This window comes from Candidatus Zixiibacteriota bacterium, from assembly GCA_035574315.1.
Classification (GTDB): Bacteria; Desulfobacterota; Binatia; order UBA9968; family UBA9968; genus DATLYW01.
Map to the genome: position 1 here is coordinate 56,837 of DATLYW010000019.1, position 46,102 is coordinate 102,938.

Annotated in this window: 43 protein-coding genes and 3 tRNA genes (1 of these 46 only partly in view); 11 read left to right on the top strand and 35 right to left on the bottom strand. The window is 65.5% G+C overall.

All coding sequences use genetic code 11. The features are described from left to right. The 5 genes from VNN77_05870 to VNN77_05890 all read right to left on the bottom strand — a co-directional run. Positions 1-163, bottom strand: the 5' portion of a protein-coding gene (locus tag VNN77_05870) for a hypothetical protein (protein ID HXG50923.1). The gene continues 107 nt to the left of window position 1, outside the view; only the first 163 of its 270 coding nucleotides appear in the window; it begins with the start codon at positions 161-163; its stop codon lies off the left edge, out of view. A gap of 341 nt (positions 164-504) precedes the next feature. Next, the gene (locus VNN77_05875) at positions 505-897 is read right to left on the bottom strand and encodes an NUDIX domain-containing protein (protein ID HXG50924.1); all 393 of its coding nucleotides are present in this window, start codon (positions 895-897) and stop codon (positions 505-507) included. A gap of 115 nt (positions 898-1,012) precedes the next feature. Continuing rightward, positions 1,013-1,086: transfer RNA gene (locus VNN77_05880), tRNA-Arg, on the bottom strand. A 52-nt stretch (positions 1,087-1,138) separates the two neighbouring features. Next, a complete protein-coding gene (locus VNN77_05885) occupies positions 1,139-1,780 on the bottom strand; it encodes a GNAT family N-acetyltransferase (protein HXG50925.1) in 642 nt (213 codons plus the stop codon). A 126-nt stretch (positions 1,781-1,906) separates the two neighbouring features. Then, positions 1,907-2,632: a hypothetical protein gene (locus VNN77_05890; protein HXG50926.1), complete on the bottom strand. Its 726-nt coding sequence runs from the start codon at positions 2,630-2,632 to the stop codon at positions 1,907-1,909. A 236-nt stretch (positions 2,633-2,868) separates the two neighbouring features. On the opposite strand from VNN77_05890, the gene VNN77_05895 reads away from it, so the two are divergent. Continuing rightward, on the top strand, positions 2,869-3,876 hold the full coding sequence (locus VNN77_05895; GenBank protein ID HXG50927.1) for an ABC transporter substrate-binding protein: 1,008 nt from the start codon (positions 2,869-2,871) through the stop codon (positions 3,874-3,876). A 27-nt stretch (positions 3,877-3,903) separates the two neighbouring features. Here the strand turns inward: VNN77_05895 and VNN77_05900 are convergent, their stop codons facing one another. Together VNN77_05900 and VNN77_05905 are read right to left on the bottom strand one after the other, a co-directional pair. Continuing rightward, positions 3,904-4,368 carry an SgcJ/EcaC family oxidoreductase gene (locus VNN77_05900; protein HXG50928.1) on the bottom strand — a complete coding sequence of 155 codons (465 nt, stop codon included), beginning with the start codon at positions 4,366-4,368 and terminating at the stop codon, positions 3,904-3,906. 300 nt (positions 4,369-4,668) lie between these two features. Continuing rightward, the gene (locus tag VNN77_05905; protein ID HXG50929.1) at positions 4,669-5,004 is read right to left on the bottom strand and encodes a hypothetical protein; all 336 of its coding nucleotides are present in this window, start codon (positions 5,002-5,004) and stop codon (positions 4,669-4,671) included. Between the two features lie 592 nt (positions 5,005-5,596). On the opposite strand from VNN77_05905, the gene VNN77_05910 reads away from it, so the two are divergent. After that, a tRNA-Lys gene (locus VNN77_05910) sits at positions 5,597-5,672 on the top strand. Between the two features lie 3 nt (positions 5,673-5,675). Further along, positions 5,676-5,753 (top strand) — tRNA-Glu (locus VNN77_05915). Between the two features lie 157 nt (positions 5,754-5,910). On the opposite strand, the gene VNN77_05920 is transcribed toward VNN77_05915, so the two are convergent. Together VNN77_05920 and VNN77_05925 are read right to left on the bottom strand one after the other, a co-directional pair. Continuing rightward, positions 5,911-6,789, bottom strand: a complete 879-nt coding sequence (locus tag VNN77_05920; protein HXG50930.1) for an enoyl-CoA hydratase/isomerase family protein — start codon at positions 6,787-6,789, stop codon at positions 5,911-5,913. Positions 6,790-6,858: 69 nt separating this feature from the next. Next, positions 6,859-7,734: an enoyl-CoA hydratase/isomerase family protein gene (locus VNN77_05925; GenBank protein HXG50931.1), complete on the bottom strand. Its 876-nt coding sequence runs from the start codon at positions 7,732-7,734 to the stop codon at positions 6,859-6,861. A gap of 162 nt (positions 7,735-7,896) precedes the next feature. Between VNN77_05925 and VNN77_05930 the strand changes: the two genes are divergently transcribed. Together VNN77_05930 and VNN77_05935 are read left to right on the top strand one after the other, a co-directional pair. Beyond that, positions 7,897-8,901, top strand: coding sequence for an ABC transporter substrate-binding protein (locus VNN77_05930; protein ID HXG50932.1), 1,005 nt, complete (start codon positions 7,897-7,899; stop codon positions 8,899-8,901). 113 nt (positions 8,902-9,014) lie between these two features. Then, positions 9,015-10,256 carry an amidohydrolase family protein gene (locus tag VNN77_05935; GenBank protein ID HXG50933.1) on the top strand — a complete coding sequence of 414 codons (1,242 nt, stop codon included), beginning with the start codon at positions 9,015-9,017 and terminating at the stop codon, positions 10,254-10,256. Positions 10,257-10,303: 47 nt separating this feature from the next. Here VNN77_05935 and VNN77_05940 read toward each other — a convergent pair whose 3' ends face one another. The 7 genes from VNN77_05940 to VNN77_05970 form a co-directional block, all read right to left on the bottom strand. Further along, the gene (locus tag VNN77_05940) at positions 10,304-11,299 is read right to left on the bottom strand and encodes an ABC transporter substrate-binding protein (GenBank protein HXG50934.1); all 996 of its coding nucleotides are present in this window, start codon (positions 11,297-11,299) and stop codon (positions 10,304-10,306) included. 98 nt (positions 11,300-11,397) lie between these two features. After that, entirely contained in the window at positions 11,398-12,069 is a 672-nt protein-coding gene (locus VNN77_05945) for a class I SAM-dependent methyltransferase (protein HXG50935.1), read from the bottom strand. A 113-nt stretch (positions 12,070-12,182) separates the two neighbouring features. After that, the gene (locus VNN77_05950; protein HXG50936.1) at positions 12,183-13,262 is read right to left on the bottom strand and encodes an amidohydrolase family protein; all 1,080 of its coding nucleotides are present in this window, start codon (positions 13,260-13,262) and stop codon (positions 12,183-12,185) included. Between the two features lie 36 nt (positions 13,263-13,298). After that, positions 13,299-14,324: an ABC transporter substrate-binding protein gene (locus VNN77_05955; protein ID HXG50937.1), complete on the bottom strand. Its 1,026-nt coding sequence runs from the start codon at positions 14,322-14,324 to the stop codon at positions 13,299-13,301. Positions 14,325-14,478: 154 nt separating this feature from the next. Beyond that, positions 14,479-15,504 carry a class I SAM-dependent methyltransferase gene (locus VNN77_05960; protein HXG50938.1) on the bottom strand — a complete coding sequence of 342 codons (1,026 nt, stop codon included), beginning with the start codon at positions 15,502-15,504 and terminating at the stop codon, positions 14,479-14,481. Positions 15,505-15,587: 83 nt separating this feature from the next. Beyond that, complete coding sequence (locus VNN77_05965; GenBank protein ID HXG50939.1) at positions 15,588-15,899, bottom strand: DUF411 domain-containing protein; 312 nt, start codon at positions 15,897-15,899, stop codon at positions 15,588-15,590. A gap of 42 nt (positions 15,900-15,941) precedes the next feature. Then, entirely contained in the window at positions 15,942-16,076 is a 135-nt protein-coding gene (locus tag VNN77_05970) for a hypothetical protein (GenBank protein HXG50940.1), read from the bottom strand. A gap of 414 nt (positions 16,077-16,490) precedes the next feature. On the opposite strand from VNN77_05970, the gene VNN77_05975 reads away from it, so the two are divergent. Beyond that, positions 16,491-17,528: a zinc-binding dehydrogenase gene (locus tag VNN77_05975; protein ID HXG50941.1), complete on the top strand. Its 1,038-nt coding sequence runs from the start codon at positions 16,491-16,493 to the stop codon at positions 17,526-17,528. Between the two features lie 4 nt (positions 17,529-17,532). Here the strand turns inward: VNN77_05975 and VNN77_05980 are convergent, their stop codons facing one another. From VNN77_05980 to VNN77_06030, 11 genes are all read right to left on the bottom strand, one after another. Continuing rightward, on the bottom strand, positions 17,533-18,507 hold the full coding sequence (locus VNN77_05980) for an LLM class flavin-dependent oxidoreductase (protein HXG50942.1): 975 nt from the start codon (positions 18,505-18,507) through the stop codon (positions 17,533-17,535). After that, the gene (locus VNN77_05985; protein HXG50943.1) at positions 18,504-18,974 is read right to left on the bottom strand and encodes a MaoC/PaaZ C-terminal domain-containing protein; all 471 of its coding nucleotides are present in this window, start codon (positions 18,972-18,974) and stop codon (positions 18,504-18,506) included. Before VNN77_05985 ends, VNN77_05980 begins: the two co-directional genes overlap by 4 nt. Then, complete coding sequence (locus VNN77_05990; GenBank protein HXG50944.1) at positions 18,971-20,161, bottom strand: CoA transferase; 1,191 nt, start codon at positions 20,159-20,161, stop codon at positions 18,971-18,973. Before VNN77_05990 ends, VNN77_05985 begins: the two co-directional genes overlap by 4 nt. Beyond that, the gene (locus VNN77_05995) at positions 20,158-20,532 is read right to left on the bottom strand and encodes a carboxymuconolactone decarboxylase family protein (GenBank protein HXG50945.1); all 375 of its coding nucleotides are present in this window, start codon (positions 20,530-20,532) and stop codon (positions 20,158-20,160) included. The genes VNN77_05990 and VNN77_05995 overlap by 4 nt, the downstream gene beginning before the upstream one ends. 11 nt (positions 20,533-20,543) lie before the next feature. Beyond that, on the bottom strand, positions 20,544-22,235 hold the full coding sequence (locus tag VNN77_06000) for a thiamine pyrophosphate-binding protein (GenBank protein ID HXG50946.1): 1,692 nt from the start codon (positions 22,233-22,235) through the stop codon (positions 20,544-20,546). Between the two features lie 91 nt (positions 22,236-22,326). Further along, on the bottom strand, positions 22,327-23,340 hold the full coding sequence (locus VNN77_06005; protein HXG50947.1) for an ABC transporter substrate-binding protein: 1,014 nt from the start codon (positions 23,338-23,340) through the stop codon (positions 22,327-22,329). Next, positions 23,337-24,332 carry an ABC transporter substrate-binding protein gene (locus VNN77_06010; protein HXG50948.1) on the bottom strand — a complete coding sequence of 332 codons (996 nt, stop codon included), beginning with the start codon at positions 24,330-24,332 and terminating at the stop codon, positions 23,337-23,339. The genes VNN77_06005 and VNN77_06010 overlap by 4 nt, the downstream gene beginning before the upstream one ends. Before the next feature lie 13 nt (positions 24,333-24,345). After that, positions 24,346-25,341 carry an ABC transporter substrate-binding protein gene (locus tag VNN77_06015; GenBank protein HXG50949.1) on the bottom strand — a complete coding sequence of 332 codons (996 nt, stop codon included), beginning with the start codon at positions 25,339-25,341 and terminating at the stop codon, positions 24,346-24,348. Positions 25,342-25,356: 15 nt separating this feature from the next. Further along, positions 25,357-26,190, bottom strand: coding sequence for an amidohydrolase family protein (locus VNN77_06020; protein ID HXG50950.1), 834 nt, complete (start codon positions 26,188-26,190; stop codon positions 25,357-25,359). A 248-nt stretch (positions 26,191-26,438) separates the two neighbouring features. Continuing rightward, positions 26,439-28,226 (bottom strand): thiamine pyrophosphate-binding protein, encoded by a 1,788-nt coding sequence (locus VNN77_06025; GenBank protein ID HXG50951.1) that lies wholly within the window; start codon positions 28,224-28,226, stop codon positions 26,439-26,441. A gap of 12 nt (positions 28,227-28,238) precedes the next feature. Continuing rightward, positions 28,239-29,270 (bottom strand): extracellular solute-binding protein, encoded by a 1,032-nt coding sequence (locus VNN77_06030; protein ID HXG50952.1) that lies wholly within the window; start codon positions 29,268-29,270, stop codon positions 28,239-28,241. Positions 29,271-29,523: 253 nt separating this feature from the next. On the opposite strand from VNN77_06030, the gene VNN77_06035 reads away from it, so the two are divergent. Beyond that, the gene (locus tag VNN77_06035; protein ID HXG50953.1) at positions 29,524-30,408 is read left to right on the top strand and encodes a LysR substrate-binding domain-containing protein; all 885 of its coding nucleotides are present in this window, start codon (positions 29,524-29,526) and stop codon (positions 30,406-30,408) included. Positions 30,409-30,419: 11 nt separating this feature from the next. Here VNN77_06035 and VNN77_06040 read toward each other — a convergent pair whose 3' ends face one another. The 4 genes from VNN77_06040 to VNN77_06055 all read right to left on the bottom strand — a co-directional run bounded on the left by VNN77_06040 (position 30,420) and on the right by VNN77_06055 (position 36,782). Continuing rightward, on the bottom strand, positions 30,420-32,663 hold the full coding sequence (locus tag VNN77_06040) for a xanthine dehydrogenase family protein molybdopterin-binding subunit (protein HXG50954.1): 2,244 nt from the start codon (positions 32,661-32,663) through the stop codon (positions 30,420-30,422). Between the two features lie 128 nt (positions 32,664-32,791). After that, a complete protein-coding gene (locus tag VNN77_06045) occupies positions 32,792-33,907 on the bottom strand; it encodes an amidohydrolase family protein (protein HXG50955.1) in 1,116 nt (371 codons plus the stop codon). 91 nt (positions 33,908-33,998) lie between these two features. Beyond that, complete coding sequence (locus tag VNN77_06050; protein HXG50956.1) at positions 33,999-34,931, bottom strand: 2-oxoacid:ferredoxin oxidoreductase subunit beta; 933 nt, start codon at positions 34,929-34,931, stop codon at positions 33,999-34,001. A gap of 66 nt (positions 34,932-34,997) precedes the next feature. Continuing rightward, the gene (locus VNN77_06055; protein HXG50957.1) at positions 34,998-36,782 is read right to left on the bottom strand and encodes a 2-oxoacid:acceptor oxidoreductase subunit alpha; all 1,785 of its coding nucleotides are present in this window, start codon (positions 36,780-36,782) and stop codon (positions 34,998-35,000) included. A gap of 378 nt (positions 36,783-37,160) precedes the next feature. On the opposite strand from VNN77_06055, the gene VNN77_06060 reads away from it, so the two are divergent. Continuing rightward, positions 37,161-38,270 carry an alpha/beta hydrolase gene (locus VNN77_06060; protein ID HXG50958.1) on the top strand — a complete coding sequence of 370 codons (1,110 nt, stop codon included), beginning with the start codon at positions 37,161-37,163 and terminating at the stop codon, positions 38,268-38,270. A gap of 59 nt (positions 38,271-38,329) precedes the next feature. Beyond that, complete coding sequence (locus tag VNN77_06065; GenBank protein ID HXG50959.1) at positions 38,330-39,835, top strand: FAD-binding protein; 1,506 nt, start codon at positions 38,330-38,332, stop codon at positions 39,833-39,835. A 10-nt stretch (positions 39,836-39,845) separates the two neighbouring features. On the opposite strand, the gene VNN77_06070 is transcribed toward VNN77_06065, so the two are convergent. Continuing rightward, complete coding sequence (locus tag VNN77_06070) at positions 39,846-40,361, bottom strand: peptidylprolyl isomerase (protein ID HXG50960.1); 516 nt, start codon at positions 40,359-40,361, stop codon at positions 39,846-39,848. Between the two features lie 129 nt (positions 40,362-40,490). On the opposite strand from VNN77_06070, the gene VNN77_06075 reads away from it, so the two are divergent. Further along, on the top strand, positions 40,491-41,414 hold the full coding sequence (locus VNN77_06075; protein ID HXG50961.1) for a dihydrodipicolinate synthase family protein: 924 nt from the start codon (positions 40,491-40,493) through the stop codon (positions 41,412-41,414). 36 nt (positions 41,415-41,450) lie between these two features. Next, positions 41,451-42,908, top strand: a complete 1,458-nt coding sequence (locus VNN77_06080; GenBank protein HXG50962.1) for a UbiD family decarboxylase — start codon at positions 41,451-41,453, stop codon at positions 42,906-42,908. A gap of 36 nt (positions 42,909-42,944) precedes the next feature. On the opposite strand, the gene VNN77_06085 is transcribed toward VNN77_06080, so the two are convergent. The 3 genes from VNN77_06085 to VNN77_06095 form a co-directional block, all read right to left on the bottom strand. Next, positions 42,945-43,367, bottom strand: coding sequence for a hypothetical protein (locus VNN77_06085; GenBank protein HXG50963.1), 423 nt, complete (start codon positions 43,365-43,367; stop codon positions 42,945-42,947). Positions 43,368-43,677: 310 nt separating this feature from the next. Further along, entirely contained in the window at positions 43,678-44,019 is a 342-nt protein-coding gene (locus tag VNN77_06090) for a hypothetical protein (protein ID HXG50964.1), read from the bottom strand. A 69-nt stretch (positions 44,020-44,088) separates the two neighbouring features. Then, positions 44,089-45,837 carry an iron ABC transporter permease gene (locus VNN77_06095; protein ID HXG50965.1) on the bottom strand — a complete coding sequence of 583 codons (1,749 nt, stop codon included), beginning with the start codon at positions 45,835-45,837 and terminating at the stop codon, positions 44,089-44,091. Positions 45,838-46,102 lie beyond the last annotated feature (265 nt).

Here is a 46,102-nt window from a genome sequence, read left to right on the forward strand (position 1 = left end):
TGGTGAACCGACCGGCCGGCCCCTCGACGAGCTGTACGCGTCTTCCGGGTCGGCCAGGCGGACGTATGACTCCTGCAATGCCGCTCCAGTGCTCGGAGCAACCTTCCTTGTTCACCGCCCAGGAGATGACGTGTCCCCGATACCACTCCTCATCCTTCGGCATCAATCGATCCTTCCAGGAGCGGATTCCCGGCTCCCATAGCGCCCGGCGGAGTAAGGGGGGCTTACGTCGAATCCGCCCTGAAGCACCGGGCTGCCCGACTTTCGCAGGGGGTTTCTGAACCACGCGATTCTTCTCATCGACGCGCCGCTGATAAGACGCAAATTTCATACCCAAAAACGCTTTGAATTTTAAATTGCTTTCTCTCTCTCCCAAGGCGTGCGGAAGTCGGCGATCCACAGACAGTGGGTAAAATCCGACAACGACAGTGGTTCGACCTGTATGGTTTTGGCGACCAGGCTGGCTCGTTGGCCGTCGCGCGAAGTTTCCAGGACGGTTCCGGGCTAGGGACGCAGAGAGGGAAGAATCGTGCGGTAGAATTCGCGGTCGCCGTCGAAGGTCCCGTCCAGAAGGTTGATCTCCCCGACCGTGAGCCAGCGAGCGTCACCCACCTCCGCTGCGTTGAGCGCCAACTCACCAGCGACATACTCGGCGATCCACCAGTGGAGCTTGAAGGTTCCCCGTGTCGAGACGTTTTCCCAAACCTTGCGCACGGGCCGCACGGTCAAGCCCACCTCCTCCATCGCCTCCCGGGCCACCGCATCCGCCTGGCTCTCTCCGGGTTCTACCTCGCCGCTGACCGGCGCCCAGTATCCTCCGCCCCGGATCCCCGGCGCCCTCTGGATGAGAAGCACTTTCTCCCCTTTCATTATGACGGCAACGACGGCGTCGAGCATGGCTTTTCCGGCGTGCCCGAGCGAGGCCGGTGTCGATTTTCGCGACCACCGCCCGACGGTGCTTTTTCGCGCATCGCAAAACCGGGAATGGCGGGTGCCCAGCTTGGAGGGGCTATGCCCCCGGCGCGATTCGAACGCACGGCCCCAGGATTAGGAATCCTGTGCTCTATCCACCTGAGCTACGGGGGCACAGGCAAGTTGATTTTTTAGCAGCGCCGACGCTCGTTTGCAACAGAACCGCTCAGGGAGCAGCGCCGCCTTCTCCTCCCTCGTTCTCTCCCCGTTCCCCTGACGGCGCGCCGGAGGGCCTCCACATGTACCACGTCGGCGCGCCGATCAGGACCTCTTTGCGCCGTACCGTAAAGCCGAACTTCTCGTAGAAGCCGACGTTTTCCTCGCGGTCGGTCTCCAGATAGCCCGGGAAATTGCCGTGTTCCAGGCGCTCCAGGTAGCATTTCATCAAAGCCGATCCGATGCCGCGGCCTTGTTTTTCCGGTGCGACGCCGATCGGCCCGAGATGAACGTGCGGCTCGTCCGGGTCGAGCCGGCACCAGCGGGCGAACCACTGGATGATCTTCGGCACGGAATCTCCCAGAGGCCTGAGCAGGCTCGCCGCCATCGACGGGATCTCCTCGGGAGGCGGAAGGCAATGCGGCGAGTACGTGAAGTGGACGTAACCGCAGATCCCCTCTTCGTCGCGCGCCACAAACGCGTCCCCGCGGAACATATGGCGCAAGCCGATGCGAAAGAAGAGCCGATTCTGATCGAGCCGTCCTTCTCCGAACGCCGAACGATGAAGCGGATTGGTCACGAAAGCCTCGGCGAGAACCGAGACGCACTGCTCCAGATCGCCCGACGAATATCTTTTCACGACGATCGCCATCTCGCCATCCGGGCCGCGCGAAGGCCGCGTCCCGCGTACCCCTCCTGGGCCCGCGACGCACCCTGACCAGCCTTCCGGGAAATCCCGTCCTGCCGATAGCTTATCACTCCGGTTCGTCCTTGCCGCCTACCACGCGCCGCCACAGTCCTTTGAGGGTACCAGTGCGCGCCCGGTCGGCGCGATCCGGCCACCTTCGAGCCCGACCCGCAGCTCGACGTAGAACTTGGCGAGCGACTTGAACGTCGCCCTGAGAAGCTCGTCGCGCCCTTCGGTCCTCCCGCGGCACACGTGGCGGTGGCAACCGATTGCAACGACGTGAACCGGCACCAGCAGCTGCATCTTCGAAAGGTCGTCGAGACCGAGAGTCTTTCGTTGCGCCTCGAGCTGCATGCCGGCCGCCCGCACGTCATGCCGACCCCCCGCATATTCGTCGTAACGCATCCTGATCAACTTTTTCCAATCGCGCACGTGGACGCTTTCCACTCCCACACTTTTCAAGTAGGCCGCGTGCGCCTCGGGAACCGCCCCCTTGAGGGTCCCGAGAAATCCGCTGAGCTCCGCCGTGACTTCCAGGTCGGGTGTCTCCAGCAACAACACTACAAGCACGATGAACGACACCACCAGCTCGTTGAAGATCCTGTCCTGCTCTGTCGGCGCGAGCCGCTCGAGGTCCGCCGGGCCGCGGAACTCCCGACTGGAAAACAGCTCGAAGGCCGAACCGGCTGCGGCGCGAACCAGGTTCGCCGCGGCGGCCTCGGCCATCCGCTCGAAGGATTCGAATTGCCGGTTTTTCTTCACGTTCGATCGCTGCGCGATTCCGGCGCAGGCGGCCGTCGGCACTCTCGCGCTCACCCTTCCCTCCACAACAACCGCCCAGGGAATCGGCGCCGGCGCGACGCGCCGGAGTTTTCCCTTGACGGAGCACGCGTTCCTGCCCTATTTTTACGCCCGATCGTCGACGCCATGGCAACCGAGAACGATCGCGATGGCGACATCGCAACTTCAAGGCGTTTAACCGGGTCTCGCCGTCGTCACTATCGACCCATATCACCGAAACAACCGTCCTGCCAACCCGGAAGGAGAATTCCATGAGCGAACGCCGATGTTTTTCTTTCGCCTGGAGCGCGATCGTTTTCACCACCGTCCTTGCCTGTGCCGCCGCCGCCCGCGCGGCCGCGCCGTTGCAGAAGGTCGTTTTCGTTTTCGCGGGATTCAACGAGCGGAGCGGATTTCTGTTCACGGCGAAGGACATGAGGTTTTTCGACGAGCAGGGAATCGACGCTCAGATCGTGCAGGTCCGGAGCGGCCAGGTCGCCGTTTCGGCGCTGGCGGCCAACGAAGCGCAGTTCTACAGCGTCTCCGCCACAGGCGCCAGCCTGGGGGCGATGGCCGGCGGCCTCGATCTGAACTTCATCGCCGGAATCGTCAACAAGCTGGACGGCGACGTCGTGGTCGCGCCCAGGATCGCCTCGCCGTCCGACCTCAAGGGAAAGACCCTCGGGGTGCAGAGCATCGGAGGGGGCGTCTGGACCTTCACGATGCTCGCCCTCGATCACTGGGGACTGACGCCCGACCGCGACAAAATCCAGTTCCGGGTCGTCGGCGACCAGGCGGTACTGGCGCAGGCGCTGATCACCGGGAGCATCGACGGGTGCTATCTCGGCTATACCTTCAGCAAGGTCGCTCAGCGTCAAGGCTTCCGCGTCCTGCAGGACCTGGCGAAGGTGGACATTCCCTACCAGGGCATTGGCATCGTCGCCCGCAAGAGCTACATCGAGCAGTCACCCGACACTGCGGCTCGGGCGCTCCGCGCAATCGCCAAGTCGGTCGCCTTTTTTCTCGACCCCGCGAACAAGCCGCGCGTCGTGGAGATCCTGATGAAATGGCTGCGGTTGGCGCGGGTGGACGATGCGGTGGCCGGCTATGACGCCATGCAGTCGCTCTACAGCCGACGAATCTTCCCGACCGTCGACGGCATCCGAAACACCGTGCGGATTCTCGGACGGATCGACCCGAAGTTCAGCAGGCTCAAGGCCGAGAATCTCGTCGACGAGCGAATCGTCCGCCGGCTCGAGGCAGAGGGGCTGTTCAGGTAGCAGAACCGTTCGGACGTATTCGTCCGTCTACGCGCTTTCCGGGTCCTTTTTCGACATCGCCGCGCGCAGCTCCTCGGTTAGCGCATCGGCCAGCTCGGGACGGCCGTGGAAGGCGGCGGGCGTATTTTGAAACGCCGCAACGCGCCAGCGGCCGTTGAACTTCGCCGCGACCATCGTCTGGATCGCATTCAGAGCCGGATTGAGATCCGACTGTCCCGGGGGCACCATGCCCGCCACCGCGCGAACCAGCGCCACCTCCGACGAGAGGAACCGTACCCCGCGGACTTTCCCGACGTAAGCGGGAGTTGCGTGGTGCGCGAAAATCCCCCCGACCTCGGCGGCGATTCGTTCCGGGCCGTCGTGCGACGAGCCGTCGAACCCCACGATGTGCCCGTCTTCCGCGAAGAGCGCCGCCATTTCGGGGGCATTGCGTCGGTTCCAGGTGTCCAGTAGCGCATGATAGAGCCCGATCACGTTCCTTTCTTCGCTCACGTTCTCCTCCTCTCCGTGCCGGACCGGCGCCCGCGCCCAGCGCAGGGCTTCAATGCCCCCGCCTGCGCCCCGCAACATTCGGCGGCGAACCGGGCCAGCTCCCGATTGAAGCGCTTTGGGGCCTCCGAGAGCTGCATGTGACCTGCTCCGTCGTAAAACGACGCGCGGGATGAAAGGCTGTGGAGCCCCGGGCGGCACAGCGCAGAAGAAACGGGACGCCAGGGAATCGAGGCAAGCCAGCCGCTGGTCGGTCCGCACCGGACCAAAGCTCGGTACGTCTACGTGGGCGGCGCCGAGCCTTCACTCCGCGATCGCATGCAGGAACTGGAAATACGGCAAACTGAACAGCACGGTGGAATTGTTGGCTACGGTCGCCAGAGCCATGCTGCGACAAGCGAGGTTCACGTCGCCCGTAATCCGGATGCAGGCGGCGTCGGGCGAATCGACGAATCTGAGCTTGACGCCGGAGAGACGGCCGCTATCCTTGATCGCGTAGCGCCAAACGACGAGGGTCTTCCCTTTCGGCGGTGCGCCGAGCGGCGGGATGACGAAGAAGGTGACCTGGGTGTAAACGAGGAAGACGAACGCGGCCACCAGCGCAGGAAACAAGAGTCGTTTAGCCGTTTGTCCTTTCACGGTCGCTGCCCGCCTGTCAAGGCAAGCGCTATTTTAGAGCCTCTCGACGATCCTGTAAACCCGCATGAGGCCCCGGTATGCTCACGGGGAAGACCTCCTCCTTCCCCGCACCGAAAAAGGCCAAAGAACGGCGGCGGCCTTCCTGGCCCGTTATTTCCGCGTTTGGCTCTGTGCCGGACTTTTCCGATTGCACCATTCTTTGGTATGCTTGCGCTGTCGTGCGGTTCACATCACGGGGCTCTCCGGTCCTTTTCTCCGTCGCGGCCCTTACGCTCGCCGGTTGCACCGCCTCGGACCCGCTTTCGATCACCCTCTACCACCCGGAAACGAAGATAACCCGCCGCTGCGCCGCGCGCGCGGCCAGCCCGCGTGACGTTCCGGTATTGGCCGGCGCCGTCGAGGCCTGCGCGCGGCAGCTCGAGGCCAGGGGTTTTCAACGGCTGGACTCTCCGCTCGAAGAGGGGTCGGAAGCCCAGGGATCGGCGGCTCGCCCTACCATCAGGTAAAGGCTTTTCTGAGGCGCCCGCGCTGGCCGGTTGATTGACTTGTGCGGGTATTCCCGTTATGAAAAGGAAATTCTCAGCCTGCCAGCGAGCCGTTAGCTCAGGCGGTAGAGCATCTGCCTTTTAAGCAGAGGGTCGCTGGTTCGAATCCAGCACGGCTCACCAGAAGTCCCCGTCGTCTAGCCTGGCCCAGGACACCGGCCTTTCACGCCGGCAACACGGGTTCAAATCCCGTCGGGGACGCCAAGCCTTTTCGTGAAAAACGGACGCTTCCGGATCCGGCTTCGCCGCTCGATCTCGGCGGACCCGCAGCCTTGCGGCGAAGGGACCTCCCTTCGGATGCGGCGAGGCGTGGGCCTTTTTTCGCGCTGGAGCGACCGACCGTTTTTTCAGGAGCGGAAGGTTATTTTCGCGACTTCGGCCCGAAGGGTTCGGGCTGAAACGGTCCGTCACGTTCTTGCAGAAAGGCTTTCAACCCGCCGGACTTTTTGACTTCCTCGAGCCGCTTGTTGAACTCCTCGCGCTTGCTCAACCGGGCCATCGCCGCCAGCTCGGCGTTCAGCATCCACGCCTTCCGAAGCCCCATCATCTCCAGACCCTGGGTAGCGATGTGGAGATTGATCTTGACGGTTTCCGGCGGCACGAGCGCGATACGCTCGACGAGCTTGAAACAAACTTCCATGAGCTCGCTCTTGGGCACGACCTGGTTCACGAGCCCGATCCGCAGCGCCTCCTGGGCGTCGACGTGATCGCCGGTGAGCGAATAACGGAGCGCGTTCTTGAAGCCCGCGAGCGCTACCCAGATGAAATCCGTACCGGCGCCGTGCCTGACCTGCGGCTGCCCGAAGACCGCGTCATCGGCCGCGATGGTGATATGACAGGTCAGAGCCAGCCAGGACGCCGACCCCAGACACCAGCCGCTCACCGCGCCGATGATCGGCTTGGGATACTGCCAGCGGTAGAGCTGCCGCCCCAGGATGTCTCTGCGATCCGCATCGCGGAATCTGTTGTAGACGGTGTTGAGGGAGCTGCCGACCGGGATGCCGTAGGGCCAGGCTGTCTCGGGATCTTCGCCGCTGATGTCCTCGCCGGCCGAGAAATTTCCTCCGGAACCGGCAATCACGACGGCCCTGATTTCCGGGTCCGTTTCCGCCTCGGCCAGGGCGTGGTCGAGCTCTTCCATCATCTCCTCGGTGATCGCGTTGAGCGCTCCGGGACGATTGAGGGTGATGAGCACCCCTTTCCGCTGCTTCTCGTAGAGAATGGTCTTGTAATCCGTCATCTCGGCTCCTCGGCTCGACGGTAAATTTCCCGCGCGAAAAACGCTGTCGACCTTCAGGGCCTACCCGCCTTAGGCCTTCCGCGCCCGTGGCCCGAACGGCTCGGGCTGAAAGGGTCCGTCCCGCCGCTGAAGATAGGCTTTCGTTCCCTGGGTCGCGCGAATCTCGTCCAGCGGCCGGCGAAACGCCTCGTTCAGCATCATGTGCGCGGGGATCGAGAGCGTGGCGTCCATCCGGAGCGCGTCCCGCAGCCCCATCGCCTGCAACCCCATGGTGGCGATCTGCAGGTTGATCTTGACGGTTTCCGGCGGCACGCGGGCGATGCGCTCCACGATCGAAAAGCACTCCTCGAGCAGTCGCTCTGCGGGCACGACCTTGTTCACCAGTCCGATGCGCAGCGCCTCCTGAGCGTCGATGTGATCGCCGACCAGACCGTATCGGAGCGCGTTCTTGAAACCCGCGAGAAGCGTCCACATGAAGCTCGTGTTCGAGCCGTGACGGACCTCGGGCTGGGCGAAAACGGCGTCCTCGGCCGCGATCGTGATGTGCGTGTAGAGCGCCAGCCAGCAGCCCCCGCCCATCGCCCAGCCGCGCACCGCCCCGATCACGGGTTTGCTCATCTCGAAGAGCCGGATCAGCTTGACGTCATCCACGCTCCAGTAGTTCATGAGATCGGCCGCGCTCATGCCCGTGGGAATCCCGTAAGGCCACTGGATGTCGCGGCGGCGCCCGCTCGTCGGCGCCTGGTCGAAGCCGGCGCTGAAGGCGCGCCCCCCTCCTGTGATCACGATCGCGCGAACCTCGGGGTCGGCTTCGGCCTCGTCGAGCGCGCGGTGCAGCTCTCGGAGCATCGGGCGTGTAATCGCGTTGAGCGCCTCGGGGCGATTCAGCGTGATCAGAACGCCGCAGCGTTGCTTCTCGTAGAGAATTTCCCTGTAGTCCGTCAATACGGCTTCCTCCGGGTGAAAAGCACCGCGCCGCTTCGACCTTCGGCCGCCGCTCGCGACTTCCCGTATGGTCCGTCCCGTATCATTCCGCCGCCCGGGCCGTCAAGAACGCTTGACCTGGTCGCACCGCATCCGATATAGCTCCAGCACGGAGGCCGGCCTATGCACGGAGCGCACGCCGCAAAGAGCCTGAGATCGGAGAGAGCTCCGATCTTGCCGCTGCTCCTCGTGCTGCTGACCGGCGGCATGGAGTGCGCCGCCGCCGAGCGGCTTCGACTCGCTCACTCCACGCTCACCGCCACAAATTCCGTGCTCTGGGTGGCACGCGACCGGGGTATTTTCTCGCGACACGGACTCGAGGTGAGCCTGATCTACGTCGCGGGCGTGCGCTCGATGCAGGCGCTGCTGGCTCAAGAAGTGGAGCTGGCGTCGGTCTCCGGGACGACCGCTATCCAGGCCAACCTCGCCGGCGCCGACAGCGTGATCATTGGAGGCATCTCCAACAGCGTGCTGATGTGGCTGGTCGCGGCGCCCGAAATCACGACGGTGGAGGGGCTGCGTGGGAAGCGGGTGGGGGTAACCCGCTTCGGGTCGCTTTCTGACTTCATGGCGCGCGCCCATCTGCGGCGGGCGGGGCTGGTCCCCGATCGTGACGTGGCGATGATCCAGACCGGTGGATACCCAGAAAGCGTCGCCGCGCTCCAGGCCAACGGGATTCAGGCGGCGATGCTGAGCCCGCCCTACCACACCCTCGCGATCAGGCGCTTCGGGTTTCGAGAGCTGGTCGACCTGAGCCGCGCCACGAAATATCAGGCCAATGCCTTGGTCACCTTGCGCCGGGTTGCGTTGTCCCGGCCCGGCGCGCTCACCGCGTTCATGGAGGCCTACGTCGAGGCAGTTCGGATCTTCAAGCAGGACCGCGAGTTCACGATCGGCGTTCTGGCGCGAGCGCTGAGGAACAACGACCGCCAGATCCTGGAAGAAACCTACGCCTTCTATCGCGACTATTTCGCGGATATACCCTATCCCACGCTCGAAGGCATACAGCTCGTCCTCGACGAGCTCGCCCCGCGCGTGCCTAAGGCCAAGGAAGCGCGGCCGCGTGACTTCGTCGACCTGCGGTTCCTCCAGTCCGTCGACCCGGCAGGCGGCGGGAAAAAGCGCTAGAACGCGCGCCCGTTTCGAAAGGTTCAAGGACGAAAGCAGAAACCCGGAATGTTCGATGAACCGGCACGAAGAGGTGCCCGGCCAATAAGAAGGAGCGGAAGGAGTTTTCGGGCGTGAGCGACATCGTCTGCATAGAGGCTGACAGGTTGATCGACGGCCGCGGCGGTCCCGCCGTCGAGTCCGCGCGAATCCTGGTCGAGGGAGAACGAATCGCCGCCGCCGGGCCGGCCCATCGGGTTGCGGCGCCCGAGGGTGCACGGCGAATTTCCCTGGGCGATCGTACGGTGCTTCCGGGTCTCATCGACGCACACGTGCATCTCAAGGGCTGGCGCAGCTCCGATCCGGACGACGTTCTGACCACGCCGCATCCCCTGGCGGCTTTGCGTGCCGCGGCCGACTGCCGAAAGCTCCTCTACGCCGGGTTCACCACGGTGCGGGACTGCGGCGGCTGTCTCGGGCCGCACCTCCGGGACGCGATCGCGGCACGGGAAATTCCTGGCCCGCGCATCCTCACCGCCTACCGCGGACTGTCGCAGACCGGCCGCGTCAAGAAGGTCACCTGGGCGCTCGACGTCACGCCCCTGCGCCAGGAGGTGGACGGCGTCGACCACTGCGTGCGCGTCGTCCGGGAACAGATCGGGCTCGGCGCCGATTTCATCAAGGTTTCCATCACCGGGCGGGTGTACGCGCCCCAGAGCGACCCGGGACAGACCGCGTATACGCCCGAGGAGATCCAGGCGATCGTCAACGAGGCTCACCGCATGGGGCGGCGCGTAGCGGCGCATGCGCAGGCGACGCAAGGCATCAAGAACGGCGTCCTGGCGGGGGTCGATTCCATAGAGCACGGGATTTACCTTGACGAGCAGGCCTGCGAATGGATGCGCGAGCGCAACACGGCCCTGGTCCCTACTCTCTCCTACTTCTATCGCATCGCCACTCTCGGCGAGGGCCTCGGTTCGCCGGCTTATGCCGTTCGCAAGGCCAGGGAAGTCGTCGAGACCCACATGCGGTCCTTTGCGCTGGCGATGCGCATGGGCCTCACGATCGGGATGGGTACGGACTTCGAAGGCACACCGCTTTTCCCTCACGGTGAGAACGCCATGGAATTCGAGCTGATGGTCCAGGGTGGGATGGCGGAACGGGACGCGATCGTGGCGGCCACGGCGACGAACGCCGCAATCCTGGGCATCGAGAAAAACGTCGGCACCGTGGAGGCGGGAAAGCTGGCCGACTTGATCGCGGTTCCGGGCGATCCGCTCAAGGACATTTCGGCGCTGCGGCGCGTCGAGCTCGTGATGCAAGGAGGGAAGATCGCCCGCTCGCGTATCGAAGGAGTCCCAGAGGAAGGCCTGTAGAAGCCAACGTGCCGCTCGCCGCGTGCCGGGTCAACCGGAGAACGGCGTCATCTGGCCTTCCGTTCCTCCGCCAGTTTCTGCAGGAAAGAGAGATCGAGCATGTCGGCGGCCTTGAGATTCATTCCCGCCAGCAGCTTGTCGTTGGCGATGACGTTTTCCACCGCTCTCACCGTGATCCACGGCAAGCCGGGCGTGAGCTGGCTGTAGGACCTGCGGGTTTCCTCGAGCTCTTCCATCGCGTTGGAGCGGAAATAATCGCCGAGCATGCGCAACACCCTGTCCTTCTGATTCTCGTCCCGATAGAAATCCATGCCGTCGGCGAGGCCGCGGAGAAAGTTCATCACCGTTTCCGGTTCCGAGCGGATGAACGGGACCGTGGTCACGACTCCAGAGATCGTATACTCGAAGTCGATCTTCGAAAAATCGACGAGAATGGGGAATCCTGCCTTGCGCGCGAGCAGCGTGAACGGCGGCTGCACGACCGTGGCCTGCACATGGCCTCCGTTCAGGGCCGCCCAACGCTCGCCGGCCCCCCCGACGCCGAGCAGGGTCACGTCCCTTTCAGAGTCCAACCCCAGGCGGCGCAGCGCCAATCGCGCGATGAAGTCGGTGCTCGCCCCGAGCTGGCTGATGCCGATCCGCTTGCCTTTCAGATCGGCCGGCGACTTGATCGATCGGTCGGCGACCAGGATGTAATCGAGCCGGTTGCCGACCGCGGCAATATAGCGCAAATCCTTCGCCCCATGCGCCCAGGCGCTAATCACCGCCAGCGCCCCCTGCATCTCGATCTTCACGTCGCCGGACACCAGCGCCTGCACGCCGGCCCTCCCTCCGCGGATGTAGATCGGCTCCACCTTGAGGCCGTATTTCTCGAAGGAGCCGGAACGCTGAGCGACCCAGAAAAAGCTCGTCGAGCCGCCGAACGGATAGGAGACGTTGAGCAGCCGCAGCTTTCTCGCCTGGGCGAAGAGAGAGGCCGGAACGAGCAGCGACAGCAAAACGATCGTGCCCCAGAACCTCGGTCCCGCCGGATGGATTCTCATAAGGCCCCTCCCCGACTGCCGCCGGACATTTTTCGGCTCGAGACATACTCGAGCAACGTCGTCCCTGTCAACCGGATCGGGGGACGCGCGGCTCCCTCTCATGGGACCCAGCGCGGAACTGTAAGTCTTCGCAGCAATCGGCGGCCGAGCGGCTTCGAGTACGGGACCCGGCTCTTGCGTGCAGCGATGTAGATCGCGCGAAGCGCCAGAGTCGCCCATTTTCGGCAGACTCCGCCAGGGGAGACCTTTTTCACCTTGCGCACCGCCGTGATGTTATCGACGATCATGATGTCGCGGAAACGGCCGGAGCGAAACACTTCTTCCCACAGCACCCGCTTCACCCCGGGTTTGCGAATCGAGTCGTGCATGGCGATGATCCCGCCTTCGACCACATGGGGTTCCCAGAGCTTGAAGTCCAGGCGGACCGCGCCGTAACGGTGGTCGCCGTCGATCCACAACAGACGGATCGGACGACTCCAGTTTTCCGCTGCCCGCTCCGAAGTCGTGATCATGGGGACGACGCAGTCGCCGACGCCCCAGGCGTCAATGTTGCGGAGAAACTCGGCTTCAGTGTACTCCGAATATCCTTCTTCGGGAATCGGCAGGTGCGGATCGATCGCGTAGACCTTCGCGTTGAGACCGCCCGCCGCGCCCGAGGCGAGCGCGATCGTCGACTTGCCCTTGAAGCTGCCGATCTCGACGATCACCCCGGCTTCGGGTTTGAACCGGCTCAGGCGATAGAGAAAGCGCACCTCCTCCTCGGTGAGCATGCCGGGAACGCGCTCTTGGATGTAATCGCAGATAGCCAAGGTTGCGGTACGTCAGGCGATTGGATAGCACACCCGGGCCGCCGGTGGAAGGCCGCCCCGCGGACGCGCTCGCGTTAGACCGCGAGCGCAAAAAGGGCCTTCGGGTTGTCGAAGGCGATCTTGTCGTACTGCGCCTGTGTGATCTCGCCGCTCTGCCTCAGGTTACGGAGCGCCTCGATCTCGGTCGACTGATCGTTGTGGCCGTAGTCGGTCCCGATCACGAGGTTGTCCTCCCCCGCGTAGCGCAGAATGTATCCAACGTCGTCGTCGGTCTGGCAGGAGACGTACTGCCGGTATTCCTTCAGCGGATTTTCCGGCAGCTCTTTCCCCGCGGCCGCCCAGCGGCGGCGAAGGTCCTTGACGACGTACGGAATCCATTGCGCGGCCGCTTCGGCCCAGTGAAAACGCAGCTGCGGGAACCGTTCGGGCAGGCCGCTCATAATCACCGAGTGGAAACCGCCGATCACAGGGACCCGGAATTTCCAGAAGCTGCCGCCGCCGTTGTACTGCGAGACCAGATCGACGTTCTGCGGATTGCCGTTGCCCACGTGCACCCCCACGGCGAGGTCGAGCCGGCTCATTTCGTCGTAGAGCGGATAGAAGTAAGGATCGGTCATCAGGCGATGGCCTTCGATCGCACGCATGAAGACCCCGCAGGCGCCGTTCGCCTTGCAGAACGCCAGCTCTTCCAGCGCCGCCCTCATATCGAGCAGCGGCAGCACGCAGATCCAGGTGAGCCGGCCTTGACCCTCACGATAGATGTCGGCGAGCCACCGGTTATACGCCCGGCAGAGCGCGATGTCGCACTCCGGCTTGTCGGTCACCTGCTCGATGAAAATCGTGGGATAGAGCACCTGCACGTCGATGCCCAGCTCGTCCATGTGCCGGAGGCGTGCGGGCACGTTCTCCATCTCGCGCGTCTCGCGCGGCGTTTCCATCACCCGTCCGGTTCGCGCCGCCACGTCGGCCAGCTCGCGCGCCGTGAGCACCACCCGAACCAACCCGCGGATCTTGCCGTCGATCAACCAGTACTCCGGCCCTCCTTCCCCGTCGGGCCGCACGATCCGCGGCCGGTATTTCCGATCGGATGCCTCCAGATAATCCCAGGTCCGCTCGGACTCGACCACGTGAGCGTCCGCGTCGATGGTCGGCATGGGATCCCCTCCTGTTATCTGCCGGCGGCATCTCCCTCAACCGCTCTTCTCGCCGATTTTCTTCCTCATCTCCGGCAAGAAACCGTTCTCTTCCAGCTGGCGCACCAGGGAGCGATCAAGGAGCTGCTCCAGATCCGCCTGCGCCACCTTCGGGTTGACCCGGGCCATGATCCGTTGCGTCGTCTTCCACGCCTCCGCATTGAGGTCGACGTCGAGCGTGCTGACCTGCCGCAGGACGCGATAGGAGGTTTCGGTATCTTCCGCGCTGTCGAAGCGCAGGTGCTTCTTGAGAACCCGGGAGACCTCCGCCTTGTTCCTCGGGTCGTGGATGAAGACCACCGCCTCGACCATTCCCTGGACCAGCCGCAGGGCGGTGTCGCGCGACTGTGCGACGAAGTCCCGCTGCGCGCAGAGCCCGGTGAGCTGAAGCGCTCCCTTGAGCTCGCCCGCGTTCGCCAGCGGGTGAAACCCGGCCCGTTTGGCGCGCTCGCTGAAGCTGTAGGGCAGCACCGCGGCGTCGATCTGTCCCGCGATCAATGCCTGGGTGATCGTGGCCGTATCGCCGATGATGCGGAGCTTGATCTGGTATTTCTCGGGGTCGAGGTTCAGGTGATTCAGCAGCAGCATGGTCTGGAGCCAGAACCCCCCGCCAATGCTCTGGACCCCGAACACCCTCCCGCGCAGCTCCTCCAGCGACTTGATCTCCTTTCGCGCGACCAGCTCGCGGGCGACCCTGTTGACGGGAAACGCAAGGCAGCGAATTCCCAAGCCGCCCGACGCCGCGTTGATCGCGCTGGAGGACGCCGAATAGACGAGCTGAACGCTTCCCGAAGCCAGCGTCGCCATCAGAACCGGGCCGCTGCGCAGCTGGAGCATCGCCACGTCGAGTCCCCGCTTCTTGAACAGCCCCGCCTCGATCCCCACCCACATCGGGGCGGCGGTCTCGTTGTGGCCGGCATACGCGACGAGCAGCTGTGCAGAGGCCCGAGAGACGAGCAATCCGGGCGCCAGGACCGACAGACAGGCCAGGACGAGAAGCGGAAAAGAGGTTCGGAGATGCATCGGCGTGGCTCCTTTTGCGGACGGAACCGCTCAGGTCGACCGCCGGGCCTCGTCGCACCCGGAGATGCGGCCGCCGCGATTCCTCTTAACCCAGCCGCTTCCCTGTTTGCAAGCGCCGTCTCGGCGGAAACGAAACGCCCCCTGCTTTTTCCGGCTACTCCGTTTTCTTCCGCAGGACCGCATGAAAGAAATCGCCAAAGCCCGCCGCGTCGACGATCCGGAAGAACGGCCTGAGCGAGCGCCGGATCGCCTTGCTGCGTTCCCACGGGATATTGCGGATCCACGCGGGCCACGCCCGCCCTCTGCCGTCGAAATAGAGCCTGACGCTTCGCACCAGACAAAATGGGCCGGCGCGGAACTTGATCTTGACGATCTCGAATCCGCTCGCGTCGCACAGCGCCCGCAAGGTTTCGGGACGGTAGGAGATCACGTGACGCGGGGCGTCGAGGCCGTACCAGTCTTCGCGCAGGAGCCAGAAGGTCAGGCTCCGCGTGTTCGGGGCGGTGACGTAAACCCGGCCGTCGGGCTTGAGGATGCGGTGCAGCTCGCGGAACGTGGCCACGGGATCGACGAGGTGCTCCAGCACGTGGTTGAGCCGGATCGCGTCGAAGAAGCCGCTCTGGAACCGCGCATCCTCCAGAACCCCCTGAAAGACGCTGAGCCCGAGGCGGCGCGCCTGCGCCGCTCCCGCTGCGCTCGGCTCGACGCCGTAGGTCTCCCAGCCCCATTGCCGGAGCCGATCGAGGTGGGAGCCGCCCCCGCAGCCGACATCGAGAAACCTTCCCTCGCCCCGATACGGGATCGCTCCCTTCGCCGCAAACCCCGAAAGTAGCCGGGCAGCGAACTTTGCGACGGCGCCGGGCCGCCCGCCGTTTCGGCGCGGGTAGCCGTAATAGTTCTCGAGCACGAACCGCCGCACGCCGCCGAAGCGCTTCTTCTCCGGCGACGAGGAATGGCGGAAACGCGAATAGTCCTCGGGATAATAGTCCGCGAGCTGGAGGTTCTTCAGGTAGGGTTGAATGAACAGCGCCCGGCAGCGCGGGCAAGCAAAGATGCTGAACGTTCCCGGCCTGTGGTGAATCCGATCCCTGGCAGAAAACAGACGCCGCCCGCCCGGGGATCGGCACAGCGGACACCAGGCCGCCGCCGAGCCCACGCCCTCCGCTTCCACCGCTTTCACCTCAGCCGGAGCTCTCGGATCCGCGGGCGCTGCTACGGGCACACGCCGCCGCGCGGACCGGCGTGGTCAGAGAGTCCGAGCCGTCATTGCCGTCTGGGGTCGATGCGCGCGTAGCTCCAGAACTTTCCCGATTTCTCGAAAGCGAACACCTCATAGGGCTGAGGGTCCGGTCCCTCCATTCCCGGAGAACCTTCCGGCATCCCGGGAACGGCGATTCCGGCAATCGGAGGCCGCTCCGAAAGCAGACGCTTGATGATGTCCGCGGGAACGTGCCCCTCGACGACATACCCCCCGATCAGCGCCGTATGGCACGAATAGAGCTTTTCCGGAACGCCGTACTTGATCTTGATGCGCTGCAGCTCTTTTCCTTCGGCCGGCTTCTTCTCCACGCTCATGCCGTTCTTTTGCAGGTGCCCGACCCACCCGCTGCAACACCCTCAGGTCGGGCTCGCGTAAACCGTGATCGCGGCGGGCCTGGAGCGTGACGACGTTTGCGCCCAGACGGCGAGCGTTCTGACAAGCGCCAGCGAGAAAACGACCGCCGATGTCACCGCGAGAATTCGTTTTTTCATCGTACAAGCTCCTGCGCGAAGGGCGCGGCGCTTACCTTATCAGATCGCCGCTCGGCACGAAAGGCCGCCCCATGAGTCGACGGGTACGGTCGACGAGAAATAAGAAGGCCATAGCGAACCGGGCGCCCAATCGTCGTATCCGTTTTTTCGCTGTCGCCGGCCCGCCCAACCGCCCGTTTCCCCGGTGCCGCGAGCGCCCAGACGACTCGAAAAAGCGAAAATTTGCCCTTATAATGAACCGCTGAATCTTCGACCGCGCGAAGGCCGCGCGGCGCTTCCGGAAGCTTCCCCATCGTTTGAAAGCATCCCGGGGTATCGGCCGGCGGTCCCGGAGAAGGGCTGCCTCCGCCGCTCGAGGACGAGCCGCTCCGGCAAGCCGCCGGCCAAATCGCCCGAAACGAACAGGAGTCTCGCTTGAAAGCAGTTCGCATCCACGAGCACGGCGGCGTCGACAAGCTCCGCTATGAAGAAGCTCCCCTGCCAGCCATCAACGCCCCGAACGAGGTCTTGGTGCGGCTCGCCGCCGCCGCTCTGAACCACGTCGATATCTGGACACGGATGGGGGTTACGGGAATCGAGGTTCCGATGCCGCATATCCTCGGCGCCGACGGGAGCGGGGTGGTCGCCGAGGTGGGCGACCGCGTGCGCAGCGTTAAGCCCGGAGACCGGGTCTGCCTCTACTCGTTCACCGGCTGCGGCGGCTGCGAGTTCTGTCTCACCGGGCGCGATTTCATGTGCATCCGCATCCGCAGCCTGGGCAGCCGGCTGGACGGCACCTATGCCGAGTACGTCAAGACCGTCGAAGAAAATTGCTTTTCCGTCCCATCTTACATGTCGTTTCACCAGGCCGCGGCTTTTCCCCTGGTGTTCATTACGGTGTGGCGCATGCTCGTGACCAACGCTCGACTGCAGCCGGGCGAAACCCTGCTGGTCATCGGGATCGGCGGCGGAATCGCTAGCGCCGCGCTCCAGCTCGCAAAGAAGATCGGCGCGCGAGTTATCGTGACTTCCGGAAGCGACGCGAAGCTCGAGCGGGCGCGCAATCTGGGAGCCGATCACGTCGTGCACCACCGCCGGACCGATTTCGCCGAGGCGGCGCGCGAGCTGACCAGTGGCCGGGGCGTCGATGTCGTTCTGGACTGCGTGGGAGGAGAGGTGTGGACGAAAAGCCTCGCCTCTCTGGCGCGCGGCGGGCGGCTGGTGACCTGCGGCGCCACCGCAGGCGCCGAGCCCTTGGACGACCTCGAGGCGATCGCCGGCAAGTATCTCAAGATCTACGGCTCGACGCTTGGCAGCCGCGAGGAGTTTCGCCGACTTCTGAGCTTTCTGGAGGTCGCTCGGATCGAACCGATCATCGACAGCGTCTTTCCGCTCTCGGAAGCGGCCGCCGCCCAGGAGCGCATGGAGCAGGCCCGGCAGTTCGGAAAGATCGTGCTCGATATCCCGCGTTGATACGTCACGAGCTCGACAGATATCCGCGCTGCTTCAGCGCCTCGGCGCAGGCCTGCAGATGGCCCAGTTGATCGCTCGTCGCGAACCTCAGCACGAACGTTCTCGCGCCCGCTTCGCGGTAGGCTTCGATCCGATCGAGCACTTCCTCCCAGCTTCCCATGAGGCAGACCATCGCTCTGGCGACCTCTTCGTACGGGCGGTTGTAGTACCGCGAAAGAAAACTCTGACCCTGGAGAATCGCTTCCTTTCCGCCGACGGCGAGCGTGACGTAAAGGCCCGGCTCGATCCTTCCCGGGTCTCGCCCTTCGGCGGCCGCGTAACCCCGGATCTTCTCCAGGCACTCCGCATAGGTCCGTGGGTCCGTGATGTTGTTGAGCCAGCCGTCGCCCATGCGAGCCACGCGCTTCAGCCCCGGCTCGACGTTGTTCGAGGCCAGCCAGATCGGGACCCCTCCCTTCTGGACCGGCTTGGGCTCCAGCGTCACGCGTTCGAAGCGGAAAAATTCGCCCTGGTGCGTTACCGCGTTTTCCGTCCACAAACGGCGCACGATGCGCACCAGCTCCTCGCTCATCTTGATCCGCTTCGTTGCGGACAGGCCGAGGACCTCGAACTCGTGCTCCTGGGCCGGATCGTTGGGACGGCTGTAGCCGATGCCGAGGTCGACTCGGCCCCGGCTCAGCCAGTCGAGGCTGGCCACCGTGTGAGCCACCAGGACCGGGTGGCGCAAGGCGGCGATCAGCACCGCGGTGCCGAGGCGGATGCGCCGGGTCCGCGCCCCGACCGCGGCGAGCGTGGAGAGCGCGTCGAGACGCGGCTTCGCGGTCACGCTGTCGCCCACCCAAACCGAATGAAACCCCAACGCTTCCGCCTGGTCGCCCAGATCGTAGATGCTCGCCGGGTCCGGCTTCCCCGACAGGATCACCTCCCGCGTCGGAAGCAGCACGCCGAACTTCACGCCCGCGTGGCTTTCGGCGCTCATTTCGCACCCTCTTCCGCGCTCGCTCCGCCTCGAATCAGCCGGCCGACGTCGTACTCCATGACCGTCTCCCCCCGCTGGTTCTTCACCCACTGGCGGTAGCGCACGATGCCGCCGCCCCGGGCGGGAACCGGCTTGACGTCGAGAACCTCGATCTCCACGCGGATCGTGTCACCGATCTTCACCGGGGCGAAAAGACGCATCCGGTCGAGCCCCACGAAAGCCATGCCCGTGCCATGGATGATTCCGGTTTGCACCGTCAGCCCTTCGGCCATCCCGAAGGTGAGGCTCCCGGGCGCGATGCGCTCGCCGTAGAGGCTCTCGTTGCGAATGTATTCCAGATCCAGAAACAACGGCTCGTTGAGCCCGACGAGCGTGACGAACTGCATGACGTCGTGCTCCGTGACCGTGCGGCCCTCGGTAATGAACCTGTCCTTCGGTTTGAACTGCTCGAAAGTCATCCCTTTCATACGACGCCCTTTGCCCTCAGTTCCGCAACTTCCGCGGCGCTCATCCCGAGCCAGCCGGAGAGCACCTCCTGGGTGTGCTGCCCCAGCAGGGGCGGCGGCAAGCGCACGCTCGCCGGCGTACCCGAGAACTTCACCGGAACGCCGGCCATGCGCACCTTTCCCGCGGTCGGGTGATCGATCTCCACGAGCATGCCGCGGTGCAGCACCTGGGGCGCGCTGAAAACCTGGTCGATCGTCTGGACGGCGGCCGACGGCACTTCCGCCCCGGCCAGCAACTCCAGCCAGGCGTCGGTGGTCCGGGTCAGAAAAATCTCCGACAGGATCTCGATCAGGGCCTGCCGGTTCGCGACCCGGTCGGCGTTGCGGGCGAATCTGGGCTCGTCGGCCAGGTCGGGCCGGTCGAGGGCCCGGCAGAACCGCCGCCAGATCGCTTCGCTCGCAACGCCGAGCACGAGATAGCCGTCCGCCGTCCGAAAGCTCTGATACGGCACGATGTTCGGATGCGCATTGCCCCACCGCGCGGGAACCTGGCCGCCGATCAGGTAATTGCTCCCGGCGTTGATCAAGGAGGCGACCTCGGCTTCGAGAAGCGAGGTCTCGATCTTCTGCCCGACTCCGATCTTCTCGCGCGCGAAGAGCGCCGCCACGACCGCCTTCCCCAGCATCAAGCCGGCGACCAGATCGATGATCGCGACGCCGACCTTGAGCGGTTCTCCGTCAGGGGCTCCTGTAATGCTCATCAGTCCGCCCCACGCCTGCACGATGAGGTCGTAGCCGGGCCAGTCGCGCATCGGCCCGTCGGCGCCGAACCCGGACAAGGAGGCGTAGATCAGCCGCGGGTTGCGGCGCCGCAGCTCCGCTTCGCCCAATCCAAGCCGATCCATGGTTCCGGGGCGGAAGTTCTCGATGAGAACGTCGGCGCGCTCCGCCAGCCGGCGCAACAGCTCCCCTCCCTCGGCGGATTTGAGATCCAGCGTGAGGCTTTTCTTGTTGCGGTTGACGCAGAGAAAATAGGCGCTCTCGCCGCCGGCGAACGGGGGACCCCAGCCGCGCGTGTCGTCGCCCGCGCCGGGCTGCTCCACCTTGACGACCTCGGCGCCCATGTCGCCGAGAAACATCGTGCAGTACGGGCCGGCCAGCACGCGCGAGAGGTCGAGCACACGCACACCGTCGAGCGCGCCGCTCATTTGAACTCCAGTTTCTTGGCGTCGAGGATTTCCTGGAGCGCCTCGACGCCCGCCCAGAGTCCCGGCATGCCTCCTGGAATCGCGGCGACCTCCATCGCCTCGAGGATTTCCCGCGGCGAGGCTCCGAGCGCCAGTGCCCTCTCGGCGTGCAGCCGAATCCCGCGCGGGCGCAGCAGCGCGCAGCAGATCCCGACCATGATCAGCTCCTTGGTGCGCCGCGGCAGCGCTCCTTCCCGGCCGAAGGTGCCGTCGACGTAGAGCCCTTTGAGCTTTTCGAAATAGTCCGGATCCAAGCGGGCGATGATGTCGTAGGCGGCATTTGCCGCCCCCAGCGAGGTCTTAAGAAAAGCTTCCCGGGACTGCTCGGCCATGGGATCCTCCCTCAGTCTTTCCTGGTATTCTGACTCACGACCACGTCGATCAGCGCCGGCCCCGGCTGCTCCAGCGCGCGTTTGACGGCCGGTTCCACCGCGTCCGGCTCCTCGACTCGCTGACCGAAGATGCCGAAGGTTTCCGCCAGCCGCGCGAAGTTGATTTCCGGTCCGACCAGCTCGGCTCCGAGCTCGGCCGCGGCGCGGACCCTTTCCTCCGGCCCGCGGAACTGGTTCTTGACCGCCATGTACGCCCGATTGTTGAAAACCACCACCAGAAGCGGCACGCGGTATTTGGCCAGCGTCCAGAGTCCCTGGATCCCGAACATGCAGCTGCCGTCGCCGAGGCAGGCGACGACGCGGCGCTTCGGCGCCGCCAGCTTGGCACCGATCCCTGCGCCCAGCCCCCAGCCGAGGTATCCGCCCGAAGAGTTGGAAAAATAAGAGCGGCCAGGCGAAAACTTAAAGTTCGCCGTGAGGATATCCTTGCTCGTCGGACTTTCATTGACGATCAGCGCGTCGGGCTCGACAAGCCGGTCGAGGGCGTGTGCCAGGCGCGCGGCGCTGATCGGCGCGGCGTCCCATCCCTGCCGGGCGCGCGCTCGCTGCTCCGCGCTGACCTGCTCCTTGGCCTTGCGGATCAATTCCAGGCGCTCGGCCCTGCCGGCGTCGTCCGTGGAAAAGCGCGGCAGGGCTTCCAGCAGCGATTTCAACGCGCTTTTCGCGTCCGCCACGATGCCGAGATCGACCGGGAAGATCTTGCCGATTTCCCACGGGTCTTCCTCGATGTGGATGCAGCGGGTCTGCGGCTTGATCGGAGGTTCCTCCAGATAGCGGTACTCGCGGATGAGCCGGCACCCCACGGCCAGGATCAGATCCGGCTCCCCCCAGAGCGGCAGGCTGAAGCTCGGCTGGCGCTCGGGAATCTGGAAACTGTGCGGATGCGTCGTCGGAAACGCGAGAAACGAGTAGCGCGGCTCCATCACCACCGGAGCGCCCACCGCCTCCGCGAGCCGGACCAGCTCCTCGATCCCGCCCGCCTTGGCCACGCCGCTCCCCGCCACGATCAGCGGCCTGCGGGCGCCGCAGAGCAGCCGTGCCGCCTCGGCGAGCGCTTCCGGATCGCCCGCGAGCCGCGGCACCACGCGAAAGCGCGCGGCCGGAGGATTGGGCGTCGTGATCGTCTCGCCGAGCAGGTTGCTCGGCAACGAGAGATAAACCGGCCCTGTCGGCGGGGTGGCGGCCACTTTGAACGCCCGATTCAGCATCTCGGGAATCCGGTCCGCCCGATGGACTTCATGGCTCCACTTGGTGAACTGTCTGGTGAGCTCCACCAGGTCCCGTCCCTCCGTGTGAGAGTCGCGCCCGGCGATTCGCGTATCGACGTGCGTCGAGGTCACCACGACCGGTGACCGGTCCCGGTAGGCGTCGTAAAGGGCGCCGACCGCGTTGGCGGTCCCCGGAAGCGTGCTCACCTGCGCCAGCGATGGCTTCCCGGTCACGCGCGCGTATCCATCCGCCATCGAGACGACGCAAGTCTCGTGCAGCGCGAGGATGAAGCGCACCCGCTCCTGCTCGGCGATCGTTCCGATAAATTCCTGCCCGCTGGTGCCCGGCAACCCGAATACGTACTCGATGCCGTGGTCCACGGCGACTTCCAGATACGCTTGCGCCGCGGTTTTCCCGGCTGCGGCGTTACCCATCCCTCTTCGCTCCTTTCAATGCCAGAAATAGTTTCGTCTGGTTTCCGCTTTCCAGCTCACGCTTCCCGGTTTTTACGTGCCCTCTCCGTCCTCATTGGTAGAGTCGGTCGATGAAGCCGCTGGCGTCGAGCTCCTTGAGCAGCGACACGTTCACGAAACGCTCGGGCTGCGCGGTCGCGGCCTCCGGCCTCTCCTTCGCCGCCAGCTCGAGCAGCGCCTTGATTCCCTTGAGCGTCGGGTACGGCTTCCTGGGCACGATCTTGCCCGCGAAATAGTCGTACGTGGCTTCCACCGCTTCCATGTCGGAGGTACGCATGTACTGCGCGATGATCTTCATGCTTTCCTTTTTTCTCGTCTTGTAGAAATGAATGCCTTCGACGAACGCCCGCATCATCCGCAGCGCCCGGGGGCGGTTCTGGGTGATGAAACGCTGGCTGCTCGCCAGACCGGTGATCTGGAATTCGGCACCCAGATCCGACATGTCCAGCAGCACGTTCATGCCTTCCTTCTGCGCCATGGTCGTGATCGGCGGCAACACGACGGCCGCTTCGAGCTGTCCCGCCTTCATCGCCGCGAGCCGGGCCGCCTGTTCCCCGAGCTGCAGGATGGTAACCTCCGAGGGATCGATTCCCATGTGCCGGAGCGCATAGCGCGCCGCGATATCGGGGGCCGTCCCGAAGCGATTGACGCCGAGGCGCCGCCCCTTGAGCTGCGCTGGCGACGTGATGCTCTTGACCGTGATGATCTGGAACGCGAACGTGTTGACGATCCCCGCGGTCATCACGAGGTCCGTCCCCGCGAGACGGCTCGCCACCACCGCCGGTCCCGCCATCGCCGCCGCCTGGACTTCTCCCGCCAGCATCGCCGCGGCCGCCGTCGGCCCGCCCGGGATGAAGACCAGGTTGACGTCGAGACCGTTCTTCCGGAACAGCCCGGCCTCCTTCGTGATCCAGATCGGGGCGAACGCGCCCGCCTGCGCGCTGTAGCCGACGTTCACCTTCTCCAGCTTCTCCTGGGCCGGGGCGGCCGCGACCCACGTCAGGACCGCGGCGAGCACCGCTCCGGACCCATACCGCCGAATCGAAAGGTTTCTCTTCGTTCTCATTTCACCACAGACTTCAGGAACCCCGTTTTCTCCAGCTCCTCCATGAAGCTCGTATCCATGAACTCCTCCGCCTTGCGCCCCCTGGCCTTGGGGTTGTTCTCCGCAATCAGGCTGAGGGAGTTCTCCACCCCTTTGGCGCTGACCGTGGGGATCTTTTTGATGTAGCGCGACGTGAAGAGGTCGTAGGTGCTCGCGAGCAGCTCGCGATCGCTGATGCCGCCGTACTTTCTGAGTGCCCGGATGCCCAGCTCGCGGTCGCGCAGGAGGCGCTGCGTCCCTTCGACGTAAGCCTTCAGGAACCGGATCACGTCGGCGCGGTTGCTCTTGCCGTAGCGGCGGCTGATCACGACCGTCGTGGCCGGGATGTCGAAACCCGATTCGGCGAAATCGTACAGGGTCTTGATGTTCATCTTCTCGGCGTGGACCGACGTCGGAAACGAGATCACGCCGCCGTCCACCGATCGCTGGGAGATCGCCGTCGCGATGTCGGGCATCCTGCCGATCTGGATCAGCTTGACGTCCTTCTGCGGCTCGAGTCCCCAGCTCTTCAGCACCGGGCGAATCAGCAGGTCCGTGAGCGAGCCGAAGCGCGTCACGGCGAGCGTTCGTCCTTTGAGGTCCGCCGGCCTGGTGATCGACGGATGGACCATCACCTTCATCAGCTGGCCGTCGATCGAGCTGGCGATCTGAATCAGGTCGGCGCCCTCCACGGAGGCCTGCAGATAGACGACCGACGAGATGGTCGAGACGTCGAGCTGCCCGGCAACGTGAACCTGGACGAGCTGCACGCCCTGCACGTAGATCATCTCCGGATCGAAGCCGTATTTCTCGAACAGTCCCGCCTCCCGGGTCGCGAACAGCGGATAAAAGCTCGCGCTGGGCGACGGGTAGCCGACTCGGAGCCGCGTCCGCCCGCCGCTCGCGGCTCCCGCGCGGTCGAGCGGCAGGAAAAGCAGAAAGGCGATAGCCAGTATCACGCTCGTCCTTCTCATTGGGCCACCTCCGCTACGGCCAGACCGACCGGATGAAGCCGCTCGCCTCGAGCTCGGCGATGAAGCTCGCGTCTATGAACTCGGCAGCTCTCCTCCCCCTCGCTTTCGGGCTCCGGTCGGCGATCATGGCCAGAGTGTTCTCGACGCTCCTGACAGAAAGAACCGGCACCTTCTTGATGTACTTGGACGCGAACAGATCGTAGGTTTTTTCCAGGATCTCGCGATCCGCGGCGCCGGTGTACTTGCGCAGCGCACGGACCGCCAGCTCCCTGTCGGTCATGAAAAGCCGCGTTCCCTCGATGTAGGCCTTCAGGAAGCGCAGCACCATCTCCCGCCGCGCCTTCGCGTAGCTTCGGCTCACGGCCACGGCGACGTTCGCGAACTCCACGTCGACGTCGGCCATGTCCAGGAGGCGCTTCATGCCGATCTTTTCCGCCTGGAACGACGTCGGGTCCGAGATCACCCCCGCGTCGATCTTCCCCGCCGACAGCGCCACCACCATGTCGCTCATCCTGCCGACCTGGACGAGGGTGACGTCGCTGTCCGGATTCATGCCCCAGCGCCTGAGCACCAGCCGGATCGCCACGTCGGGAAGCGAGCCGAACGTCGTGATCCCGATGGTCTTTCCCTTGAGGCCGGCGGGCGCGCCGATGCCCGGCCGGGCGATCAGCTTGTAGATGAACTTGTCGATCGAGCCGGCGACGAGCACGAGATCCGCGCCCTCGACGGCAGCCCGCAACGGCAGCGGCGCCCCCGTAACGGTGAAATCGACCTGCCCGGACACGTGTACCTGGGTGATCTGTACCCCTTGCAGGTACAAGAGCTCGGGCGCCAGCCCGTATTTCTCGAAGGCTCCTCCCTCCTTCGCGACGAAGAGCGGCGAGAAGCTCGCGCTGGGCGAGGGGTAGCCGACTCGGACGCGCAGCGGCTCCGCACCCTCGAGACCCCCGTCCGGAGCGAAAAGCGCCAGAGACAACCACGCCGCAAGCAATTTCACCGTTTGCCGCACCCTGTTTCCCTCCCCTCAGAGCCCGAACAGCGCCGCCGCGTTGGCGAAAAGAATCTTCTCCCGCGCCGAGTCCTTCAGCTCGATCCTGTCCAGGCTCGCCAGCGCCTTTTCCAGATCGACATAGGGAAAATCCGTGCCGAACAGAACCTTGTCCTGGAGGCGCCCGCGCATGGCCTTCTGGAAAATTTCGGGGAGCTGCTCGGCGAGATAGCCCGAAGTGTCGGCGTAAACGTTTCGCTTGTGCGTGAGCACGCCGATCAGCTCCTGCTCCCAGGGCCAGCCGGGATGCGCCGCCACGATCTTCATCTTCGGAAAATCCCGCGCCAGGGTGTCGAGATGGATCGGCCGGCCGTAGTCCAGGGCGATCCCGCTCCCGCCGTCCGTGTTCGCTCCGAGGACCGTGAAGCCGACGTGAAACATGGCCGGCTTGCCGGCCGCCTGGATCGCCTCCCAGACACCGTAGAATCTGCGGTCGGAGGGATAGAAGCCCTGGTCCGGCGGATGAAACTTGAAACCTTTCACGAGCGGATGGCGCGCAAGCGCCTCGGCACGCCGCGCGACCGCTTCGAGATCCCGCGCGCCCATGTCCAGCCCGGCCAGAACTCCGGCGAACGGTCCAGCATGGCGCGTGGCGAGGTCGATCACGTGATCGTTGTCGTTGCGCGGCTCCTGCGCGACGGTGGAAGGATGCCAGCCGATCAGCAGCGCCCTGACCTCGTGGCGAGCGAACAGCGCCGCGAATTCCTCCTCGCCCGCCGGCACCTCGGAGAGGTTGCGCCTGAAGTAGCGGCAGGCGTGGGCATCCACGCCGCGGGTGCTCGGGTGGACGTGAACATCAATGGCCCTCATGAAGCCTCCCGCGAGCCCGGTTCCGGGTTTTCAGGCCGAACCATCGAGCTTTCGAACGACTGGACCACCGCAAAGGTATTCGGGCAGCCATGATGCGATGACCATACCCGGAGGAGCTCTGTCGATAGTACATCAAAATGCCCGCGGGACGAAACGGAGGAGCCTCGCCGACCCGTCGGTGCAAGAAGCAAGCCCTCCTCCGCACGGTCCCTGACGAGGCGCGAAGCCCTTCCGTCATCCGCCCGCCTTCAGGGCCGCATCTCGCAGACCACGTCGACGAGCGCGGGTTTACCGTCTTTGACCACCTTCAACGCGTCGCCGAGGGCGTGCGGCAGCTCACGCGGCTCGGTGATCGGCCCGCGGCTCCAGATACCGAAGGAGCGCGCCGTCGTCGCGAAATCCACGGCCGGCTCTTCGATGCGGATCCCGAGGACCTTGTTCTCCACCGGACGGCGCCGAAGCTGCGCCATCCGTTCCTGGTGCTCCTCGTCGTTGTAGTAAGAGCGGTTGCTGAACACGACGATCAGCAGCGGCAGGCTGTAGTGCGAGGCGGTCCAGAGCCCGCCGAGGGTGAACAGAAGATCGCCGTCCGGCTGGAAGTCGACGCAGATCTTGCCGCTGTTGCGGTGCGCGAGCGTCGCTCCCAGCGAAGCGGGGAGCCCGTAGCCCAGCCCGCCGCCCTTGAATTTCCCGAGAATCTGATTGAACCTGTCCGCGTCGATGTAAAAATTCTCGGCGCCGTAGCGGGTGCTGTTGGTGTAGACCCAATCCTCGCCCTTCAGGGCGTCGTTCAGCTCGGTAAACACCCGGCTGAGCGCGATCGGCTTGTCGTTCCAGCGGGCGCGCGTCCGCTCCTCGCGTGCGATTCTCTGTTCCTCGCTGATCCTGGACCACTCGGCGCGCCGGCTCTCGATCTCGGGCCCGATCTTGGCGAGCGTCTCCCTGGCCGTCCGCAAGCGGCGCACGATTTCCGGCAGGAACACGGCGGTATCGGCCATGATCGAGAGATCCGCCTGCCGGAGCCGGTTGAACTCCTGCGACCAGGCGCGAACGAGCAGGTCATCGAGCCCCACGTTGACGACTTTTGCCTCCGCCGGCAGCAGGTTCACGGTGGCGCGTTTGCCGTGATCCTGCACCCGCCGCGCCACCGCGCCCTCCAGGTCGGGAACATCGAGCGCGAGCACGAGATCGGTTCGAGGCAGAACCCTGCGCTCCGCGCCGGTCAAGTTCAGCGGATGGCGCGTGGGAAAGTTGAAGCGCCCGTTCTGGTCCAGAACGGGAATCGCGAGGAGCTCGGCCAGATCCCGAAGCGCCCGAAATCCCGCTTCGCTCCGGCCCACCCAATCGGCGATGATCACCGGGGCCTTCGCCTCGAGCAGCCAGCGGACCGTTTTCTCGAGGCCTTCTTCCGGCGCCTGCAACGGGAGCGGCGCGGGATAGCGCTCGAGAGACGGAATCGGAACCTCGCCGTCGAGCTTTTTCTCCTGGATGTCGGCGTCGTAGCACAGGTAGACCGGACCCATGGGATCGGTGGTGGCGAGCCGGTAGGCACGGATGAAGGACTCCGGGATCGCTTCGACGCTCGCCGGCTGATCGTCCCATTTCACGAAGTCGCGGACGAGGTTTCCCTGCACGCACGCCGTGTGGACCCAGTCGATGCGCGGCCGGCGGTGCGCCGTGTCGGTGGGGCCGGTGCCTCCGAGTACGAGCACCGGAAGGCGATCGCACCAGGCGTTGTAAATCGCCATGCAGGAGTGCTGCAGCCCGACGACGTTGTGAACCGCCGCGGCCATCGGCTTACCCTTGGCCCGGGCATAGCCGTGGGCGACCCCGACGGCGATCTCCTCGTGCGGGCAGAGGATCATCTCGGGCATGCGGTTGCCGCCGTAATTGGCGAGCGAGTCGTGGAGGCCGCGAAAAGACGATCCGGGATTGAGCGCGACGTATTCGATCCCGAAGGCTTTGAGCATCTCGACGATGACGTCCGATCCCCACTCCGGCCTGGGCTTTTCGACGATGTGCGCCGGCTGACTCATTCTTGTCCCCCTCTATTTGATCTGGAACAGCTCGCGGTATTCCGCGGCGTACTGTTTGAGATTCTCTTCCACCTCGTCGGGCACCGGCCGGACCTTGAGCCTGCTCTGGTCCGCTTTCGCCCCGGGCGTCTGCATGTCCTTGCGCGAAGGGATGCGCTGGCTCGCCAGAATGACCCGTTGACCGTCCCGCGAGAGGACGAAATCGATGAACAGCTTCGCGGCGCTCGGGTTTTTCGCCCTCGCGCTGAGCGCGATGCCGCCGATCTCCACCACGATCGGATCGAAGGTCGCGACCCACTCGATCGGGGCTCCTTCCTTCTTCATCGTCTCGACGCGAAACGAGTAGACCCAACCGAGCGGAAACTCCCCGGCGACCACGTGCTGCGCGATCAGCGCGTGGCCCGTACGGAACTGTGGCTCCTGGCGCGCGAGCTGCTTCATGTAGGCCACGGCGCGGTCGCGGCCCCACGCGTGAACCAGGGTCCCGAACCAGGTGTAATCGCGGCTGTCCATGCCGATCTTGCCTTTCCATTTCGGATTCAGCAGATCGGGGTAGTCCCGCGGCGCCTCCTTTTCCGGCACCAGACGCGTGTTGTAGGCGAGGACCACATGGTTGTGATAGAGACCGTGCCAGCGGCCCGCCGGGTCCTTCAGAAAATCGAAGAAAGCCTCACGTTCGGGTGAGAAGTACGGCGTGAACAGGTTTCGCCGCACCAGCGCGTCCATTCCGAGAACCGTGACCGCGTCGAATTCCCACCGCCCGGCGAGCGTCTCGGTAACCACGCGATTGATCATCTGTGCGGTTCCCGCCCGGATGTAACGGACCTTGACGAACGGATACCTTCTCTCGAAGGCGTCGACCAGGGGTTTGGCGGTATCGACCGACATAGCGGTGTACCACACCAGCCCGCCTTCCTTTTTCGCTCCCTCGACCAGCCTCGCCTCGTGCGCGCTCTGACCCAGCGCGCGGGCGCCCGGCGCCAGAAAAACCGCCAGCAGAACGACCTGGAAAGACCATTGGAGGAGATGCAGGCGTAACCTCATGTCTCTTTCCTTTCTGCCCCGGGATTCGGGAACCCGGCCGGAACCGCGGCCTCTTCGGAGAGGCAGCCCTTTTTTCCCCTCTATGGAGCCTCTTGACGTTTGTCAAGATTTAATATTTTGATGTCCTAGATTTAATTAATACAAAACTCGAGCCGCCGCGGGAGGTCTCGGCCATGAGCCGCCGCCGCACGCCCATCGCCTTCGCCGCCAACGGATTGCCCCTCCCGCTTCAATGGCGACCGGGGAGCCCGCGATGAATCTCGATCGCCTGAAAACCTTCTGCCTCGTCGCCCAGAACGCGAGCCTGCTCCAGGCCGCTCAGAAGCTCAAGCTCAGCCCCGCCACCGTGTCGCTGCGCCTCAAGCAGCTCGAAAGGGAGATCGGCGTGCCGCTCTTCGAGCACAAGCCGAATCGACTCGTGCTCTCGGCCAAGGGCAAGGTCCTGCTCGCCCAGGCCCAACGCATCCTGCAGCAGATCGACGACAGCGTGGCGCTGTTGCGCGACGACGACGAAGCCTGCAAGGGCAGCCTTTCCGTCCTGGTCGGAGTCGACCTGGCGCACTACCTCGCGCCGCGAGTCGCGTCGTTCGTTGAACAGAACCCCGCGGTCAACCTGAGCGTCCTGGTGAGCCCTTCCCCCGAGTCGCTTCGCCTGATCCTCGACGGCCAGGCCGACATCGCCATTGGCAGGTTCCTCAAGCTCCCGCGCTGGATAGCCGCCTTGCGCCTGTTCACGTCCACGGTCGCGGCGATTTTCCCCGCCGGCCATCCGTTCGCCGGCCGGACCCGCTTGTCGCTTCGCGACCTCGCCGCCCAGGGCCTGATTGTGCCCTCGCAGTACTCGGTGACGCGGCGCGTGGTCCATCGTGCCTTCGCGGCTCAAGGGCTCGAGATGCGCACCGTGCTGGAAGCCGGTGGTTGTTCCCTGATCCGGGAATACGCGCAACTGGGCCTCGGCGTCGGGCTGGTGCATGAGATCTGCGTTCGGGGAAAGATCGACGGGGATCTCGTCGTTCGCGATCTGGAAAGGATGTTCGGCCGGATCGACGTGCTGTTGATCTACCGGAAGGACCGCGTCCTCACCCCCGCTCACCGCCGTTTCATCGAGGCGCTGTCGGATCGCCCCTCGTCGGCCTGACCCGGGCCGGCTCAGCTCTCGGCGTGCAGCCCGCGGTAGACTCTTTCGGCGGTGATCGGCAGCTCGAAGATACGAACGCCGACCGCGTCGGCGACTGCGTTCGCGATCGCCGCGGCGGTCGGAACGTTCGGATTCTCGGCGATCGCCTTGCCGCCGAACGGCGTCGGTCCGGTCGGCGTCTCGATCAGCACTGTCCTCAGCGGGGGCGTGTCGCGGATCGTCGGCAGCTTGCATTCGCCGAGGTTCGCGGTCGCGATCCTGCCGTCGCCGAGCGGATTTTCCTCCACGAGGGCGAACCCGAGCCCGGTCACGACCCCGCCGTCGATCTGCCCCTGCAGCGTCAGCCGGTTGAGCACCACCCCGGTGTCGTGGGCCGTGGTCAGCCCCAGGACCCGGACATGCCCGGTCTCGGGGTCCACCTCCACCTCGGCCACCTGAGCCGTGAAACCGGTCACCTTGGGCAGATCCTTCGGCTCGTACATCGTCAGGTGCGAAACCGGGCCGCCGTTCTCCTCGACGGCGCGCGCGATCGCCGCCTCGACGCCGACCGCCCTCCCCCCCGGGCCGACGAACTTCGCGCCGCGCTGCGTCACCTGCTCTGAAGCACAGCCCAGGAGGCGCGCCGCGATTGCAGCCAGGCGCTCCCGCACCTCGCGCGCCGCCTGGTAAACGGCATGGCCGGAGGTGTTGGTCTGCTTGCTTCCGCCGGTGCCGGGGTCGAACGGCAGGCTGTCGGTATCCTCGAAGGTCACTCGTACCCGCCCCGGCGCGAGCCCCAGCGTCTCGCACACCATCTGCTGGATGATCGTATAGAACCCCGGACCGACGTCGGGCACCCCGGTGAGGATCGTGACGCCCCCGTCCGCCTCGAGCGTGATCGCCGCGCTCGCCTTGCCCTCCGGCGCGCCGCGCTCGTAGAGCGCGACCCCCCAGCCCCGGTTTTTGCCCCGCTTCCGCCTGGTCCAGCCCGAAGCGCGCACGGCGCGCTCGAGCGTCTCGCCGGCGAGAATATGCTGCCATCTCTCGCCCATCGGCGAGCTGTCTCCGTCCCGCAGCAGATTGCGCCGACGCAGCTCGACCGGATCGATCCCCAGCTCGCGGGCGATGATGTCCATCTGCGACTCGAAGGCGAAGACGATCTGCGGGCTTCCGGGCGTGCGCGTCTGGGTGCACGGCACGTGGTTGGTGTAGGCGCAGTAGGTTTGCACCCGGATCGCCGGCACGCGGTACATGCTCGCCAGCCGCCGCCCGCCGAGGACCGTGACCTGCGGATTGGCCTTCTGCGCGGCATAGGCGCCCCCGCTGAAATACACGCGCGCATCGATCGCCGCGAGGCTGCCGTCCGACTCGACCCCCGTCCGTAGCTCGATCACGGCGGGATGCCGATGGCCTCCGGCCAGGATCTCTTCGCTATACTCCAGCACCAGCTTGACGGGGCGGCCGGCGGCTTTCGCGAGGTGGTAACAGATCGGCACGTCGATGAGCGAAGCCTTGGCCCCGAAATCGCCTCCGACGTGCATGACGTGGACCTTGATCTTTTCCTTCGGAATGCCGAAATCCGCGGCCATCTGGTCACGCAGACCCCACGGTCCCTTGTTGGACGCCCAGACCTCGACCCGTCCATCGGCGTGAACTTGCACCACGCAGGCGTGCGGCTCGATATAGCCGTGAAACGACAGGGGCGTGCGGAAGGTGTGGGTGAAGACCCTGGCCGCCTTACGGAAGGCGGCCTCCAGGTCGCCGTTTTTCCACTGGACGTAGGATTGCAGGTTGTGCGTCGGCACCCCCTCGGGAACCGGAGGAGCGTTCTTGTACCTTGCGCGGTCCTCGTGGATGAGCGGAGCATCGGGCGAGAGCGCCGCGAGCGGATCGCAAACCCAGGGAAGCTCCTCGTAAATCACGTCGATCAGCTCGAGCGCCTGCTCGGCGATCTCCTCGCTCTCCGCTGCTACAGCCGCCACCGGATCGCCGACGAAGCGCGTGCGGTCGCCCGCGAGAACGGGCTGGTCCTTCACGCGCGTCCCGACATAGATTCCGGCGACGTCCGCGCCGGTGAGAACCGCGCGCACGCCCGGCAGCCTTCTGGCGCGGGAGACGTCGATCGACGCGATACGCGCGTGCGGAAACGGACTGCGCAGCACCTTGGCCCACAGCAACCCGTCGAGACGGAGATCCGCCGCATATTGCGTCTTGCCGGTGACTTTCCCTTCGCCCTCTATGCGCGGGAGCGGTTTACCGATCGTGCTGAACGGCAAGTTTCACCTCCGAATCAGATTCCGAGGTCCAGGGGTCCGACGTCCGGGGTCCGCGGTTTTCGGCTTCGACGCCGCCATCAGGGCAAGGGACCCGAGACGCGCGATTCCGGGCTCGGCAGGACGCCGGCCTATTTTCCGTCGAGACCGTAGAGGCGAGCGCAGTTGTCCCACAGGATCCTTCTGCGGCTTTCCGCCGTCACGCCGTCGATTTCGAGGAACTCCTCGACGGCGTGAGGGAAGTCCGAGTCGCCGTGCGGATAGTCGGTCGAGAACACGATGCGGTCGTCCCCCAGCAGCTCGATGATCATCGGCAGCTCACGCTCGTGCTCGGTCGAAATCCAGCATTGTCGTTTGAAGTACTCGCTCGGCTTCAAGGCGCCTGCGGTCGGGAATCGCCCCTTGGCCATGGCGTTGTCCAGGCGATGGAGCAGGAACGAGAGCCATCCGCAGTAGCACTCCAGAAAGGCAACCTTGAGCTTGGGATGGCGTTCCAGCACGCCGCCGCCCACCACGTCGACGAGCGCGAGCATGTTCTCCATCGGATGAGCGCAGACGTGGCGAAGCAGGAGGTTGTCGCCGAAACGGTCGCCCGCCTGCGGCAGCTCGCCCAGGGCGGCGGCCGAGTGAAACCCGATCGGCACGCCCAGCTCCTCCAGACATGACCAGAGGGTATCGTAGTAGCGAGAGTGCCACGGCAGGTCGCGCAACGGCTCCGGCCGGGCGAACACCCCCACGAACCCCAGGTCGCGCACCGCGCGCGTCGCTTCCTTCACGGCCTCGGTGACGTCGTGCAGCGAGATCATCGCCACCCCCTTGAGCCGCTTCGGATCGGCCTGGCAAAAATCGTGCAGCCAGTTGTTGTAGGCCCGGGCGATGGCCGCCGCGAGCCCGGGGTCGATCTCGTTGCGCATCAGGACTCCGAGGCCGATCGACGGATAGAGCGCCGCCACGTCCAGCCCCTCGCGGTCCATCGCCTCGAGCTGCGAGACGGCGTCGAATCCCCGGGCGCGCGCCCCGCCGATCTCCCGGTCGATCCTGGAAGCGTCGAAAATCCCGCCGCGATACGTGGGCGAGTAGCCCCGCAGGATCTTGCCGTCGATCATCACCATCGCCGAGCTCCGCGCCGTCGAGCTCAGGATCCTGGGCGCTCGATCGCGCCACTGCGGCTCCATGTACTTCTCCCAGAGGTCCGCCGGCTCGCGCAGATGCATGTCGGAATCCATGATGCGGAAACCCGATTTCATCCTCGCCTTCCTTTCGGCAAGCCTCTATCTAATCCGAGCCCTCCTGCAGTGCAAGAGGCGGCGCCGAAAAGAACTTGACAGCGACGGCGGGTTACATCAGGTCGCGGATGAGCGACCGGGCGACGTCGGGCGGCACTCCGAGCGGGCGACGCGCCAGCGGCCCTCCCTCCGCGAGGACGGGCTCGAGCTCGTCGAGGCTGGGGATGTCTTCGCGCTTCCAGAAAAGCCCGATGGGGATCTCATCGCCCCAGCGGTACCCCTGCTCCATGGCCGCCGCGAAGTTCGTTGGATCGTGGCCGCGGTCCTCGAGCTTGACGGTGCGCTGCTTGAAGAAGTCGTGGGTATTGTCGTGGTTGAAGGTGACGCACGGGCTGAAGGCGTCGATCAGGGCGAAGCCGCGGTGGCGGATACCGCCCTTGATCAGCTCGACGAGGTGCTTCACCTGGCCGGTGTAGCCGCGCGCCACATAGGTCGCCCCGGCGGCGATCGCCAGCGGGATGGGGTTGATGGGGTTCTCGATGCTCCCCTCCGGCGTGCTCTTCGTCTTCATTCCCTTGACGCTCGTCGGCGAGACCTGTCCCGTGGTGAGCCCGTAGATCTGGTTGTTCATCACGATGTAGGTCAGATCGACGTTGCGCCGCATCGTGTGGAGGAAATGGTTGCCGCCGATTCCGTAGCCGTCGCCGTCCCCGCCCGTCACCACGATCTTGAGCTCGTGGTTCGCGAGCTGCGCTCCCGTCGCCACCGCCAGCGCCCGGCCGTGCAGCGTGTGCATGCCGTACGTGTTGATGAAGCCGGGGAGATTCGAGGAGCAGCCGATCCCGCTGATCACCATGACCTCGTGCGGCTGCAGCCCCAGCTCGACGATCGCCTGCTTGAGAGCGCTGAGGACCCCGAAATCGCCGCAGCCCGGACACCAGTCGGGCTCGACCCTTCCTTTGAGATCCTTGACCGTCGTCCGCGCCGCCGCACCGGCCCCCGCGGGCCGCGCCTCGCGCCGCCCTTCCGTCGGTGATACGCTCATAACACCCCCTCGAGCTTCCGTCGGCGCCCGACCGGCGTCCTCTTGCGCCGCCCGGCCGCCGACTGCTCACACCATGATCTCGTGCACCGGCACGTAGACCCGCTGCGCGCCGGACAAAATCGCCTTCACGCCGTCGACGATGTGGTGCGGCATGAAAGGCTCGCCGTCGTACTTCCGGATGTGGCCGTCGGCCGCCAGCCCGGTCTCCGACCGGAGATAGCGCGCGAACTGGCCGCTGTAATTGTTCTCGACGATGATCGTCTTCGCCCCCTTCGTCAGGAGCCGGGTCACCGCCTCGCCGTGAAAAGGCACCAGCCACTTGACCTGCAGGTTGTTCGCCGCGATGCCGTCCGCGGCGAGCCGCTGCATCGCCTCGCGGATCACCCCCTCCGTCGAGCCCCACCCGACGAGCGTCACCTGCGCCTCCTCCGGCCCGAACAGCTTCGGCGGCTCGATCTCCGCCAGAATTCCCTGCATCTTGCGCATCCGCTTCTCGTGCATCGCCCGCCGTTTGTGCGGGTTCGTGTACTCGTCGCTGATCAGCACGCCGTCCTCGTCGTGCTCGTCCGTCGCCACCGTGTGCATGTAGCCGGGAGTTCCCGGCAGCGCGCGCGGCGACACCCCGCTTTCGGTCAGCCGGTAGCGCTTGTAGCCTCCGTCGGGCGCGAGAGCGCCGTTGAGGCCGATGACCTCCCCCCGGTCGATCGGTACGTTGAAGTCCAGCTCCGCCGGATCGACGCTCGCCCGGCCCTCCGAGAGCAGCAGGTCGGACAGGATGATCCCCGGGCACTGGAACCTGTCCACCAGGTTGAACAGCCGCGGCACCGTCTTGAAGCAGTCGGGGATGTTGGTGGGCGCGACGATGATGCGCGGATAGTCCCCCTGTCCCGCTCCCATCACCTGCCAGAGATCGCCCTGCTCGGTTTTCGTCGGCACGCCCGTCGCCGGCCCGGCCCGCTGGACGTTGATGCACACCACCGGGATTTCCATCATCGCCGCCGATCCGAGCGCCTCGCTCATCAGCGCGAAGCCGCCGCCCGACGTGGCGCACATCGCCCGGCAGCCGGCATGCGCCGCGCCGATCGCCATGTTGATGACGCTGATCTCGTCTTCGACCTGGCGTACCACGATCCCGAGCTGCCGCGCATGGCGCGCCATCCAGTGCAGGACGCCCGACGACGGGCTCATCGGATAGGCGCAGTAGAAGCGCACTCCCGCCGCCGCCCCGCCCATCGCCAGCGCCTGATTGCCTTCGAAAAAGGCCAGCCTCTTTCCCGTATCCGGCAGCGGCCACGGAAAAGGCTGGAATCGGCTGCCGGCGTACTCGTAGCCGGCTCGCGCCACGGCGAGGTTCTCCTCGATCACCGTCGGCCCCTTGCGCCGGAACTGCACGTTGATGATCTCCTCGAGAACCTTGAACTCCACCCCGATCAGCCGCAGCAGGGCGGAAAGCGCGATCGTGTTCTGTACCAGGTCTCCTTTCACGCCGGGCGCCAGCTCCTTGACCGAGAAGTGGCAGAGCTGCACGCCGGGCTCCGCATTGCCCGGCTTGATCTTGTCCGCGTTGTAGAGCACCGCCGAGCCGGAACGCATCAGCCGCAGGTGCCGGTCCATCGTGTCCTGGTTCAGCGCGATCAGGACGTCGATCTTGTCGCCGAAGCTCAGGACCGGCTCGTCGCTGGTCCTGAGAGTCAGGAAGATGTGACCGCCTCGGATGATCGACTGGTACGCGTTGTATGCGCTCAGGTGAAGACCGCGCCGGACGAACAGGCGGGCGAGGATGTCTCCCGGTGTCGCGATACCCTGTCCGGCGGCTCCTCCGATCCCGATCGACAGATCATATCGACTCATGGGCGACCTCGTTTTGAACGCGTCGGGAAACTGTCAACGCCGCGGGCCCGCCGAGACCCGAAAAAGCAAAAAGCCAGCTCCCTCTGCGGACTCCGCAAAAGCAACTGGCTTTCGTGCCAACGTGCCGGCCCGTGGATTTTTATTCCCTACCCCTTCGCCGAGCCTCAGGATTGCCGGTTTACCGAGGATCTAGGGGGAGGCTCCAGCTTTCTGTCCTTGACGTCAAAAGCCTACAGAGCCGGGCGGCAGCTGTCAAGCGAAAAACCCGGCGGTACCGGAAGGAAACGCGCCATAGCAGTTTGTTAATGCCGCGATTTGCGCTATTCTCGACCGCGGTCGGCGCGGGCCGCGCCAGCGGCCTGCGCGCTGGAGGACGCCATGTTCGACTTTTTCACCCCCACTCATCCCTTCGGCGGACAGACGCTCCGCCTCGTGGCCCAGGCGCAACAGGGCGGAGGCGACGTCTTCGAGATCGCCCGCACCGTCGCGCGGATCGAACCCGGGGACAAGGAAGGCTGGGAGCGCGAATGGCTTGCGCGCGCGCGTGCGACGGAGGCGCGGGGACGCGCCGCGCTCGCCGCCGGGCACCGGCGCACCGCCGCCGAGCATCTCTTTCGCGCCAACCAGTACTATCGCATGTCCGACGTGTTCCTCACCGCCGAACGGGAGAGCGATCGGGCGGAGCGCTTCCGCAAGGCGCAGGAATGCTTCCGCGCCGCGGCGGGCCTGCAACGCCCGCCGATCGAGGTGATCGCGGTGCGCTGCGGTTCGGAGGAGTACGACGGCTACTTCTGCCATCCTCGAGATCCGGCGCCGGGGAAGTGGCCCGCGGTGCTGTTTATCGGCGGCGCAGACTCCTATGCCGAGGAGATCTACTTCGGCGCGCGCCCGATGATCGAGCGCGGCTGGGCCGTGCTGCTGGTGGACACGCCCGGACGCGGCTCGTCGATCTATCTCAAGGGCATCAAGACCCGCCCCGACTACGAGGTTCCCGGCAAGGCCTGCATCGATTACCTCGTCTCCCGGCCCGAGGTCGACCCGGCGAGAATCGCGTTGATGGGCATCAGCATGGCGGGCTATTACGCTCCGCGCATTGCGGCGCACGACACGCGCGTCAAGGCTCTGGTGGCCTGGAGCGGCTGCTACAGCATCCTCGAGGACCTCTACGACTTCTGTGAGCATCTGCAGCCCACGGTACGCCGCCTGCTGGGCGGCGTCGGCCACGACGAGGCCCGGGAGCAGCTCAGCGCCTTCACCATGAAAGGGATCGCCCGCAACATCACCTGTCCGACGTTGATCTCCCACGGCGGCGAGGACCGCCTGATGAGCGTCGAGGGAGCGAAGCGCCTTTTCGAGGAGATCGGCGCGCGGGACAAGACCTTGAGGATCTACGGGGCCTCCGACCCTGCGGGCCGCATCCACTGCAGCCACGACTACTGGGCGGAAAACGTCCCGTTCATGCTCGACTGGCTCGAGGAACGGCTTTGACCGGCGCCGCGGATTCGCCCGCGGCAGCCGGCCGATCGAAAACACCTGGAGGGACTCCCTTGAAAAGCGATCGCGTTCCGGACACCTGGGACCACGAGACCGACGTGCTCGTCGTCGGCTACGGCGCGGCCGGCGGCGTCTCCGCCGTCACCGCGCACGATGCGGGCGCGAGCGTCCTGATCCTCGAGAAGATGCCACACCCCGGCGGCATCTCGATCCTCTCCGGCGGGGGTGTCGCGTTCGCGCGCAACGCCGAGGGAGCCTTCCGCTATCTCAAGCGGACCTGCAACGGCACCACGCCCGACGACGTCCTGCGCGTCATGGCGGAAGAGATGGTCGGGATCCTCGACTGGCTCAAGGACTGGGCGAAGGTCAGCGGCACCGAGCCGACGCAAACCGAGGTCCGGGGACACGGCACCTATCCGTTTCCCGGCACCTGCGACATCGACTCGATCAAGCTCAAGGACTTTCCCGCCTACTCCGAGTTCCCGTGGGCCAAGGGGCTCCGCGGCGGAGCCCGGCTGTTCAAGGTCGTCTACGACAACGTCAAGGCACGCAAGATCGACGTATGGCTCGCCGCGCCGGCTCGAGAGCTGATCACGGGCGCCGACGGTGAGGTCCTGGGAGTCGTTGCCGAGCGCGACGGACGGCGGCTGAAGGTCAAGGCGCGCAAGGCGGTCGTTCTCGCCTGCGGCGGCTACGAGAACGACGACGCCATGAAGCTGCAGTACTTTCAGGCCCAGCCGGTCTACCCCGTCTACCTCGGAAACACCGGCGACGGGATCAAGATGGCGCAAAAGGCCGGCGCCGCTCTGTGGCACATGTGGCACTTCCACGGCGGTTACGGCTTCAAGTTCCCCGAGCTGCCTTTCGCGATACGCCATGTCTGGGCCGGGCCGCGCAACGAGAAACGCAAGATGATCTGGATCGCGGTCGACCGCTCTGGCCGCCGCTTCATGGACGAGTACCCGCCGGCGCCGCAGGATACCGGCGCGCGGCCGCTGGAGTTCTACGATCCCGACATCCAGGACTATCCGCGCATTCCCTGCTACCTGATCTTCGACGAGGAAGGCCGGCGCCTGGGGCCGATCGGCATCCCGATCGTCAACGACGAGCGCTACGACGCGCGCTGGAGCCAGGACAACCTCGCCGAGGTCGAAAAGGGCTGGATCAAGAAAGGCGACTCTCTCGACGAGATCGCCTCCCGGATCCACGTCAACCCCGGGGTCTTGCGCGAAACCGTCGAACGGTGGAACCGGCTCTGTCGCGACGGCGAAGACGTCGACTTTCGCCGCCCGCCCGGAACCATGATGCCGATCGCCACGCCCCCCTACTACGTGATCGAGGCGTGGCCGATCGTCAACAACACCCAGGGCGGGCCCGAGCACGACGCCCGACAGCGCGTGCTCGACCCCATGAAGCGGCCCATCCCGCGGCTCTACGTCGCCGGCGAGATCAGCTCGATTTACGGCCACCTCTACCTCGAGGCCGGGAACATCACCGAGTGCTTCGTCGCCGGCAGGATCGCCGGCACCAACGCCGCGCGCGAGACGCCGTGGAGCTGAGCCCGGCGGCTCAGCCTTCGAGCTGGACGGAATGGATCATCACGGGCTCCAGGGGAACGTCCTGATGGAATCCGCGGTTGCCGGTCTTGACCTTCTCGATCCTGTGGACCACGTCCATGCCGTCGATGACCCGGCCGAATACGGCGTAACCGTATTCTTCCGCCGAGTCGCCGCGGTGGTCGAGAAAGTCGTTGTCGCTGACGTTGATGAAGAACTGCGCCGTGGCGCTGTCGATCACCGAGGTTCGGGCCATCGCCACGCTCCCGGTCCTGTTTGAGAGCCCGTTGCCGGCTTCGTTCTTGATCGGCGGCCGCGTGGGCTTTTGCTTCATCTGGCGGTCGAAGCCTCCTCCCTGGATCATGAAGCCGGGGATCACCCGGTGAAAGATCAGCCCGTCGTAAAAGCCGTCCGCGACGTAGTCGAGGAAATTCTGCGTCGTGATCGGGGCCTTGTCCGCGTAGAGCTCGATGCGCACCGCGCCCATGCTCGTCGACATCGTGACAATGGGATTTTTCCTCTCCGCCATGTTCACCTCGCGAGGATTTTCTTCCACGCCTACCATGTTTTGCAGCGGCTTCCTACCCGGAGTGGCATTCTTTTTCCGGATGCGCTATGGATAGCGCGATTCGACCGCGCGAAGTGAGCCCCGAGATCCATGGCAAGTGACGCGAAGCTCGAAGGGATCCTGATCCCCATGCCCGTGGCCTTCCGGTCCGACGGCGCCGTGGACGACAAGGCCGTCGACGCCCTCGTCGATTTCTATCTCGCGGCCGGGGTCCAGGGATTTTTCCCGCTCGGCACGCACGGCCAGGGAATGGTCCTGGAGATCGACGAGCGCAAGACGGTCGCCGAGCGGATCGTGCGGCGCGTGGCCGGCCGCGCTCCCGTGGTCCTGCACGTGGGGACGGCGAACACGTACTCTTCGATCGAGCTGGCGAGGCACGGCGCCGGTCTGGGAGTCGCCGCCCTCGGGATCGTTCCGCCCTACTACTATCCGCACGACGACTACGAGGTGCTCGCCCACTACCGGGCCATCGCCCGCGCCGTACCCGGCGTGCCGCTTTTCATCTACGACAACACGGAAACCACCCGCGTGCACATCACGCCGCCCAAGGTGCTCAAGATCCAGGAGGCGATCGCTCCCGCGTCCACGCTGGCCGGCATCAAGGTGTCGTTCGTGCCGTACGAGGCGGTGCTCGGATACGTCTTCGCGCTCCCGCCGTCGATCGGCGTCTTTCCCGGCGCGATCTTCTCCCTCTACAGCGGCTATTCGCTCGGCGTCCGCGGCACCATCCATCCGCCGTCGAGCCCGTTTCCCGAAATTTGCGTCGCCCTGTACCACGCGCTCAAGCGAGGCGACGCCGCCGAGGCGCGCCGCCAGCACGACCTCCTCGCGAGGATCCTCCACGTGATCGGCCGTTTCGTCCGGACGCACGGGCGCGGCGTTTTCGGCGAGGTGATGCGCCTGCGCGGGCTGCCGGTCGAGCGCTTTCCCCGCTGGGAGTGCGCGCCGTTCACCGAGGCCGAGCGCCGGTCGCTGAAGGAAAGTCTGGCCGAAGCGGGGGCTCCCCTCGCGTAGACGGATCGGGGGATTTTTTCGAAAAAGGAAGGGACGGTGGCCTTCAACGATTTGCGGGAATTCATCGACGCCTGCCGCGCGCTCGGGCAGGTGCAGGAGATTCACGGCGCCCACTGGAACCTGGAGATCGGCGCGCTCACGGAGATCTTCGCGTTCCGGGACCCTTCGCCGCTGCTTCTTTTCGATCGTATTCCCGATCATCCCCCGGCTTTCCGCGTCGCCTCCAACCTGATCAACACGCCGGCGCGCTCCGGCCTTACCGTCGGCATGGCGGCCGACGCCGCGCCGATCGAGCTCGTCGCGAAATGGAAGGAGCTGCTCAAAGCCGTCAAGCCGATCCCGCCGCGCTGGGTCGAGAGCGGGCCGATCCTGGAGAACGTGCGGACGGGCGACGAGATCGACATGACCCTTTTCCCCGCGCCGCACTGGCACGAGCTGGACGGCGGGCGTTACATCGGCACCGCGGATTGCGTCATCACCGCCGAGCCCGAAGAAGGCGGCTGGGTGAACGTGGGCATCTACCGCGTGCAGGTCCACGACCGAACGACGCTCGGGCTCTACGTGTCGCCGGGGCACCACGCCCGCATCATGCGGGAAAAATACTGGGAGAAGGGCCGGCCTTGCCCCGTGGTCGTAACCTTCGGCCAGGAGCCGCTCCTCTTTCTCGTCGCCGGCCAGTCGGTTCCCTACGGGGTCTCGGAGCTGGACTACTGCGGCGGCTTGCGCGGCTCGCCCGTGGAGGTCATCCGCGGCAGGTTCACCGGGCTCCCGATTCCCGCGACCGCCGAGATCGCCATCGAAGGGGAAGTCCCGCCGCCGTCCGAGGAGGTCCATCTCGAGGGGCCGTTCGGCGAGTGGCCCGGCTACTACGCGCACGGGGCGGCGAACGAGCCGATCATCCGCGTTAAAGCGCTCTACTACCGGACCGACCCGATCCTTTGCGGCGCGCCTCCCATGAAGCCGCCGTTCATCACCTTCGGCGTGCCCATCGGTGCCGCCGCGATCTGGAACTACCTCGAGAAGGCCGACGTGCCCGACGTGCGCGGCGTGTGGTGCTTCGTCGGCGGCTCCGCAGCCGCCGGAGGAGCCCCTTTCATCGTGATCTCGATCAGGCAGCGCTACCACGGCCACGCCCAGCAAGCCGCCGTGGCCGCGCTGGGCTCGCGCGCCGGAAATTACCACGGGAGGTTCGTGGTGGTCGTCGATGAAGACATCGACCCGTCGGATCTGCGCGAGGTGATCTGGGCGGTTTCGACGCGCTGCGACCCCAAAACCGCGCTCACGGTGATCGACGGTTGCTGGAGCACGCCTCTCGATCCGGCCATGCATCCCGACCAGCGCGACGCGGGCAACTTCGTCAACAGCCGCGCGATCCTGAACGCCTGCCGGCCCTATGCCTGGAAGGACCGCTTCCCGCCGGTGAACGCTCTCAGCCCCGATCTCCGCCGCCGGGTCAGCGAAAAATGGCAATCCCTCATTTCCAGGAAACCCTGAGCACACCCGGCCGTTCTCGCCCCGGTTCGACCGGCTCTATTTGGCGTTCGCGGCGGCACGCCGGGGGCGCACCCGGCATTTGCCCGAGCCTTTCGGGCTGCGGCGCATACGCTTGAGGCAGGCCTTGGCGTCGCCCCGGCGCCCCGCGTCCTCGCGGCGCTCTCGCCAGCGGAGAATGCCCCGGCGGATGTAGTCGGGATCCAGACTCAGCGCCTCGCAGATATTGACGAAGGAAAAAGGCTCCTCGTCGTCCGGATCGAAAATCCAGTCCCTGGCCTCTTTGAACAGCCTGCTGCCCGCGCCGCTCTCCCCGCCGTATTTCCAGAAGCAGTCGATTGCATCTGAAAGGATCGCCAGCATCAGCTCCTTTTCGGGCTCGAGGGAGCGTTTCCTCTTGAAGCTGTTGAAGTACTGCTCTGACGCCACCGGATCGCCGTCGTACATCGTCCGAAATTCCATTGTATGGTTCCTCTCCCCGGGCTCGGGCAGCCGGACCGCCGCTTGGTTCCCGGGATCCCGGGCTCGCCGGCAGTCGGACAACCCCGCGCTGCGGGTCCTGTTGGGCGGCGCCCCATTCGGCCCGCCGATACGTGTCGATCGAACAACCGCCCGCGGCCGCGATCGCGATCCTCCTTGGATCGCGCATTTCGAATCGGACGATCGCCGGCCCCACGGCCGGCTCCCGCGCCGAAAGCGGACGGTAGGAATCCACCTGCGGCAAGCCGCGGCCGAGCCGGGCTCGCCGGGCGGAACTCCGCCGGAGCGCTTCCTAGATTCGCAATACTCTTTGTTGCTGGTAGAGCTCTCCCGCAGCGGAAGAGCTCGCGGATGAACGCTGGAACGTGGAGCGGGCGGGCTCCCTGAGCTGGACTTTTTTCACTTTGACGCCGAGCGCCAACTTGAAGATCGCCCGGCTCTGGAGAGCGTTGGCCGCCACCCCCTCGGGATAGCCCGGGTCGGCGAAATCGTCGACGGGATCGACGGAGAAGATGGAACTACCGAAATGAAGCGCCGGCGACGCCCGGTACTCCAGGAGCACGGCGTACGAAGCTGCGGCTCCGGCGTGGACAATCAGGAGGCAGAGGCACGCTGCGGTCAGGCGCCCGATCATCGCGGCCCGATCCTATCACCGGGGCGGGAGTTGTCAAGCTCGCTTTTCCGCCCGCCACATCAGCCGTCGCTACTCTCGTACGCCCACGTTGCCTCCGAGCGCGCGCGCGAGCAGGGCCGCCCCGACGACGAGCCCCACGATCATCACCGCCACCACCGTCGCTTTCTCGAACTCGGCCCCCGCCGCAAAATCCAGCATCAGCAGCGACAGGGTCCGCGACCGGCCTGAGCCGAGCAGCACCACCGTACTGATGTCGCGCGCCGCCGACATGAAGCCCACCAGGCCCACCGTGATCAGCGCGGGCATCATGAGCGGGAAGAGCACCCTGCGGAACGTGTCGAGCCGGCTCCCGCCGCAGACGCTCGAGGCCTCCTCGAGGTCGCTCCCCAGCTGGATCAGCACGCTTTTGATCACCTGCGTGCCGAACGGCATGCTCTTGATGACCATGGCGATCATCAGCAGGTAGATCGTGCCGTAGAGCGGCAGGAAGATCTTCGTCTGCAGGAACGTCCACAGCAGGGCGATGCCGAGGAGAATCCCGGGGATCGACCACGGCAGCCACGAAAGGAAATCGAGCAGCCACCGCCCCCGGTGCGACGTCCGTACGATGAAGTAGGCGATTGCGGAGTAGAAAAACACGCCGACGGCCCCCGTACCGATCCCGAGCGCGATCGTATTGCCGAGCGAGCGCAGCAACACGGGATCCTCCAGCGTCGCGCGCCAGTTGTCGAGCGTCCACGGCTCGGGGATGTGGAAGAAGCCGAACAGCTTCATGAACGTGCCGGCCACCAGCAGGAACGTCGGCACGACCGTTATGACGAGCGCGAACAGCAGCACCAGCGCGAAAGCCGGATAGCGCCAGCGCCCGAGCCGGGTCGGCCGCACGCTGAAGCCCCGCCCCGAGACCGTCACGTAGCTGCGCCTGGCGATGTAACGGCGCTGCAGCGCCACCATTCCGAGAAGGACGGCGAGAAAGACCGTGCTCAACGCCATCGCGGGCGGGAACTGGGGCGGCTCCCACGTCACCAGCTCGTGGATCTTCGTCGAATAGACCTGCAACCCGATCGGGGTTCCGAGCAGCAGCTCGATCTCGAAGGCTTCCAGCGAGCGGATGACGCCGAGGATCGTCGTCACCAGGATCGCCGGCATCATCACCGGCACCACGATTCGAAAGAACGTGCGGCCGCCTCCCGCGCCGCAAATGTGCGAGGATTCCTCGAGCGCCGCGTCGAGGTTGCGGAACGCCGGGGTCAGCAGCATGACCTTCACGCTCACGCTGCCGCCGAGGTGCGCCCAAACGATGCCCCAGAAGGAATAGATGTTGAACAGCGGCTGGCCGATCACACCGAGCGACAGCAGCGCCTGGTTGAGGACGCCGTACTTCGGATCGAGGAGCAGGATCCAGCCCATCGTCTCCGGCAGCGCGGGCAGGAAAAACGAGAGCCAGAAAAAGAATTCCAGCCCCCTTTTCATCGGCAGATCGGTCCGCGCGATGAGCCAGGCGAAGAAGGCGCCGATCGCGAGCGCGATCGCCTGGCGCGTGATCGCAAGCTTGAACGTGTTCACCATTGCGTCGAGGATCCCCGGCGTGGTGAAGGCCTTGATCCACCCCTCGGTCCCGTAGACGATCTCCTCGCCGGGTCTGGCGATCTGAAAGCTGTTGAAGATCATCAGCGCCAGCGGCGTCAGCACCAGGAAGCCGACGACAAGCAGCAACAGCAGCATCGGCAGCGACGCCACGCGCCACGGGGCGGCGAAGCGAAGCGCCGATTGCTCGAACCACACGGTTCGGTCGATCGAAGCCGATTTCTCGTTCATCGCACCACCGTTCGGAATTGCTCGTTTGCCGAGGGCTCGAAGTCCATGTCCGGGGCTCGCCCCCCGAGCGCCAGCTTCCCCACCCGCCTCACCCCGAAGCCCTGGGACCACCGCCCCCCGCTTTCGGCCGCCGCGCCCGCGGCGGGTCTTCGCCCGCGGTCGCACGGCGCCGATCGGCCGGACCTCAGAATCCGTATTCCTGCCATCTCCGCTTGAGCGTTTCCGCCATCCGCTCGGAGATCGCCGTGCCCACCGGCGGGTAGCG

What these genes read in the sequence shown, in the direction of transcription:
- VNN77_05875 (HXG50924.1), bottom strand. Translation starts at nt 897, where the DNA reads ATGCTCGACGCCGTCGTTGCCGTCATAATGAAAGGGGAGAAAGTGCTT.
- VNN77_05885 (HXG50925.1), bottom strand. Translation starts at nt 1,780, where the DNA reads ATGGCGATCGTCGTGAAAAGATATTCGTCGGGCGATCTGGAGCAGTGC.
- VNN77_05895 (HXG50927.1), top strand. Translation starts at nt 2,869, where the DNA reads ATGAGCGAACGCCGATGTTTTTCTTTCGCCTGGAGCGCGATCGTTTTC.
- VNN77_05920 (HXG50930.1), bottom strand. Translation starts at nt 6,789, where the DNA reads ATGACGGATTACAAGACCATTCTCTACGAGAAGCAGCGGAAAGGGGTG.
- VNN77_05930 (HXG50932.1), top strand. Translation starts at nt 7,897, where the DNA reads ATGCACGGAGCGCACGCCGCAAAGAGCCTGAGATCGGAGAGAGCTCCG.
- VNN77_05940 (HXG50934.1), bottom strand. Translation starts at nt 11,299, where the DNA reads ATGAGAATCCATCCGGCGGGACCGAGGTTCTGGGGCACGATCGTTTTG.
- VNN77_05945 (HXG50935.1), bottom strand. Translation starts at nt 12,069, where the DNA reads ATGCTCACCGAGGAGGAGGTGCGCTTTCTCTATCGCCTGAGCCGGTTC.
- VNN77_05950 (HXG50936.1), bottom strand. Translation starts at nt 13,262, where the DNA reads ATGCCGACCATCGACGCGGACGCTCACGTGGTCGAGTCCGAGCGGACC.
- VNN77_05955 (HXG50937.1), bottom strand. Translation starts at nt 14,324, where the DNA reads ATGCATCTCCGAACCTCTTTTCCGCTTCTCGTCCTGGCCTGTCTGTCG.
- VNN77_05965 (HXG50939.1), bottom strand. Translation starts at nt 15,899, where the DNA reads ATGAGCGTGGAGAAGAAGCCGGCCGAAGGAAAAGAGCTGCAGCGCATC.
- VNN77_05970 (HXG50940.1), bottom strand. Translation starts at nt 16,076, where the DNA reads ATGAAAAAACGAATTCTCGCGGTGACATCGGCGGTCGTTTTCTCGCTG.
- VNN77_05980 (HXG50942.1), bottom strand. Translation starts at nt 18,507, where the DNA reads ATGAGCGCCGAAAGCCACGCGGGCGTGAAGTTCGGCGTGCTGCTTCCG.
- VNN77_05985 (HXG50943.1), bottom strand. Translation starts at nt 18,974, where the DNA reads ATGAAAGGGATGACTTTCGAGCAGTTCAAACCGAAGGACAGGTTCATT.
- VNN77_05990 (HXG50944.1), bottom strand. Translation starts at nt 20,161, where the DNA reads ATGAGCGGCGCGCTCGACGGTGTGCGTGTGCTCGACCTCTCGCGCGTG.
- VNN77_05995 (HXG50945.1), bottom strand. Translation starts at nt 20,532, where the DNA reads ATGGCCGAGCAGTCCCGGGAAGCTTTTCTTAAGACCTCGCTGGGGGCG.
- VNN77_06000 (HXG50946.1), bottom strand. Translation starts at nt 22,235, where the DNA reads ATGGGTAACGCCGCAGCCGGGAAAACCGCGGCGCAAGCGTATCTGGAA.
- VNN77_06005 (HXG50947.1), bottom strand. Translation starts at nt 23,340, where the DNA reads ATGAGAACGAAGAGAAACCTTTCGATTCGGCGGTATGGGTCCGGAGCG.
- VNN77_06010 (HXG50948.1), bottom strand. Translation starts at nt 24,332, where the DNA reads ATGAGAAGGACGAGCGTGATACTGGCTATCGCCTTTCTGCTTTTCCTG.
- VNN77_06020 (HXG50950.1), bottom strand. Translation starts at nt 26,190, where the DNA reads ATGAGGGCCATTGATGTTCACGTCCACCCGAGCACCCGCGGCGTGGAT.
- VNN77_06025 (HXG50951.1), bottom strand. Translation starts at nt 28,226, where the DNA reads ATGAGTCAGCCGGCGCACATCGTCGAAAAGCCCAGGCCGGAGTGGGGA.
- VNN77_06030 (HXG50952.1), bottom strand. Translation starts at nt 29,270, where the DNA reads ATGAGGTTACGCCTGCATCTCCTCCAATGGTCTTTCCAGGTCGTTCTG.
- VNN77_06035 (HXG50953.1), top strand. Translation starts at nt 29,524, where the DNA reads ATGAATCTCGATCGCCTGAAAACCTTCTGCCTCGTCGCCCAGAACGCG.
- VNN77_06045 (HXG50955.1), bottom strand. Translation starts at nt 33,907, where the DNA reads ATGAAATCGGGTTTCCGCATCATGGATTCCGACATGCATCTGCGCGAG.
- VNN77_06050 (HXG50956.1), bottom strand. Translation starts at nt 34,931, where the DNA reads ATGAGCGTATCACCGACGGAAGGGCGGCGCGAGGCGCGGCCCGCGGGG.
- VNN77_06055 (HXG50957.1), bottom strand. Translation starts at nt 36,782, where the DNA reads ATGAGTCGATATGATCTGTCGATCGGGATCGGAGGAGCCGCCGGACAG.
- VNN77_06060 (HXG50958.1), top strand. Translation starts at nt 37,161, where the DNA reads ATGTTCGACTTTTTCACCCCCACTCATCCCTTCGGCGGACAGACGCTC.
- VNN77_06070 (HXG50960.1), bottom strand. Translation starts at nt 40,361, where the DNA reads ATGGCGGAGAGGAAAAATCCCATTGTCACGATGTCGACGAGCATGGGC.
- VNN77_06075 (HXG50961.1), top strand. Translation starts at nt 40,491, where the DNA reads ATGGCAAGTGACGCGAAGCTCGAAGGGATCCTGATCCCCATGCCCGTG.
- VNN77_06085 (HXG50963.1), bottom strand. Translation starts at nt 43,367, where the DNA reads ATGGAATTTCGGACGATGTACGACGGCGATCCGGTGGCGTCAGAGCAG.
- VNN77_06090 (HXG50964.1), bottom strand. Translation starts at nt 44,019, where the DNA reads ATGATCGGGCGCCTGACCGCAGCGTGCCTCTGCCTCCTGATTGTCCAC.
- VNN77_06095 (HXG50965.1), bottom strand. Translation starts at nt 45,837, where the DNA reads ATGAACGAGAAATCGGCTTCGATCGACCGAACCGTGTGGTTCGAGCAA.